Source organism: Candidatus Allofournierella merdipullorum (genome assembly GCF_048426865.1).
Taxonomy (GTDB): domain Bacteria; phylum Bacillota; class Clostridia; order Oscillospirales; family Ruminococcaceae; genus Allofournierella_A; species Allofournierella_A merdipullorum.
Map to the genome: position 1 here is coordinate 1 of NZ_DBFNWJ010000043.1, position 56,619 is coordinate 56,619.

At 59.8% G+C, this 56,619-nt stretch carries 53 protein-coding genes, 1 tRNA gene and 1 pseudogene (1 of these 55 only partly in view); 44 read left to right on the forward strand and 11 right to left on the reverse strand.

Translation table 11 applies throughout. The features are described 5' to 3' along the window. Positions 1 to 111 precede the first annotated feature (111 nt). The 11 genes from ACMNAY_RS07115 to ACMNAY_RS07165 all read left to right on the forward strand — a co-directional run bounded on the left by ACMNAY_RS07115 (position 112) and on the right by ACMNAY_RS07165 (position 12,236). Positions 112 to 1,413 (forward strand): ABC transporter substrate-binding protein, encoded by a 1,302-nt coding sequence (locus ACMNAY_RS07115; RefSeq protein ID WP_418718925.1) that lies wholly within the window; start codon positions 112 to 114, stop codon positions 1,411 to 1,413. Between the two features lie 123 nt (positions 1,414 to 1,536). After that, on the forward strand, positions 1,537 to 2,478 hold the full coding sequence (locus ACMNAY_RS07120; protein ID WP_394977257.1) for a carbohydrate ABC transporter permease: 942 nt from the start codon (positions 1,537 to 1,539) through the stop codon (positions 2,476 to 2,478). Positions 2,479 to 2,493: 15 nt separating this feature from the next. Beyond that, positions 2,494 to 3,369, forward strand: coding sequence for a carbohydrate ABC transporter permease (locus ACMNAY_RS07125; RefSeq protein ID WP_394977259.1), 876 nt, complete (start codon positions 2,494 to 2,496; stop codon positions 3,367 to 3,369). A 177-nt stretch (positions 3,370 to 3,546) separates the two neighbouring features. After that, positions 3,547 to 6,027, forward strand: coding sequence for an ATP-dependent helicase (locus ACMNAY_RS07130; RefSeq protein ID WP_418718926.1), 2,481 nt, complete (start codon positions 3,547 to 3,549; stop codon positions 6,025 to 6,027). Positions 6,028 to 6,042: 15 nt separating this feature from the next. Then, positions 6,043 to 6,825: an FAD-dependent thymidylate synthase gene (thyX, locus tag ACMNAY_RS07135; protein WP_418718927.1), complete on the forward strand. Its 783-nt coding sequence runs from the start codon at positions 6,043 to 6,045 to the stop codon at positions 6,823 to 6,825. Continuing rightward, positions 6,822 to 7,487 carry a dTMP kinase gene (locus ACMNAY_RS07140; protein WP_418718928.1) on the forward strand — a complete coding sequence of 222 codons (666 nt, stop codon included), beginning with the start codon at positions 6,822 to 6,824 and terminating at the stop codon, positions 7,485 to 7,487. Before thyX ends, ACMNAY_RS07140 begins: the two co-directional genes overlap by 4 nt. Continuing rightward, positions 7,484 to 8,380 carry a DUF2156 domain-containing protein gene (locus ACMNAY_RS07145; protein WP_418718929.1) on the forward strand — a complete coding sequence of 299 codons (897 nt, stop codon included), beginning with the start codon at positions 7,484 to 7,486 and terminating at the stop codon, positions 8,378 to 8,380. Before ACMNAY_RS07140 ends, ACMNAY_RS07145 begins: the two co-directional genes overlap by 4 nt. Before the next feature lie 39 nt (positions 8,381 to 8,419). Next, complete coding sequence (locus ACMNAY_RS07150; protein WP_418719041.1) at positions 8,420 to 9,247, forward strand: GNAT family N-acetyltransferase; 828 nt, start codon at positions 8,420 to 8,422, stop codon at positions 9,245 to 9,247. A gap of 26 nt (positions 9,248 to 9,273) precedes the next feature. Next, positions 9,274 to 10,410, forward strand: a complete 1,137-nt coding sequence (mltG, locus tag ACMNAY_RS07155) for an endolytic transglycosylase MltG (protein WP_418718930.1) — start codon at positions 9,274 to 9,276, stop codon at positions 10,408 to 10,410. A 65-nt stretch (positions 10,411 to 10,475) separates the two neighbouring features. Further along, the gene (locus ACMNAY_RS07160; protein ID WP_418718931.1) at positions 10,476 to 11,708 is read left to right on the forward strand and encodes a peptidase U32 family protein; all 1,233 of its coding nucleotides are present in this window, start codon (positions 10,476 to 10,478) and stop codon (positions 11,706 to 11,708) included. Positions 11,709 to 11,735: 27 nt separating this feature from the next. After that, a complete protein-coding gene (locus ACMNAY_RS07165; protein ID WP_418718932.1) occupies positions 11,736 to 12,236 on the forward strand; it encodes a lipoprotein in 501 nt (166 codons plus the stop codon). A gap of 42 nt (positions 12,237 to 12,278) precedes the next feature. On the opposite strand, the gene ACMNAY_RS07170 is transcribed toward ACMNAY_RS07165, so the two are convergent. The 3 genes from ACMNAY_RS07170 to ACMNAY_RS07180 form a co-directional block, all read right to left on the reverse strand. Next, positions 12,279 to 14,618 (reverse strand): ATP-dependent DNA helicase, encoded by a 2,340-nt coding sequence (locus ACMNAY_RS07170; RefSeq protein ID WP_418718933.1) that lies wholly within the window; start codon positions 14,616 to 14,618, stop codon positions 12,279 to 12,281. 99 nt (positions 14,619 to 14,717) lie between these two features. Next, positions 14,718 to 15,785 (reverse strand): hypothetical protein, encoded by a 1,068-nt coding sequence (locus tag ACMNAY_RS07175; RefSeq protein WP_418718934.1) that lies wholly within the window; start codon positions 15,783 to 15,785, stop codon positions 14,718 to 14,720. Between the two features lie 347 nt (positions 15,786 to 16,132). Further along, positions 16,133 to 16,993: a helix-turn-helix domain-containing protein gene (locus ACMNAY_RS07180; RefSeq protein ID WP_418719042.1), complete on the reverse strand. Its 861-nt coding sequence runs from the start codon at positions 16,991 to 16,993 to the stop codon at positions 16,133 to 16,135. Positions 16,994 to 17,134: 141 nt separating this feature from the next. On the opposite strand from ACMNAY_RS07180, the pseudogene ACMNAY_RS07185 reads away from it, so the two are divergent. Both ACMNAY_RS07185 and ACMNAY_RS07190 read left to right on the forward strand, forming a co-directional pair. Continuing rightward, positions 17,135 to 17,251: pseudogene (locus tag ACMNAY_RS07185) on the forward strand (hypothetical protein); the annotation flags it as partial. Positions 17,252 to 17,383: 132 nt separating this feature from the next. Then, complete coding sequence (locus ACMNAY_RS07190; RefSeq protein ID WP_418719043.1) at positions 17,384 to 18,028, forward strand: DUF4368 domain-containing protein; 645 nt, start codon at positions 17,384 to 17,386, stop codon at positions 18,026 to 18,028. Between the two features lie 73 nt (positions 18,029 to 18,101). Here ACMNAY_RS07190 and ACMNAY_RS07195 read toward each other — a convergent pair whose 3' ends face one another. From ACMNAY_RS07195 to ACMNAY_RS07220, 6 genes are all read right to left on the reverse strand, one after another. Continuing rightward, on the reverse strand, positions 18,102 to 18,473 hold the full coding sequence (locus tag ACMNAY_RS07195) for a VOC family protein (protein ID WP_394966383.1): 372 nt from the start codon (positions 18,471 to 18,473) through the stop codon (positions 18,102 to 18,104). 26 nt (positions 18,474 to 18,499) lie between these two features. Next, entirely contained in the window at positions 18,500 to 19,483 is a 984-nt protein-coding gene (locus ACMNAY_RS07200; RefSeq protein WP_394974987.1) for a diaminopimelate dehydrogenase, read from the reverse strand. A gap of 170 nt (positions 19,484 to 19,653) precedes the next feature. Continuing rightward, on the reverse strand, positions 19,654 to 20,427 hold the full coding sequence (locus ACMNAY_RS07205) for an amino acid ABC transporter ATP-binding protein (RefSeq protein ID WP_418718935.1): 774 nt from the start codon (positions 20,425 to 20,427) through the stop codon (positions 19,654 to 19,656). 6 nt (positions 20,428 to 20,433) lie between these two features. After that, on the reverse strand, positions 20,434 to 21,081 hold the full coding sequence (locus ACMNAY_RS07210) for an amino acid ABC transporter permease (RefSeq protein WP_418718936.1): 648 nt from the start codon (positions 21,079 to 21,081) through the stop codon (positions 20,434 to 20,436). A 125-nt stretch (positions 21,082 to 21,206) separates the two neighbouring features. Continuing rightward, a complete protein-coding gene (locus ACMNAY_RS07215; RefSeq protein WP_418718937.1) occupies positions 21,207 to 22,019 on the reverse strand; it encodes a transporter substrate-binding domain-containing protein in 813 nt (270 codons plus the stop codon). 197 nt (positions 22,020 to 22,216) lie between these two features. Next, positions 22,217 to 22,957 (reverse strand): alpha/beta hydrolase-fold protein, encoded by a 741-nt coding sequence (locus ACMNAY_RS07220; RefSeq protein WP_418718938.1) that lies wholly within the window; start codon positions 22,955 to 22,957, stop codon positions 22,217 to 22,219. A gap of 170 nt (positions 22,958 to 23,127) precedes the next feature. Here ACMNAY_RS07220 and ACMNAY_RS07225 point away from each other — a divergent pair, with 170 nt between their 5' ends. From ACMNAY_RS07225 to ACMNAY_RS07260, 8 genes are all read left to right on the forward strand, one after another. Then, the gene (locus ACMNAY_RS07225; protein ID WP_418719044.1) at positions 23,128 to 24,228 is read left to right on the forward strand and encodes a PTS transporter subunit IIC; all 1,101 of its coding nucleotides are present in this window, start codon (positions 23,128 to 23,130) and stop codon (positions 24,226 to 24,228) included. Positions 24,229 to 24,389: 161 nt separating this feature from the next. Then, on the forward strand, positions 24,390 to 25,115 hold the full coding sequence (rpsB, locus tag ACMNAY_RS07230) for a 30S ribosomal protein S2 (protein ID WP_418718939.1): 726 nt from the start codon (positions 24,390 to 24,392) through the stop codon (positions 25,113 to 25,115). Between the two features lie 43 nt (positions 25,116 to 25,158). Then, positions 25,159 to 26,073 (forward strand): translation elongation factor Ts, encoded by a 915-nt coding sequence (gene tsf / locus ACMNAY_RS07235; RefSeq protein ID WP_394966371.1) that lies wholly within the window; start codon positions 25,159 to 25,161, stop codon positions 26,071 to 26,073. Between the two features lie 150 nt (positions 26,074 to 26,223). Further along, positions 26,224 to 26,886, forward strand: coding sequence for a response regulator transcription factor (locus ACMNAY_RS07240; RefSeq protein ID WP_418718940.1), 663 nt, complete (start codon positions 26,224 to 26,226; stop codon positions 26,884 to 26,886). 26 nt (positions 26,887 to 26,912) lie between these two features. Beyond that, positions 26,913 to 27,923 carry a sensor histidine kinase gene (locus ACMNAY_RS07245; protein WP_418718941.1) on the forward strand — a complete coding sequence of 337 codons (1,011 nt, stop codon included), beginning with the start codon at positions 26,913 to 26,915 and terminating at the stop codon, positions 27,921 to 27,923. Between the two features lie 20 nt (positions 27,924 to 27,943). Then, positions 27,944 to 28,624: an ABC transporter ATP-binding protein gene (locus ACMNAY_RS07250; protein WP_418718942.1), complete on the forward strand. Its 681-nt coding sequence runs from the start codon at positions 27,944 to 27,946 to the stop codon at positions 28,622 to 28,624. Next, complete coding sequence (locus ACMNAY_RS07255; RefSeq protein ID WP_418718943.1) at positions 28,621 to 30,465, forward strand: FtsX-like permease family protein; 1,845 nt, start codon at positions 28,621 to 28,623, stop codon at positions 30,463 to 30,465. Before ACMNAY_RS07250 ends, ACMNAY_RS07255 begins: the two co-directional genes overlap by 4 nt. A 150-nt stretch (positions 30,466 to 30,615) precedes the next feature. Beyond that, positions 30,616 to 30,921 (forward strand): YerC/YecD family TrpR-related protein, encoded by a 306-nt coding sequence (locus tag ACMNAY_RS07260; protein WP_394966361.1) that lies wholly within the window; start codon positions 30,616 to 30,618, stop codon positions 30,919 to 30,921. Between the two features lie 58 nt (positions 30,922 to 30,979). On the opposite strand, the gene ACMNAY_RS07265 is transcribed toward ACMNAY_RS07260, so the two are convergent. After that, positions 30,980 to 31,561 carry a xanthine phosphoribosyltransferase gene (locus ACMNAY_RS07265; RefSeq protein ID WP_418718944.1) on the reverse strand — a complete coding sequence of 194 codons (582 nt, stop codon included), beginning with the start codon at positions 31,559 to 31,561 and terminating at the stop codon, positions 30,980 to 30,982. Between the two features lie 315 nt (positions 31,562 to 31,876). On the opposite strand from ACMNAY_RS07265, the gene ACMNAY_RS07270 reads away from it, so the two are divergent. From ACMNAY_RS07270 to ACMNAY_RS07305, 8 genes are all read left to right on the forward strand, one after another. Next, complete coding sequence (locus tag ACMNAY_RS07270; RefSeq protein WP_418718945.1) at positions 31,877 to 33,061, forward strand: ABC transporter substrate-binding protein; 1,185 nt, start codon at positions 31,877 to 31,879, stop codon at positions 33,059 to 33,061. A 199-nt stretch (positions 33,062 to 33,260) separates the two neighbouring features. Then, the gene (locus ACMNAY_RS07275) at positions 33,261 to 34,148 is read left to right on the forward strand and encodes a branched-chain amino acid ABC transporter permease (protein WP_418718946.1); all 888 of its coding nucleotides are present in this window, start codon (positions 33,261 to 33,263) and stop codon (positions 34,146 to 34,148) included. Positions 34,149 to 34,158: 10 nt separating this feature from the next. Beyond that, positions 34,159 to 35,268, forward strand: a complete 1,110-nt coding sequence (locus ACMNAY_RS07280) for a branched-chain amino acid ABC transporter permease (RefSeq protein ID WP_418718947.1) — start codon at positions 34,159 to 34,161, stop codon at positions 35,266 to 35,268. 3 nt (positions 35,269 to 35,271) lie between these two features. Then, complete coding sequence (locus ACMNAY_RS07285; protein WP_177521120.1) at positions 35,272 to 36,033, forward strand: ABC transporter ATP-binding protein; 762 nt, start codon at positions 35,272 to 35,274, stop codon at positions 36,031 to 36,033. A 3-nt stretch (positions 36,034 to 36,036) separates the two neighbouring features. Continuing rightward, positions 36,037 to 36,753, forward strand: coding sequence for an ABC transporter ATP-binding protein (locus ACMNAY_RS07290; RefSeq protein WP_394966351.1), 717 nt, complete (start codon positions 36,037 to 36,039; stop codon positions 36,751 to 36,753). A gap of 137 nt (positions 36,754 to 36,890) precedes the next feature. Continuing rightward, entirely contained in the window at positions 36,891 to 37,184 is a 294-nt protein-coding gene (locus ACMNAY_RS07295) for a hypothetical protein (RefSeq protein WP_325285155.1), read from the forward strand. Positions 37,185 to 37,290: 106 nt separating this feature from the next. Beyond that, a tRNA-Ser gene (locus ACMNAY_RS07300) sits at positions 37,291 to 37,382 on the forward strand. Positions 37,383 to 37,587: 205 nt separating this feature from the next. Then, positions 37,588 to 38,109 carry a GH25 family lysozyme gene (locus ACMNAY_RS07305; RefSeq protein ID WP_418718948.1) on the forward strand — a complete coding sequence of 174 codons (522 nt, stop codon included), beginning with the start codon at positions 37,588 to 37,590 and terminating at the stop codon, positions 38,107 to 38,109. Between the two features lie 50 nt (positions 38,110 to 38,159). Here the strand turns inward: ACMNAY_RS07305 and pyk are convergent, their stop codons facing one another. Further along, entirely contained in the window at positions 38,160 to 39,902 is a 1,743-nt protein-coding gene (gene pyk / locus ACMNAY_RS07310; RefSeq protein WP_418719045.1) for a pyruvate kinase, read from the reverse strand. A gap of 219 nt (positions 39,903 to 40,121) precedes the next feature. Between pyk and ACMNAY_RS07315 the strand changes: the two genes are divergently transcribed. The 15 genes from ACMNAY_RS07315 to ACMNAY_RS07385 all read left to right on the forward strand — a co-directional run. Then, complete coding sequence (locus ACMNAY_RS07315) at positions 40,122 to 41,297, forward strand: phosphopentomutase (protein WP_418718949.1); 1,176 nt, start codon at positions 40,122 to 40,124, stop codon at positions 41,295 to 41,297. Positions 41,298 to 41,415: 118 nt separating this feature from the next. Further along, positions 41,416 to 42,210: a YdcF family protein gene (locus ACMNAY_RS07320; protein ID WP_394966346.1), complete on the forward strand. Its 795-nt coding sequence runs from the start codon at positions 41,416 to 41,418 to the stop codon at positions 42,208 to 42,210. A gap of 36 nt (positions 42,211 to 42,246) precedes the next feature. Then, a complete protein-coding gene (locus tag ACMNAY_RS07325; RefSeq protein ID WP_325285151.1) occupies positions 42,247 to 43,050 on the forward strand; it encodes an ABC transporter ATP-binding protein in 804 nt (267 codons plus the stop codon). A 14-nt stretch (positions 43,051 to 43,064) separates the two neighbouring features. Further along, complete coding sequence (locus ACMNAY_RS07330) at positions 43,065 to 44,510, forward strand: hypothetical protein (protein WP_418718950.1); 1,446 nt, start codon at positions 43,065 to 43,067, stop codon at positions 44,508 to 44,510. After that, positions 44,497 to 45,957 (forward strand): ABC transporter permease, encoded by a 1,461-nt coding sequence (locus ACMNAY_RS07335; RefSeq protein ID WP_325285149.1) that lies wholly within the window; start codon positions 44,497 to 44,499, stop codon positions 45,955 to 45,957. Before ACMNAY_RS07330 ends, ACMNAY_RS07335 begins: the two co-directional genes overlap by 14 nt. Before the next feature lie 115 nt (positions 45,958 to 46,072). After that, the gene (locus ACMNAY_RS07340) at positions 46,073 to 47,500 is read left to right on the forward strand and encodes an alanine/glycine:cation symporter family protein (RefSeq protein WP_418718951.1); all 1,428 of its coding nucleotides are present in this window, start codon (positions 46,073 to 46,075) and stop codon (positions 47,498 to 47,500) included. Positions 47,501 to 47,584: 84 nt separating this feature from the next. Further along, a complete protein-coding gene (locus ACMNAY_RS07345) occupies positions 47,585 to 48,589 on the forward strand; it encodes an ABC transporter substrate-binding protein (RefSeq protein WP_418718952.1) in 1,005 nt (334 codons plus the stop codon). A 115-nt stretch (positions 48,590 to 48,704) separates the two neighbouring features. Beyond that, positions 48,705 to 49,652 carry an ABC transporter permease gene (locus ACMNAY_RS07350; RefSeq protein WP_418718953.1) on the forward strand — a complete coding sequence of 316 codons (948 nt, stop codon included), beginning with the start codon at positions 48,705 to 48,707 and terminating at the stop codon, positions 49,650 to 49,652. Next, the gene (locus ACMNAY_RS07355) at positions 49,645 to 50,439 is read left to right on the forward strand and encodes an ABC transporter ATP-binding protein (protein ID WP_418718954.1); all 795 of its coding nucleotides are present in this window, start codon (positions 49,645 to 49,647) and stop codon (positions 50,437 to 50,439) included. The genes ACMNAY_RS07350 and ACMNAY_RS07355 overlap by 8 nt, the downstream gene beginning before the upstream one ends. Positions 50,440 to 50,634: 195 nt before the next feature. Next, the gene (locus tag ACMNAY_RS07360; RefSeq protein WP_418718955.1) at positions 50,635 to 51,345 is read left to right on the forward strand and encodes an HAD hydrolase-like protein; all 711 of its coding nucleotides are present in this window, start codon (positions 50,635 to 50,637) and stop codon (positions 51,343 to 51,345) included. A gap of 25 nt (positions 51,346 to 51,370) precedes the next feature. Next, on the forward strand, positions 51,371 to 53,146 hold the full coding sequence (locus tag ACMNAY_RS07365; protein WP_418718956.1) for an SGNH/GDSL hydrolase family protein: 1,776 nt from the start codon (positions 51,371 to 51,373) through the stop codon (positions 53,144 to 53,146). Positions 53,147 to 53,219: 73 nt separating this feature from the next. Beyond that, positions 53,220 to 54,182 carry an NAD(P)H-dependent glycerol-3-phosphate dehydrogenase gene (locus ACMNAY_RS07370; RefSeq protein ID WP_418718957.1) on the forward strand — a complete coding sequence of 321 codons (963 nt, stop codon included), beginning with the start codon at positions 53,220 to 53,222 and terminating at the stop codon, positions 54,180 to 54,182. Positions 54,183 to 54,251: 69 nt separating this feature from the next. Beyond that, on the forward strand, positions 54,252 to 54,638 hold the full coding sequence (locus ACMNAY_RS07375) for a hypothetical protein (protein ID WP_418718958.1): 387 nt from the start codon (positions 54,252 to 54,254) through the stop codon (positions 54,636 to 54,638). 156 nt (positions 54,639 to 54,794) lie between these two features. After that, a complete protein-coding gene (locus ACMNAY_RS07380; RefSeq protein ID WP_418718959.1) occupies positions 54,795 to 55,544 on the forward strand; it encodes a YjjG family noncanonical pyrimidine nucleotidase in 750 nt (249 codons plus the stop codon). 29 nt (positions 55,545 to 55,573) lie between these two features. Continuing rightward, positions 55,574 to 56,619: the 5' portion of an ABC-F family ATP-binding cassette domain-containing protein gene (locus ACMNAY_RS07385; RefSeq protein WP_418718960.1), read on the forward strand. The gene runs 847 nt beyond the window's last position; only the first 1,046 of its 1,893 coding nucleotides appear in the window; its start codon is at positions 55,574 to 55,576; the stop codon falls past the right edge of the window.

The following is a 56,619-nucleotide window of genomic DNA, read 5'->3' on the forward strand; positions in this document are numbered from 1 at the left end:
ATATCCATAAAAATCAGAACAAGAAATTTATTGTTAGTTTTCTTCAATGCTGTATACTGAGAATAAAGTTTGCAGCGGCACAGGGCCGCTGTGAAAAAATAGGAGGTTACTATGAAAAAGGTACTTAGCGTTGCTTTGGCACTGGCTATGTCTCTGACTCTGCTGGCCGGCTGCGGCGGCGGTGGCACTTCCACCCCTGCCAGCACTGCGGGCGGCGACAGCACCCCTGCGGTGGATACCGGCGCCATTGAGGAGGGCGCCAAGCTGGTTTACTGGCCCATGTGGGCTGAGACTGAGCCTCAGGGCATGGTCATCGCCGAAGCCATCGAAGCTTTCACCAAGGCCACCGGTGTTGAGGTCGAAGTGAACTTTGCCGGTTCCCGTGACACCCGCAAGACCCTGCAGCCCGCGCTGGACGCCGGCGAGACCGTCGACGTCTTTGACGAGGATATCGAGCGCGTGAACATCACCTGGGGCGACTATCTGCTGGACATCCAGGAGATGTACGACGCTTCCGAGCTGAACGGCGCCCAGAATGCCACCCTGATCAGCCTGGCCAAAGAGCTAGGCGGCGGCACTCTGAAGAGCGTTCCCTATCAGCCCTCCACCTTCGTTGTGATGTACAACAAGGACCTGTTTGAGGCCGCCGGCATCACTGCCGTGCCCACCACCTGGGACGAGTTCCTGGCCGCCTGCGAAGCTCTGAAGCAGCAGGGCGTCTACGCGCTGACCATCGACGACGCCTACATGGCCGCTTTCTTCGGCTACATGATGGACCGCGTTGCCGGTTTCGAGACCACCAAGGCCGTGGCTGGCGGTGACTTCACCAACGAGGCCGTTCTGAAGACCGCTGAGGCTATCCAGACCCTGGTCGACAATGGTTACATCGATCCTCGCGCTGCCGGTAACGTTTATCCCCAGGGCCAGAGCAACATCGCTGACGAGAGCGTTGCTATGTACCTGAACGGCACCTGGCTGCCCAACGAGATCCGCAACCAGACCAAGGAAGGCTTCCGCTGGGGCTCCTTTGCTCTGCCCAACATCGCTGAGGGCGGCGACGGCGCCGAGAGCAACAACTACGGTGCCCAGTGCTTCGCCATCAACAAGAACACCCAGTATCCCAACGCTGCCTTCGCTCTGGTCCAGTGGCTGACCAGCGGCGAGTGGGACCAGAAGCTGGCCGACGAGACCATGGGCGTGCCCATGGCCAACGACGCCACCTGGCCCGAGGCTCTGACCGACGCCAAGGCTGTGATCGACAACACCACCCAGCGTCTGTCCTGGGCTGTTGATATGGAGAACGACGCCAATGTCAACGCCGCCATCAAGACCAACCTGGCTCTGATGATCAGCGGTCAGCTGGGTGCTCAGGGCTTCGCCGATGCCTTCGGCAAGACCCAGAAGGGCGCGTAAACCGGGTCCTCCACAAGGAAGACTGAGCGGGGCGGCGGCCATGCCGCCGCCCCGCATTTATTTGAGCAAACGCAGCGCATGAACTGTGTTTGCTCCGTGTTATAAGAATGGAGGACAAAAGCGATGGCAAAACAGAAGAAAAAAACCTCCCAAAGCCCACTGCGCAATCGGAACACGTCCATGCTGGTGCTGTTTCTCGCCCCGGCGACGTTGCTGTATCTGATGGTTTTCCTGTATCCGTCGGTACGCACGGTCGTGATGAGCTTCTTTAAGGTGGAAGGCGTCACCGACCCGGTCTCCTCTTGGCAGTTCAATGCGGGGAAGAACTACATTGATGCCTTCAACGACACGCTGTTCCGCTCCGCGATGACGAACCTGGGCAAACTGTGGCTCATCGGCGGCGTGGCGGTGATGGTGCTGGCTCTGCTGTACGCGGTGGCCCTCACCAGCGGTCTGCGCGCCAAGAGCTTCTTCCGCAGCGTCATTTATCTGCCGAACCTGGTTTCGGCGGTGGCTATGGGCACCATGTGGCTGTACTACGCGTTCAGCAAAGAGGACTACGGCCTGATGAACACCATCCTGGGCTGGTTCGGCGTGGAAAACGTCATGTGGACGGATCCGGCGCATAAATTCTGGAGCATGCTCATCGCTTACTGCTTTGGTATGGTGGGTTACCATATGCTCATCTTTATGAGCGGTATCGAGCGTATCGGCAACGACTATTATGAGGCCGCCACCATCGAGGGCGCCAACGTATTCCAGAAGTTCTTCTACATCACTCTGCCGCTGCTTCGCGGTGCGATCCGCACGAACCTGGTGATGTGGACGGTCTCCAGCGTGGGCTTCTTCATCTGGGGCCAGGTGTTCGACCCGGTCAACCTGTCGTCTCAGACGGTCATGCCGCTGAACTACATGTATGAGCTGGTGTTCGGCTCCTCCAACGCGGCGCAGGCGGTGCGTAATTCCGGCATCGGTGCTGCCATCGGCGTGATGATGGCAGCCATCGTTGTGCTGGTGTTCGGCCTGACCAACTTCATCGTCAAGAATGACGATGTTGAGCTGTAAGGGGAGGTGCGAAACATGGCTAAAATGAAAGAAAAAAAGATTCACGAACCGTTCCGCATCAAAAAAGAGATCCCCCTGCTGCCCGGCTATATCATGTGCATCGCCTGGGTGGTGTTCACCATCATGCTGGTGGGCTGGGTCATGCTGGCTTCGCTTTCCACCAGCCGTGAGATCCTGGGCGGCCAGCTGTTTGAGTTCGCTTCCGGTTTCCACTGGGAAAACTACTCCAACGCCTGGAGCTCCCAGAAGGTGGGCGTGTTCTTTGTGAACTCGCTGATTTACACCGCCATCTCCTGCACGGTCATCATCGTGGTGGCGTCTCCGGCTGCCTATGCGCTTTCCCGCTTTAAATTCCGGGGCAATATGTTCCTGCAGAACATGTTCGCCACTGCGCTGGGCATCCCGGTCATCATGATCATCATGCCTCTGTTCTCGGTCATCACCAGCCTCAAGCTGACCAACACCCGGGGCCTGATCGTGTTCCTGTACATTGCGATGAACGTTCCGTTCACCATCTTCTTTATGCTCTCCTTCTTCCAGAACCTCTCCTTCACCTTCGAGGAAGCCGCTGCCATCGACGGCTGCAGCCCCATCAAGACCTTCTGGAAGATCATGTTCCCTCTGGCGCAGCCCGGTATCATCACCGTTACCATCTTCAACTTCATCACCATCTGGAACGAGTTCTTCATGTCCATGCTGTTTGCCAGCAAATCGGCAGTGCGTCCCATTGCAGTGGGCTTGTACAACATGGTGAAAGGCATGCAGTACACAAACGATTACGGCGGAATGTTCGCCGCGGTGGTCATTGTGTTTGCACCTACCTTCCTGCTGTACATCTTCCTGTCCGACAAGATCATCGCCGGTGTTACCGGCGGTGCCATTAAGGGCTGATCGAATCTTCAATAAAAGCGCGCGGCAAAAGCCGCGCGCTTTTTCTTTTGGCAAAATTTCGAGATATTGGGCGCGGCGGATTCTCTTTATCAAGAACTTGTGCTATAATGTTAAAAACGATGCTGGGGCAGTGCCCCAAATCGGCAGAAAGCAAGATTGTTTTACGAGAGGATTTCTATGCCACAGGAACTTGACCGGGCCTTTGCGGCCCTTCGGGATACATTCATTGAAAGCAAATTCGGCCGCTTGAATCCGGTGCAGAAGGAAGCTGTGTTCTGCACCGAAGGCCCGCTGCTGATTTTGGCCGGCGCGGGAAGCGGAAAGACCACCGTGCTGGTAAACCGAATCGCCAACATCATCCGCTTTGGCCGGGCCCACGGTTCTGACTGGCTGCCCCGGCCGGCAACCGAGCAGGACATTCAAAACCTGCAGGCGGCCATCGATGGCGCGGACCCCGCCCCCTCGTTGTGGCCGATGCTCCGGCGGGAGAACGCCCGCCCGTGGAACGTGCTGGCCATCACCTTCACCAACAAGGCGGCAGGGGAGCTGAAAGCCCGTCTGGCGGCCATGCTGGGCGAAACGGAAGGCGCGGACGTGAATGCTTCCACCTTCCACTCCGCTTGTGTGCGGATGCTCCGGCGGGACGCTGACCGGCTGGGCTTCCCCAAGAGCTTTACCATCTACGACACCAGCGACCAGGAGCGGGCCATGAAAGAGGTCTATAAGCAGCTGCTTGTGGACGACAAGTTCCTGCCTGTGAAGTCGGCGCTGGGCCAGATCGGCCGCATGAAGGACCAGCTCATCAGCCCGGAAGAAGCGCTGGAAGCACCGGCGAACAATACGAAAGCCACCCTGCTGGCCAAGGTGTATGCCGCTTATGCCAAGCGGCTGAAAAGCGCCGGCGCCATGGACTTTGACGACCTGATCTATCACACCGTGCGCCTTCTGCAGGAATGCCCGGATGTTCGGGAATACTACCAGCAGAAGTACCAGTATATTCTGGTCGATGAGTACCAGGACACCAGCGTGGCACAGTTCCATCTGGTGCGGCTGCTCACCGGCCCGCGGCAGAACGTCTGCGTGGTGGGCGACGACGACCAGAGCATCTATCGCTTCCGGGGCGCTACCATTGAAAACATTTTGAACTTTGAGCAGCATTTCCCGGGCGCGAAGGTTATCCGTCTGGAGCAGAACTACCGTTCCACCTCCAACATTCTGAACGCGGCAAACTGCGTCATCAAAAACAACCAAGGCCGCAAGGGCAAGACCCTCTGGACCCAGAATGCCGAGGGTGACAAGGCCCATTGCTATACAGCGGAGAACGAGCAGGACGAGGCCAGCCATATTGCTTCGGTCATCGGCCGTCACCTCAAGGAGGGCGGCCACCTGCGGGACCACGCGGTGCTCTACCGCATGAACGCCCAGTCGAACCCCGTTGAGACCTACTTTGCCCGGGCCGGCATCCCCTATAAGATCGTGGGCGGTCAGAAGTTCTATGACCGCAAGGAAGTCAAGGACATTCTGTCCTATATGTCCATCGTGGCCAACCCCGCCGACGACCTGCGCCTGCGCCGTATCATCAATGAACCGGCCCGCAAGATCGGCGGCACCACGCTGGACAAAATGGGCGAGATCGCTTCGGGCCTCGGCGTCAGTCTGCTGGAAGTCTGCCGCCACGCGGCCGATTATCCGGCCATCAGCCGGGCAGCCGGCGCGCTGAACGGGTTCTGGGGAATCTACCAGAAGCTGGTGGAGGCGGCCGACAGCCTGCCGCTGGATGCGTTCGTCACCGAGCTGCTGCAGATCACAGGTTACAAAAAAATGCTGGAAAGCCAGGGTGATGAGGGCCAGTCCCGCCTGGAAAACCTTGGCCAGCTGATCTCCAGCGTCAAAACCTATGCGGACCAGAAAGGCCCCGAGGCCAGCCTCTCCGGCTTTTTGGAGGAAGTTGCCCTCATCTCCGACCTGGACAGCTACGACCAGGAGACCGACGTGGTGGTGCTGATGACCATGCACTCTGCCAAGGGCCTGGAGTTCGACTATGTGTTTATCGTCGGCATGGAGGAGGGGGTGTTCCCCAGCGAACTCAGCCGCTTCTCCGAAGAGGATATGGAGGAGGAACGCCGCCTTTGCTATGTGGGCATCACCCGCGCCCGCAAAGAGCTGTATCTTTCCTGCAGCCAGAGCCGCATGATCTTTGGCCAGACCCGGCGCAACCGGCCCTCCCGTTTCCTGGAGGAGATCGACGCCGCCCTGCTGGATGAGCAGGCAAGCCCCATGGCGGCCCGCCGCAGCTTTGGTTTCGGCAGCTTTGGCGGCGCTTCCGCCAGCGCGGCGCCCCGGGGCAGCGTTACCGGCTGGACGCCCGGCTCCGGCGGTTGGAACCGCACCGCTTCCGCGCCGGCAGCTTCCGGCGCGCCCGTCCGCGGCGCAGGCTTTGGCCCCACGGTGGGCGTTGCACCGCAGCCTCGCCCTGTGAACGGTAAAAAGCCGGTGTTCAAGCCCGGCGACAAGGTGGAGCACAAGGTGTTTGGCCGGGGTGTTGTGCTCAAAGCCACCCCTGCGGCCGGTGACACCATTGTGGAGATCCAGTTCGAAAAAGCCGGCATCAAAAAAACCATGGCCAATTACGCACCCCTCACACTTCTGGAGGGCTGAGAAAGGAAGTTTCCAATGCTTCGAGTGTCCCTGATCGCCCATACTCCCGAACCCGAAAAAGTGGTCGCCGCCGCGGCAAAGCTGTGTTATTCCAGCGCCGGAGTGGACGACCTGCTGGCCGGCCTGACGCCGGAGAAGAGCCGAGAGTTTGTGGAAAAGCTTGCGAAACTGGGCCACGAGAGCCCCACGGAGCACGTCAGCTTTACCTTTGCCATCGAGGGCGTCAGCCGCAGCCTGCTGGCCCAGATCACCCGGCACCGCATTGCCAGCTACAGTGTCCAAAGCCAGCGCTATGTGCGGCTGGATGAGTTCGAGTATGTCACTCCGCCGGAGATCGCCGGTGATCCCGAGGCGCTGGAGGCCTTCCGCCAGGCGATGGACCAGCAGGGCGAGGAATACCGGCGGATCGCCACGCTGCTCAAAGACGGCCACATTCGCCGCCTGATGCAGCAGGGGATGAGCGAAAAGGAAGCGACCCGTAAAGCGGAAAAGCTTGCCATTGAGGACGCCCGCTTCGTGCTGCCCAATGCCTGCGACACCAAGATGATCGTTACCATGAATGCCCGCAGCCTGCACAATTTCTTTAAGCACCGCTGCTGCGCCCGGGCCCAGTGGGAGATCCGTGCGCTGGCGGATGAGATGCTGCGCCTTGTCTATCCCGTTGCCCCGGCCCTGTTTGCCATGGCGGGTCCCTCCTGCGTGCGGGGCGCCTGCAGCGAAGGCTCCATGACCTGCGGCGAGGCCGCGGCCATGCGGGAGAAATACGCGAAACTGAAAGAGGAGGCCCTGGAGCAGTGAACGGCAGACTGATCGTGATCGAGGGATTGGACGGCAGCGGAAAAGCCACCCAGGCAGCCCGCCTGGCCGATGCGCTGACCGGGCAGGGGAGAGATGTAAAGAAGATCTCCTTTCCGGACTACGCCAGCGATTCCTCGGCCCTCATCAAGATGTATCTGGGCGGCGAATTCGGCAGCCACCCAGACGATGTGAACGCCTACGCTGCGTCCACTTTCTATTCGGTGGATCGCTACGCCAGCTACAAGACCGGCTGGGGCGGGTTTTACAAGTCCGGCGGTATCGTCGTCTCCGACCGCTACACCACCAGCAACGCGGTGCATCAGTGCTCCAAACTGCCGAAGGAGCAGTGGCCGGAATTTCTGGACTGGCTGTTTGACTTCGAATACAACAAAATCGGCATCCCGGCTCCCGACTGCGTTGTCTACCTGGAGGTGGACCCTGTGGTCAGCCAGGGGCTGATGACCGCCCGATACAAGGGCGACGAGAGCAAAAAAGACATTCACGAAAAAGACCTTGCCTATCTGGCCCGCAGCCACGAGGCCGCAGACTACTGCGCCCGCACGCTGGGCTGGGCAAAGGTCTCCTGCACCGAGCGGGGGGCGATGCGCTCCATTGAAGCCATCCATGCCGACCTGCTCCGAGCGATCAAGGAGGTTTTATGATCGAATTCCATCCCATCAGCATCGATGACTTCGCGTGGGCCGCGCCCATCATGCGCTCCAGCAACTATATGTGCTGCGGCTACTCTTTTGTGACCCAGTTCATGTGGAGCCACGCTTACAATACCCACATTGCAAAATACGACGACTGGGTGCTGATCCGCAGCGATGTGGGCGACACCTGCTACTATCTCTGGCCCGCCGGAAAGGGCGGTGACGAGCGCAAAGCCATCGAAACGATGGAGCGGGACGCCGAGCGCATCGGCCGCCCCATGTATCTTTACTCGGTGACCCTGGAGGCCAAGACTCGACTGGAAGAGTGGTATCCCGGCAAGTTCACCATCACCTCTGACCGGGCGGACTACGACTATATCTATGAGCAGGCCAACCTGGCCGAACTGCCCGGACGGCGGTTCCAGAAGAAACGGAACCATGTGTCTCGTTTTATCAGAGAAAACCCCGACTGGCAGTTCCATCCTCTCACCAAAGAGGACCTGCCGGCCATCCGGGCTTTTAACGATGCCTGGAGCCAGCTGTATGAAAACAAGGACAACCCGGGGATTCAGACCGAGCACAGCTCCATCGAGCTGCTGTTCGATAACTTCGACAAGCTGGACCTGCGGGGCGGCTATGTCACCGCAGGCGGTCGCATCGTGGCGTTCTCCTTCGGCAGCCCCATCAACGACCGGGTGTTTGATACCCATGTGGAAAAGGCGCTTTACGATGTGACCGGCGCCTACAACATCATCAACCGGGAAATGGCCCGCAATGTCTGCGCCGGATTCGACCTCATCAACCGGGAGGACGACGTGGGCGACGAGGGCCTGCGGGCGGCGAAGCTGTCCTATAACCCGGATATCATCGAGCCCAAGTATCTGGCGGCCCTGAACAAGTGACCAGGGCGCAAGCGGCTGAAAAGGGGAGTGAGAGAGACCATGGACTATGTGGCGCGGCGGGAGGAGTTTCCCGCTTTGGCAGAATTGTTTGTTAATTCCTTTGGCGGAACGAAAGAGTTAGCCTTGTCGGTGCTGGAAAACTTTGCCGGCGAGGGAAATGTTTTTACCGCCCGGCAGGACGGCGAGTGCACCGCGCTGCTCTGCGCGGTGCCGGTGACGCTGCTCAGCCGCAGCGGCGCTTATTACTATGGCCTCACCACCCGGCCGGATCAGCGGGGCAACGGCGTGATGACTGCCCTGATGGACGCCGTCGGTCAGGAACTGGCACGCAGGGGGGCGGCCTTTGCGGCCCTCATTCCGGCCAGCGAACGGCTTTTTGGTTTTTATGCCGCGCGTGGCTTTGAAAAGGCTTTTTCCAAGCGTGTGCTGCACAGACAGATCCGAAATAACCTGTGGGCGCAGGCCGAATTTGACACCGTCACTGCAAAAGGTTTGCAAACGCTGCGCCGGACCTTCGCGCCGGAAGCGATGGAACTGTACGCCGCGGGTTACACAGCTGTGCTCACTGATTTGTACAGCCTGGGCGTCACAAGCGTGTGTACCGACCACGGCTATGGCCTCTTTTTCCAAAAGGGGAACGAACTGCGTTTTGTGGAACTCTTTGCCGAAAGCGACCGTGCCGCTGTGGCGATGCTGGAGGCGGCCCGCCAAAAGACCGGCGCGGAGAATGCGGTGCTGGAGCTGGGCGAAGGGCAAACGCTTTTCCTCGGCGAAGGCTCGCCGCGGGATTATGGGATGATCCGCTTTTTCGGTCGGCCCTTCGATGTGCGGGATGCATATATGCGTCTGATGCTGGACGACGAATAAAAAACATACAAAGGTGGAAGTGAAACATGAACAACCAGCCCCGGGAAAACTATGAACAGCGCCCCCGCCGCAGGCGTGGGCCCAGCGGCTGCCTGATCGTGCTGCTGCTGTTTGTGGCGCTGCTGATCGGCGGCGGCATCTACGGTGCGTCGGTGATCGGCGAGATCGCCGGCAAAAACGCCACGATGGAAGAAGTCACGGTGACGGTGGCGCAGGGCGAAGGCCCCACCACCATCGCCAAGCGCCTTGCGGAGGCCGGCGTGATCAAACGCCCGACGGTGTTCCGTTATTATCTGCGCTACAAAGAAGCCGCCGGCAGCCTGCAGTACGGCGAATTCACCCTGTACAAGGGCGCAAGCTACGACGACATCATCGAGACCATGAGCCAGTATGTCAAGCGGGACACCGTCACCATCACCTTCCCGGAAGGCATCACTGCCCAGCGGATGGCTAAGCTGATGGAGGAAAACGGCCTGTGCATTGCCGATGAGTTCCTGGCCTGTGCCAACGGCGAGGACGGCTCCGACTTCAGCCAGTACGAGTTCTGGAACGAGATCCCCGATGACCCCGACCTCTTCATGAAGTGCGAGGGCTATCTCTTCCCCAACACCTATGAGTTCTTCCTGGATGACACGGTGTATAACTATGTGAACACCTTCTACGCCGAGTTCGACCGTCAGGTCACTCCGGAACTGCGTCAGCAGGCGGCGGACCTGGGCTTTACTCTGGAGGAGATCATCACTCTGGCCAGCTTCGTGCAGGAGGAGGCGGGCAACGCCGAGGACGCCCGCGTCTCTGCCGTGTTCCACAACCGGCTGGCAGAAGGTTCGCTCTATCCCCGGCTGGAGAGCAACGTGAGCAGCTATGTCCAGAACCCGGACGACAACAACTATATCTATAACTGGATCGCTCCTTACTATGGCGGCTGGGACAATATCCCCGCCAACATCTACGCGGCCTACAACACCTACGAGAAGGAAGGCCTGCCTGCGGGCCCCGTGTCCAACCCCGGCATCGAGGCCATCAAGGCGGCGCTGAACCCCGACCAGGAGTATCTGGCGGAGAAGTACTATTTCTTCGTCACCGACAAGAACGGCAAATACTATTACGCCAAGACCATGAGCGAACACCAGAGCAATGTGAACGTTGCGTTCTCGCAGTAAAAGCTAACAGTGGGGCGCTGAAAGGCTTCTTTCAGCGCCCTGCTTCGTAAAAAGGAGAGAAAAACATGCTTCCTGTGCCGGAATTGCTGGCCCCTGCGGGGGATCTGGAACGGCTGGAATACGCCCTGCGCTACGGGGCGGACGCGGTGTATGCCGGTTTAACGGAGTTCGGCATGCGCTCCGCGCCCCAGAACTTCACCCCCGAACAGCTGGCCGAAGGCGCGGCTCTCTGCCACGCCCGGGGCAAAAAGCTTTATCTGACGCTGAACACCCTGCCCACCAACGAGGAACTGAAAAGCCTGCCCGATGCCATCCGGCAGGCATGGGCCGCCGGCGTGGACGCCTTCATCGTGGCGGACCTGGGCGTGCTGTCCATGGTCAAACAGTATGCTCCGGAGGCGGAGAGACACCTCTCCACCCAGGCGGGCGTCACCAACTGGGCCGCCGCCCGGGCGGCTTATGAACTGGGCGCGAAGCGGGTGGTGCTGGCAAGAGAACTCACGCTGCAGCAGATCGCGGAGATACGCGCCAACACCCCTGAGGACCTGGAACTGGAGGCTTTCGTTCACGGAGCCATGTGCATGAGCGTGTCGGGACGGTGCCTGCTCAGCCAGTATCTTGCCGGGCGGGACGCCAACCGGGGCCAGTGCGCCCAGCCCTGCCGCTGGAAGTATTATCTGATGGAAGAGACCCGCCCCGGCCAGTACATGGAGATCGGGGAAACGCCGGAGGGCAGCTATATCCTGAACGCCAACGACCTGTGCACCGCGCCTTTCATCGACCTGATCTGCGCCGCCGGCGTAGACAGCCTGAAAATCGAGGGCCGAGCAAAGACCCTTTATTATGTTGCCAGCGTTACCAGCGCTTACCGGCAGGCATTGGATGCGTTTTTGACCACACCCCCGGGAGAGGACTTCCTTTGCCCCGAGAGCGTGCTGGACGAACTGGACCGCACCAGCCACCGCCGTTATTCGCCCGGGTTCTACTTCGGGCCCCAAAAGGCGCGGCAGGATACCGAAACCGGCGGCTATGTGCGCAAATGGGAGTTTGTGGGCGTGGTGGAAAGCTGGCACGAGGGGCTGGCCAAGTGCACCCAGCGGGGCAAGTTCACCCTGGGTGACGAGCTGGAAGCCCTGACTCCCACCGGCGAGGTGGTGCGCCTTGCGCCCGCCTGGCTGCGCAACGCGGAAAGCGAAGACATCACCAGCACGCCCCACCCCATGATGCTCTACACCATGCCCAGCGAGACGCCGCTGCCGCCCCACAGCCTGCTTCGCAAACGGCTGACGGAAGAATAAAATCTGTTGCTACGGAGGACATAACCGATGAAACGAATGCTTGCCCTCTTTTTGACCGCTTTGTTCGCTTTTGCGCTGGCGGGCTGCGGTGGGGAAGAGCCGACCGTGTCTGCGCCCGCGCCCACATCCGCCCCGCCCGCCAGTGAGCAGAGCGAGACTGCCTCGCAAAGCGAAACCTCCCGGACCTGGACCGAGGAGGAAGTGCTGGAACTGTATGAGGCTGAACGAGAAGAAAACTGGGAAATGGCAGACTGCGTGACCTTCTATGACCAGTCCAGCGGCCTTGTGGGCGCCGTGCTCTTCCGGAACAGTGACACCCAGACTGCCGGCGTGGCCTTTTTGGGCGCGGACGGTTCCTGCCGCATGGGCGGCACTGATGCGCAGCTGGCCGATGAGCCGGAATTTGAGTATCTGGGCGACGGCACGGTGACCTTCAAGGTGAAGGGTGAGGACGGCAAAGTTCGCAGCCACACCATGAGCATCACCATTGAAGGCGTCAATGTGACCTTTAAATCAGTGGATAAATAACAAACAGGCGCGAAGCTCTAAAAGGGCCTCGCGCCTGTTTTTCTATTCATCCCTGCCCCAAAAGGCGGAAAGCTGTTCGGCCAGTTCTTCCGGCCCGTACAGATAGCGGCAATGCCGCCATTGCTCGGGGAAAAGCTGGCGGTAGCCAGCGGCGGCGAACCGGTCGTCGATGAGAAGCACCACGCCCTTGTCCTCTGCGGTGCGAATGACCCGGCCAGCGGCCTGCAACACTTTGTTGAAGCCGGGAAAGCGATAGGCATAGTCAAAGCCGTCGCCCCGGGTCTGGTCAAAATAGCGGCGCAGCATCTCCTGCCGGGGGCCTACCTGCGGCAGCCCGACGCCCACGATGGCAGCGCCGATGAGCCGCCGGCCTACCAGATCCACTCCTTCACCGAACACGCCGCCCAGCACGCCGAATCCAAGCAAGGCGGCGGCGGGGGTGAACCGGGCAAGAAAATCTTCCCGGGCGGAGTCGTCCATGCCCGCCTCCTGCACCAGAGTCTCCACCTCCGGAAACAGGCGGCAAAAGACCTCGCGCACCTGGGCAAGATAGCTGTAGCTGGGGAAAAAGGCGATGTAGTTTCCCTTTTGCCCGGCTGCCATGGCGTGCAGGTAGCGGGCAATGGCCTCCAGGCTCTGCGCACGGTCTTTGTAGCGGGTACTTACGTCGGCGGCGCAGAAAAGCCCCAGCCGCGCCGAATCGAAGGGACTGGGCAGGGCCGCTGTCTTTGCCTCGGTGCAGCCCAGAATGTCCTTGAAATAGCCGGCGGGGGAGAGGGTGGCGCTGAACAGCACCGCTCCCCGCCCTTTTGAAAGGCTGGCATTCACGAAGGCGCTGGGGTCAAGGCACAGCTGCCACACCCGTACCTCGCTGCCGCCGGCGCTCACCTGGGTGACAAAGTGGTCGTCGTACCATTCCGCCGCCCGCAGATACTGGCGCAGTTCAAAATAAAGGTCCAGCATCGTGTCGTGGGCTTCGCCCTCCCGGTGCTCTTCCAGCCACTCTTCCATCGGGCCGGTGACCCGGCTCACGCAGCGGTCGAACTCAGTGAGGGCGGGGGCGGAGAAGAATGTATGCCCCGGTTCCTCCTCACACTGGTGGCGCAGGTCGATGAAGGCCCGGTTGAGCCGGTTCAGAGCCGTTTTGAGCTTGCCGCGGCCCTTGCCCAAAAGTTTGACGCAGCGGAACACCTCGCTCTTGCAAAGGCCCGCCGAGTGCATGTCCCGGGCGCGGTCGGGCAGGTTGTGGGCCTCATCCACCAGAAACAGGTGGTCGCCGCCCGCCTCAAAAAAGCGTTTCAGGTTCACCACCGGGTCAAACAGGTAGTTGTAGTCGCCCACGATGACGTCGCACCAGAGGGACACGTCCAGCCCGAACTCAAAGGGGCAAAGAGTAAAACGACGGGCCAGTTCCTCAAGTTTTGCGCGGGTAAAGTCGTCCTCGTCCAGCGCCTGCCACAGCGCGTCCCGCAGCCGGTCGTAGTAGCCCCGGGCGTAGGGGCAGGCCTCCGGCGTGCACTCCCGCTTTTCCAGAAGACACACCTTGTCTTTGGCGGTGAGGGTGATACTTTTCAGGCGCAGTTCCAGCTGGTTCTCCCGCAGCCGGGCCAGTGCGCCCTCGGCGGCGGCCCGGGTGGTGGAGCGGGCGGTGAGGTAGAAAATGCGCCCGTCACACCCTTCGCCCATGGCTTTGAGGGCGGGGAACAGGGTGCTTATGGTCTTGCCGATGCCGGTGGGCGCCTGGCAGAGCAGACGCTGGCCGTCTCGCAAGGTGCGGTAGACCCCTGCCGCCAGGGCACGCTGGCCGGCCCGATATTCAGAAAAGGGGAAACGGAGAGCCTGCAGGCTCCCGGTGCGCTGTTCCTGCCAGCTCCGGGCACGTTTTGCCCAAGGGGCGTACCGGGTCAGAAGATCCTCCACAAAGGAGTCCAATTCGTTTGCGGTGAAGCGCCGGGAAAAGCGCACGATTTTTTCTTCATCCACCTGGAAATAGGTCAGCCGTACACGGATCGCTTCAAGATCCTGCTGCCGCGCGTAGATGGCGGCGTACACCTGCCCCTGAGCCCAGTGGACGGGCTGCATGTCCTCGGTGATCTCTTCCAGCGGCACGGTCACGGTCTTGATCTCGTCCACGGTGACCAGCCCGTCCTCGGTAAAGATGCCGTCGGCCCGTCCGTCGATGAGATACTCCACGCCCTTCACGGTGTATTCCTGTTTCAGATAGACCTCCGCGTCGTATCCTTTGCCCTCGGCCCGCTGGAGCCGGCGGTGGATGCGCGCGCCTTCGGCCGCCCGGTCAAAACCGGAAAAACGGCTGTCGATGCTGCCGGTCTGGAGAAGAAACTCCACCAGCTGACGCACCGAAAGATGGACCTGTGCCACACGCGCACCTCCCTGTAATAAAAATGGGTCCCGGGGACGGTTGTCCTCGGGACCCATTGTACCACAAACCGGTTGCGCCTGCACGGCAGGTAGCGAAAATCACATCCCCAGCTCGGTCCGCAGTTCTTCGGCAGCGCGGTCCACCGCGGCAAAGTCGATAGCCGCGCCGTACAGCTGCTCCATGGCGTCGTGGCTGAGTTTGGCTTCCCGCTGCATGGCGCTGGCCTGGCCCAGAAGTTCGGCGGCGGCGCGGCGGTTAAAGCGCAGACGCTTTTTGCGGCAGTGCAGCTTGGATTTGTCTTCGAAACGGCGGCAGTGGATGTTTTTCTGCCCCTCGAAATCCATCGGGTGCCAGCTGTTGGAGGTGAGGAATGCCAGCCGCAGCGCGGGGATGAACAGGTGCTCGATCTCCCCGCAGCCCAGCGGGCAGGGGCAGCTGATGATGCTGCATCCGCGGCGAAGTGCCTGCTTGCGCAGTTCCTCCAGAATAAGACGGCTGCACAGACCGTACTCATCGTGGAAGACCACGATGGTATCCGCCAGGGCGGGAACGGTGCTGTAGAAGGTGAGAACGCCCTTGGGCGTCACGGCGCTGAGCAGCCGCATCTGTTCTTCGCCTTCGCTCTCGCCTCGGGGCAGATACCGCAGCGCAAGCCGGGCGGCAAAAGCCGCCGCCTTGGCGGTGTCGGTGGACCAGGCGGCGGTGGCGCGGCTGTCTGCCAGAAGTTTGGAAGCGCCGGCAATGTAGCTGGCCGCCCGCTCCTGCAGCGCCTTGCAGCGCATCGAAAGCCGCAGGATCTGCCCCCGATTTTCGGTGAGACGGGCCACATCCATTGTGTGGTAAAGGCTCACCACCCGCTCCAGCGCGCCGGGGCAGATGGGCTCCACAGCGTGCGGCGGCGTTGCGTCCACCACAGCGGCCCGCGGGTGTTCCAGAATGACGCCGTCCAGGCTGTCCGGGTCAGAAGAACAATGGATGCGCTGTACGGGCAGCGGCGAGGCCTCGGCAATTTTGCGCATCATGGTGCTCTTACCGCAGCCGGGGCCGCTCTTGATGAGGTACATCTGCCGGTCCTGTTCCTGGCACAGACGGTCGAAATATCCCTGAAACCCGTGGGGCCCGAGCGCGCCCAGATAAAAATCCACATTCGCGGTTTGATTGTTCACGAGAAACCACCCCTTTCGTTAGTCCATGGTATGCAAAAAGAAAAACAGCCGCCACACTGCGAGCCGTTTTTTTCAAAAAGCGGGGTAAAATCGGGGCAGGAACGGCGAAGGGGGAGAGGAGAATGATGGCCCGGTGTTTTGTGGTGCTGATTTTTGTTATCTTCTTTGTGATGCTGTGCTGCCTGCATGTGAGTGGTGGCGACTAAAAAAGCTCCCGGCTTTCGGACAAGTGCTCATAAGAAAGTAATTTGAAAGAATTACAATTATGGCACCTGTCAGGCAGGATTGGGCAACGAAGAAATACGTCGCACTCAGCAGATTTTGCTGGATACGGCGTATTTTCTTGCCTATTTGTGTTTTCTCTTGCCTTTCCCGTGCGTCATGTTGCCTTTGCCCCGCTGGCTTATGGGGCTTTTCATGTGCTTGGACAGCCTCAACACTTCGATCAGATTAACGAACTGCTCTTTGGTGATCGCATCATAGTCAATACCAAGGGTAGCCAAGAGCGCCCGCGCCTTCTTTTCATCGCTGCTGCCTTCAAAGTTCATGGCGGCCTGCAACTGCTGCTGGGCTTGTGCAGCGGCGGATGGCTCGTCTGCTGTTGTGCTGTCGGTCTTGTGCGCCTTACGAATATCGCGGAGTATCTCGGTCAGGTCATCTGCAACCACATGACCGAAGTATTCTTCCTCAGACACCTGCGCCAATTCCAGTGTGCGCAGATAGAGATCGTTCGCACTATCCTCTCGCTTTGCCAGCACCATTTGACGCACGGCTTCCAGCACAGCGTTCATGTCGTTGATCCGCATATCCGCAATGCGGTCAACATAGATTTCCGCATCCAGCATCAAACGCTGAAAATCTTTGTGGCAGATCAGCTCCGACAGCAGCCGGTGGTTGAATTGCCCCGTTTTCAATACTTCAATCGCATCATCACCCAAATTCAGAGCATCCAGCTCTGTGTTTGGGTGATTTTTTATTTCTGTTAGCCCCATCAGGTAATCAGCAGACACCCCGTAGAACTTTGCCAGCGCCGCGATGCTGAACGGACTAATGTCCTTAAAATCGTCTGCCTCATACTTGCCAAGGGCGGCGCGGGAAATCCCCGTCGCCTCGGAAAGCTGTTCCAGCGTGAGACCGCGCTCTGTCCGCAAATCTTTGAGCCGTTCCGGGATTGTTATCTTGATGTTCATATCCGCGCCCCCTCTCATTCTGCTTCCTATTATAGCAAAGATTTCTATAAGCGTGGAAATTTCCGCTTTTCGCACCCATTTTCCAACCTCTTGGATATACGGGAGCAGTCCCGATTTTTCGTTAAACTGTACTGGAACACCAACACCATTGTTCACATTTTGGAGCGCCGGGAATATACCGGCTGCACGGTCAATTTCAAGACATACACCAACTCTATCTGGGACAAGAAGCAGCGGGACACGCCTCTGGAAAAGCAGGCGGTTTTCTATGGCACTCACCCGGCAATCATCGAGCAGGAAGTCTTTGACAAGGTTCAGGAAATCCGTCAGCAGCGCCACCGCAGGACGAAAACCGGCAAGAGTAGCCTGTTTTCTGGCATGGTCTACTGTGCCGACTGTGGGGCGAAAATGAGGTACTGCACCACCAACTACTTTGAGAAGCGGCAGGCTCACTTTGTCTGCGCCAACTACCGCAGCAACACCGGAAGCTGCTCAGCCCACTATATCCGGGCGGTTGTACTGGAAGATTTGGTCTGGATGCACATGAAAGCGGTTATCTCCTATGTGACCCGGCACGAAAGCTACTTCCGGGCCGTAATGGAGCATAGGCTCCGGCTGTCCAGCGAGGAAGCCATCCGAGCAAACAAGAAGCGGTTGGCACAGGCTGACAGACGCCTTGTTGAGCTTGACCGGCTGTTCATCCGCATCTACGAAGACAACGTGGCCGGGAAGCTCTCGGACGAGCGGTTTTCCATGATGAGCCAGTCTTACGAGGACGAACAGATGCAGCTCAAAGCAGAAATCCAGACCTTGCAGCAGGACATTGAAGTACAGGAACGACAGATTGAAAACTTGGAGCAGTTCATCCAGCGGGTACACAAGTACGCGGATTTACAGGAATTGACCCCTTACGCTCTGCGGGAGCTTGTAAAGGCGATCTGCATTGAAGCGCCGGACAAGAGCAGCGGCAAACGGCGGCAGAACATCCATATCTCCTATGACCTTGTGGGCTTTATTCCCGTGGACGAGCTGATGAAACAGGAAACGGCATGACCGAAGCCATGCCGTTCCTGCGAAAGCTTATTACTTTCTTATGGCCCCCGGACATCAAGCCGGGAGCTTTTTCTTACTTGCGGGTCGGAACGATCTCCAGCCAGTACCCGTCCGGGTCCTGGATAAAGTAGATGCCCATCGCCGGGTTTTCGTAGCAGATGCAGCCCATCTCTTTATGCTTTTCATGGGCGGCGGCAAAGTCATCCGTCCGGAATGCCAGATGGAATTCGCATTCGCCCAGATCGTATTTCTGGGGATGCTCCCGGAGCCAGGTGAGCTCTAACTCGAAGGGCTCGCCGGGCACGGCCATATAAACGATGATGAAAGAGCCGTCCGCGGCTTCCTTGCGGCGGACCTCTTCCAGCCCCAGGGCCTGGCGGTAAAACTCCATGGAGCGGTCAAGGTCGCTCACATTGTAGTTTTCGTGGATCATGGAAAATTTCATGTATGTACTCCTTTACGGCGCGGCCGTCACAGCATGGTGGCGCGCAGTTCCTCGCCGCTCATGGGGCTGAGCAGGGCAGGGGGGACGTCCAGAATGGTCCGGCAACCCTGCTGGCCGGCCTCGTGCATGCGCCAGACAGCCCGGGCGCAGGCGACCAGAATGCTGGAGGTGAACTCGGGGTTGGAGTCCAGCGTCAGCTTGTATTCGATCACATGGGTGTTCGCGCCGTCCTTGCCGGTCTTGCCGCTGCGGATGACCATGCCGCCGTGGGGCAGGCCCGCATGGTCGCGCAGCAGCTCTTCCTGACTGATGAAGTGAACGGTGGTGTCATAGTCGGCGAAGTAGTTGGGCATCTCCTTGATCTCTTTTTCGATGCGGGCGGTGTCCGCGCCGGGCTTGGCCACCACAAAGCACTCGCGGGTGTGCTTCTGACGGGTGGTCAGAGCAGGCTGAGCGCCGCTGCGCACCGCTTCCAGCGCGCTTTCCACCGGAACGGTGTACTGTCGGGCATCCTGCACGCCCTCGATGCGGCGGATGGCGTCGGAATGGCCCTGGCTCACGCCCTTGCCCCAGAAGGTGTAGCTTTCGCCCTGGGGCAGCACCGCGCCGGCATACACCCGGTTCAGCGAGAACAGGCCCGGGTCCCAGCCGGCGGAGATCAGCGCCAGGGTGCCGGCCTCTTTGGCGGCGGCGTCCACGGCGGCGAAGTGCTCCGGGATGCAGGCGTGGGTGTCAAAGCTGTCCACCACGTTGAACCAGCGGGCCATCGCGGGGGTCTGCTTGGGCAGGTCGGTGGCGCTGCCACCGCACAGGATCATCACGTCGATCTGGTCTTTCGTCTCGCAGGCCTTGTCGGCGGCAAGCACGGGCACACCCTCCGTCACCGTCTGGATCGAGGCCGGGTCGCGCCGGGTGAAAACGGCGGCCAGCTGCATATCCGGGTTCTGAGCAACGGCGTATTCCACGCCCCGGCCCAGATTTCCGTAACCCATAATTCCGATTCGGATCATATCCAATCCCTCCAATTTCAAAAAGTGTGAAGCGCAAAACGCCCGAAAACAGGCGCTTTCAACAAAAACAGGCGGCGGGAAACACCGCCGCCGCTGTGGTGAAACACCGTTTAAACAATACCACATTCACCGCCGCCGCACAAGAGGAAAGCGCCTCGAAAGAGGTCGGCTCAAAAGGCGGGACGGATGCTGTTTGCCAGAAAGAGCCGGGCTTTTTCGCTCTTCGGAGCGCCGAATACGTCCTCCGGAGCGCCCTCTTCTTCGACCACACCGTCCGCCATAAAAATGACGCGGTCGGAGACGTTGTGGGCAAATTCCATCTCGTGCGTCACCACGATCATGGTGGTGTCCTTGCTTTTCAGCCCCTTGATGACCCGCAGCACCTCGCCAGTGAGCTCCGGGTCCAGAGCGCTGGTGGGTTCGTCAAAGCACAGGATGTCCGGTTTCAGCGCCAGCGCCCGGGCGATGGCAACCCGCTGCTGCTGCCCGCCGGAGAGCTGGAAGGGATAAAGCCCCATCTTGTCGGCAAGGCCAACCCGTGCCAGAAGCGCCTGGGCCTTTTCGCGGTTTTCCTCTTCAGCCTGCCTGGCTCCGGCTTTGCCCAGCTTTTCCCGGGCCAGCAGATCCATGGCCAGGGTCACGTTCTGCAATGCGGTATATTGAGGAAAGAGATTGAAGTTCTGAAACACGAGGCCGAAGTGCAGCCGTTTTTGACGCACCGGCTGGGTGCATGCAGGCCCCCAAAGCTCTTCACCCTTCACATACAGCTCACCCGCATCGGGCGTTTCCAGAAAATTCAGGCAGCGCAGGAGGGTGGTTTTGCCGCTGCCGGAGGAACCAATGATGGAGAGCACCTGACCCTGTTCCAGCGAGAGGTCCACTCCCTTCAGCACCTGCGTGCTGCCAAAGGCCTTGCGAAGCCCCTTTACTTCCAAAATCGCCATATCCCGTTACCCCTTGTAATAATTCAGCTTTTTCTCGGCCCACCCGAACAGCAGCGTCAGGCCGCCGTTGAAGACGAGATAGAACACACCGGTGTAGAACAGCGGCCACAGCAGCGCCCGCTGAGCGGTGATGTCCTGCGCTGCGCGGATGACCTCGCCGATGCCGATGACCCGGGCAAGACTGGTGTCTTTCACCAGAGTGATGATCTCGTTGCTCATGGGGGCAAGGATGCGCTTGACCACCTGCAGCAGAATCACCTTGCGGAAAATCTGCCCCCGGGTCATGCCAAGCACCTGGCCGGCCTCCCACTGGCCCTGGGGAATGCCCTCGATGCCGCCGCGGTAGATTTCAGAGAAGTAGGCCGCATAGTTGATGATGAAGGCCGCCAGCACCGCCCCCAGCCGGTTCTGCACAGGAATGCCAAAGGCAAGGCCAGGCAGATAGTACACCACGATCACCTGCAGCATCAGAGGCGTGCCGCGGATGATCCAGATGAAGGTGCGGGTGAGCCAGCGCAGCGGCGCGAAGCGGCACATGGAGCCGAAGCACACCACCAGCCCCAGCGGCAGCGCAGCCGCCAGAGTGCCGGCAAAGATGATAACGGTGGTCTGAAATCCCTTCAGCAGTTCCAGGGTAACTTCCCAAAACGACATGGACGTAAAACTCCTTTTGGCCGGGGCACGGGGCGCCCTTTACTCAAACCTGCGCCGCCCGGGGCTTTGGTGCCTCGGACGGCGCGGCTTTTTGGTTCAAATGGTTCGTCAAAAGCAGGAGGCGGTCAGGCAGAGGGCTCCAGCGTGACCAGCACGGAAGGATATTTCTCGGCCAGAGCGGCCACGGTGCCGTCGTCGGTCAGCTGCTGCAGCGCTTCATTGATCTTTTCGGTCATGTCGCTGCCCTTGCGCAGGCCGATGCCGTATTCCTCTTTGGAAAGCTCGATGCCGTCCACCACCATCAGGTCGGCGTAGCTGGTGCCCTCACCCACCGAGGCGTAGGCCATCACCGCATCGATGACCGCCACGTCAGCGGTGCCGGATTTCAGCTCCAGCAGGGTATCGCGCTGGGCCTGCAGGGTGGTCACTTCGGCGTTCTGCAAAGCCTCTTCCGCCTCAACGCTGGACTGGCCTGCGCTGCCGGCTTCCACCACGATCTTTGCGTTCGCCATGCTGGCCAGATCAGTGTAAACATCGGCGTTGGCGCTGTTGATCACGCAGACCTGCATGTTGCCGCTATAGGGCATCGAGAAGTCCATGTTTTCCTTCAGATCGTCCTTGATGGTCATGCCGTTCCAGATGCAGTCGATGTTTTTGCTCTGCAGCTCAAACACCTTCTGGTCCCAGTCGATCTCCACGAACTCCGGCGTCACGCCCAGCTTTTCGCAAACGGCCTCGGCCAGTTCGGTGTCAAAGCCAATCAGTTTGTCAGGGTTCTCGGGATCGTAGTAGTTCATCGGCTCGAACAGGGTAATGCCGATCTTCATCGTGCCTTTGTCCTTCACGTACTCCCAGTCGGACTCACCGGTCTGGCCACAGCCGGCCAGCAGAGTAGCGGCCATCGCCGCCGCCGCGATCAACGATACAACCTTTTTCATTACGATTCCCTCCCATAAGCAATGTGCTTTATTGCTTTACTATGCTAAAATGATAGCATACAAAATCGCGAAATGCAAGAGCTGAAGCACAAAAAAGAAGAAATCGGTGCTTCTCACAAGGAGGGAAGGGAGCAAAAGAAAGAACGTTGTGCAAAAACAACAAAAAAGGCCGTGCAGAACTCTGCACGGCCGAAAGATCATTCGGTTTCCAGCATGCGGGGGAAGAGCACCGCAAGCTCTTTTTGCCACCAGGGCCAGTCGTGGGTCACATCGTCGCCCCAGAGGTCGACGCTTACCGGAAGCTGCTTTGCATCCAGAGAGGCGGCAAAGGCTTTTGTCTCGTCCAGGAAGCGGTCCTCATAGGGGCCCTGCCCGCAGCAGAGCAGGAAAGGACCGGTGTACTCCTTCAGCTGGGCGGCGGGGATGAGACGCAGATAGTCAGCGGGACTGTTGCGGAGGGTCAGGTCGTCGGCGTATCCGCCGAACCAGCCGCGGGCGGTGTAGCTGCCGGAAAGGCAAAGCGCACCGCCGAACAGAGCGGGCCGCCGCAGGTAGAGGTTTGCCGCATGGCCGGCGCCCAGACTGATGCCGGCGACAAGAAGCTTTTCATCCTCGGGCACACCGCACAGTTCCCGCACACGGGGCGCCAGCTCCCGGGTGAGCCAGCAGAACCAGCGTTCCTGCGTTTCTGCCCGGACACGGCCCTCTCCGTGGGAAAGCCAGCTCTCGGCGTCGATGCTGTCGGCGCAGACAAGGCGCAGCCGCCCGGCATCGATCAGAAAGCCCAGCGCGCCCACAAGGCCCCGGTCCTCCCAGTCATAGAAGCGGCCGCCCTCGCAGCTGAACGCAAGACACACCGGGCCGCCATGGCCGTAGACCTTGAATTCCATCTCCCGCTTCAGATATTCGCTCGGCTCCTTATAATATTGTATATACACGGTCAGCGACACCTCTTCATTCAGCATTTTCATTCAGTATAGCAAAAGGAAATCCCGTCTTCAAGGCCTTTTGCGGCACTTGACAAAATCCTGCCAAAGGGTACAATATGCTACAGTTTTCACAGAGCGGGGAAGGAGAGAAAACCATGAAAACAAACGACAGAGACGATATGCGGCAAAAAAGCCTTCGTGGCCGGCTGGCCGGCGCACTTGCGGCGGTCAAAGCCTATGCCTCGGCCAAAAACGTGCAGATCAGCGCCAAGCGATACGGAGTGGACGCCATGGGTGCCATGGCCCATGGCCTGTTCGCCTCGCTGCTCATCGGTACCATCCTGAACACGGCGGGCACCCAGTTGGGGCTGGACCTGCTCACCCAGATGGGCGGCTACGCCTCGGCGGTGGCGGGACCCGCTATGGCGGTGAGCATCGGGTTCGCGCTGAACGCCCCGGCGCTGGTGCTGTTCTCGCTCATCACCGTGGGCCAGGCGGCCAATAGTCTGGGCGGCGCGGGCGGCCCGCTGGCGGTGCTCATCATCGCCATCCTTGCCTGTGAGGCAGGTAAACTCGTCTCCAAAGAAACAAAGGTGGACATTCTTGTCACTCCCTTCGTGACCATCTTCGTGGGCACTGCGCTGGCCATGTGGTGGGCCCCGGCCATCGGCAAGGCGGCCTCCGGCGTGGGTGCGGTCATCATGTGGGCCACCGAACAGCAGCCCCTTGTCATGGGCATTGTGGTCAGCGTGGTCATCGGCATTGCCCTCACGCTGCCCATCTCTTCGGCGGCCATCTGCGCGGCCCTTTCCCTCACCGGTCTTGCCGGCGGCGCGGCGGTGGCCGGCTGCTGCGCCCAGATGGTAGGCTTCGCGGTGCTCTCCTTTAAAGAGAACCGCTGGGGCGGCCTTGTCAGCCAGGGCCTGGGCACCTCCATGCTGCAGATGGGCAACATTCTCAAAAATCCCCGTATCTGGCTGCCGGCCATTCTGGCCAGCGCTGTCACCGGCCCGCTGGCCACCTGCGTTTTCCGCCTTGAAATGAACGGGCCGGCGGTGTCGTCCGGCATGGGCACCTGCGGTCTGGTGGGGCCCATCGGCGTTTACAGTGGCTGGGTGGCGGACATTGCCGCGGGCACGAAAGAAGCCGTTACCGCCTTCGACTGGGCGGGCCTTGCGCTGATCTGCGTCGTGCTGCCGGCGGTGCTGTGCTGGCTGCTGGGGATGCTTTTCCGCCGCCGCGGCTGGATCCGGCCGGGAGATCTCACGCTGGAAAACTGAAAAAAGGCTGCAAAAAGCGAAAAAACCGCTTGTAATCGGCTTTTCCTTGTGGTATACTATATCGGCACTACGCACGCATTGCTTTGCTTTTTTGTGCCTGCAAAGGTTGAAAAGCATGCAGGCAATGCGGAGGAAAAACAATTTTATTGGAGGATTTGACAATGGCAGTAGTATCTATGAAGCAGCTCCTGGAAGCCGGCGTGCATTTCGGTCATCAGACCCGCCGCTGGAACCCCAAGATGGCGAAGTACATCTTCACCGAGCGCAACGGCATCTACATCATCGACCTGCAGAAGACCGTGAAGAAGCTGGACGAGGCCTACAACTTCGTTCGTGAGATCTCCGCCAACGGCGGCGAGATCCTGTTCGTCGGCACCAAGAAGCAGGCGCAGGAGTCCATCCGCGACGAGGCTACCCGCTGCGGCATGCACTATGTGAACGCCCGCTGGCTGGGCGGCATGCTGACCAACTTCCGCACCATCCGCAAGCGCATCGACCGCATGGAGCAGCTGCACCAGATGAGCGAGGACGGCACCTTTGATCTGCTGCCCAAGAAGGAAGTTGCCAAGCTGGAGCTGGAGATCGAGAAACTGGAGAAGTTCCTGGGCGGCGTGAAAGAGATGCACGGTCTGCCCAAGGCCATGTTCATCGTTGACCCCCACAAGGAGCGCATCGCCGTTTCCGAGGCCCGCAAGCTGAACATCCCCATCGTGGCCATTGTGGACACCAACTGCAACCCCGACGAGATCGACTACGTGATCCCCGGCAACGACGATGCCATCCGTGCCGTGAAGCTGATCGCCGGCGCCATGGCCGACGCTGTTCTGGAGGGCCGTCAGGGCCAGCAGGACGCTCCCGCCGAGGCTGCTGAGGCTGCCGAGGCCTGAGACACACTGACCTTAAGGAACAAACAGAAAGGGGATTATCAAAATGGCTTTTACCGCTCAAGACGTTAAGAACCTGCGCGAGCAGACCGGCTGCGGCATGATGGACTGCAAGAAGGCGCTGACCGAGGCCGGAGGCGACTTCGAGAAGGCTGTTGAGTACCTGCGTGAGAAGGGCCTGGCCGCTGCTCAGAAAAAGGCTGGCCGTATCGCTGCCGAGGGCATGGTTTACGCCACTGTCGAGGGCAACGTGGGTGTTGTTCTGGAAGTCAACGCTGAGACCGACTTCGTGGCCAAGAACGAGCTGTTCCAGACCTTCGTGAAGGACGTGGCCGCTGTTGTGATCGAGCAGAACCCCGCTGATGTGGACGCTCTGCTGGCCTGCAAGATGGGCGACGACACCGTTGAGGCTGCCCTGAAGGACAAGATCCTGGTCATCGGCGAGAACATCAAGATCCGCCGCTTCGTCCGCTACGAGGGCGTTTGCTCCGCTTACATCCATGCCGGCGGCACCCATGCCGTGCTGGTGAACTTCGACACCACCGCCGAGGTGGCTGCGAACCCCGCCTTCGCCGCTTACGGCCATGACGTGGCTATGCAGATCGCTGCTGCCAACCCCGGCTACCTGTGCGAGAGCGAAGTTCCCGCCGAGGTTCTGGACAAGGAGAAGGAGATCCTGCTGGCTCAGATCGCCAACGATCCCAAGAACGCCAACAAGCCCGACGCCATCAAGGAGAAGATGGTCCTGGGCCGCATCGGCAAGTTCTACAAGGAGAACTGCCTGGTGGATCAGGAGTTCGTGAAGGACCCCGAGCTGACCGTTTCCAAGTACACCGACAAGGTGGCCAAGGAGCTGGGCGGCGACATCAAGATCGTCAAGTTCGTGCGCTACGAGAAGGGCGAAGGCCTGGAGAAGCGCGTTGACGATTTTGCCAGCGAAGTTGCCGGCATGGTGAAGTAATCATCCTGCAAGGAAAACTGCTTTACAAAGAGAGTGAGCGCTTTTGCTCACTCTCTTTTCTTATGCGCAAATCGGCATTGTGTAAGTGACAGAACCGTCACCCGCGGGAGAGAAAAATGAGGTATACTGAGAAAGAAGGGAGGAGTGGCCATGAAAGTGCTTCTTGTGGAAGACGAAGAGGCCATTGCGCGCCCGTTGGAGACGCTGCTTCGCGCCGAAGGATGGGCCATCGAAACAGCCGCCACCGCCGCCCGCGCCAGAGAACTGGTGTCGGAACAGGCGTATGACGCTGCGCTCATCGACCTGGGCCTGCCGGATGGCAGCGGCTATGAGATATGCCGCGCTGTCAGGGCGGCTGGGGATGCGGCGGTCATCATCTTAACGGCCCGCAGCGACGAGGACAGTGTCGTTCGCGCATTGGAAGAAGGAGCAGACGACTACGTAGCCAAACCGTTTCGCGCTCGGGAATTGGTCAGCCGGCTGCGGGCTGTGCTGCGGCGGCGGGGCACAAAGCAGTTCTACGCTTGCGGCACCCTGGTTGTGGATGCCCGTTCCGCGCAGGTCACGGTGAGCGGCACGCCCGTGGCACTCACGGCGCAGGAATATCGCTTGCTGCTTCTGCTCATCGCTCAACCGGGCCGCGTGTGGGAGCGGGGACAGCTTTTGCAGACCCTGTGGGACGAGGGCGGTGCATTCGTGGAGGACAATACTCTGACGGTCACCGTCAAGCGCCTGCGGGAAAAGCTGGGCGGCGAAGGCGGCCATATTGTCACCGTGCGGGGCATTGGTTATCGCTGGGAGGAAAAGCCGTGAGAAGCAGGGAAGCGAAGAGATTTCTGTTGACGATCCTGCTGAGCGCAATGGCCCTGACCATCATTGGCGGTCTGCTGTTTGGGGCTCCGGCTGCACTTTTTGCCGCCTTGTGCGGCGGGGTGTGCTGTGCGCTGGCTGCCGGATTCTGCATCCACCGTGCCCGGGAGATCGACGGCCTATCAGAATATCTGGCCAGTGTTTACACTGGTGGCGAGATACTGGACATCCGCACCCAGCGGGAAGGGGAACTGAACGCCCTGCGGGACGACATTTATAAAATCACCACCATCCTGGGAGAACAAAAGGCGGCACTGGAGGCGGACAAACGCTTGCTGGCAGATTTTTTGGGCGATGTGGCACACCAGCTGAAAACACCCATCGCGGCCATCATGCTTCAGACCGAAGTATGGCAGGACGAAGCAGTCCCCCAAACGGACAAAGACCAGTGTGCCTGCCGCGTGGAAGAAGCCGCCGAGCGGATGAGCTGGCTGGTGGAACAGCTGTTGAAATTGTGCCGCCTGGATGCGGCGGTGGTCCGTTTTGAACGAAAGCCAAACGATGCACGGGAACTGCTGGCAGCGGCCGCACAAGCGGTCCGGCCGCTGTGCGACGCCCGCGGCGTGGCGGTGGAGTGGTCGGCCCAGCCGGTTTCCTGTTTTTGTGACAGGGCATGGACCCTGGAAGCGCTGACCAACCTGGCAAAAAACGCTGCAGAGCACACGAACGCCGGCGGCAGAGTGACGCTCTCCTGTGATGGCAATGCACTTTACACGGAATTTGTCGTAGAGAACGATGGCGCTCCCATTGCTGATGAAGAATTTCCTCATCTGTTTGAGCGGTTCTGGCGGGGCAAAAACGCCGCCCCGGGCAGCGCGGGCATTGGTCTTGCGCTGGCAAAGGCCATCGCCCAAGGGCAGGAGGGGAGCGTGCGGGCGGAGAACGGCCCTCGCGGCCCTCGTTTCACCCTTCGTTTTTACGCAGGTGACGAAGCTGTCACCCCGCTGTCACCGGGAGGTCACCCGGAAGCGGTATCCTGAATGGGAAAGGAAGGGATACCATGGCTTTTTTGGAAGTAGAACAACTCACAAAGACATACGGCACCGGCGACGCGGCGGTGCGCGCGCTGGACAGCGTTTCCCTCAAAGTGGAGCGGGGCGAATTCGTGGCCGTAATGGGAGCCTCGGGCTCCGGCAAATCCACGCTTCTGCATCTTCTGGGCGGAGTGGACCGGCCCACCTCCGGCCGCATCACGCTGGACAGCGTCTCCCTTTATGACCAGAAAGAGGAGGAACTGACCGTGTTCCGCCGCCGTCAGATCGGCCTTGTCTATCAATTCTATAACCTGGTCCCATTGCTTACGGTGGAGGAGAACCTTACGCTGCCCCTGCTTCTGGATGGACGCACCGCCGATTCTGCCCGGGTGCTGGAGCTGCTGGCACGTCTGGGCCTGGATGGCAAGCGAAAGGTCTTTCCAACTCAGCTTTCGGGCGGGCAGCAACAGCGGGTGGCCATCGCACGGGCGCTCATTACCCACCCGGCACTGCTGCTGGCGGACGAGCCCACCGGCAACCTGGACTCCGCAGCCAGCGAGAGCGTGATGCGCATGCTGACGCAGCTTAACGAGACCACCGGCCAGACCATCGTGATGATCACCCATGATGAAGCGCTGGCGCTGCAGGCAAAGCGTATCCTCCGTCTGCGGGACGGCCGCATTGTGAAAGACGAGGTGCGGGCATGAAAGCGATGCTTCTCGTCACCTGGCGGCAATGGCTGCGGGGCGGCGCGCGCACCTGGTTCGTGGCATTTTCCGCTCTTGTGTGCTCCGCAATGCTTGCGGCGGTGCAGTTCGGAGGCTTTTCCCTTGCGGCTTCGTTTCGGCTGGAATCCACCTTTGCCCAGGTCGTTCTGGTGGCCTCCCAGTTTATGGAAGTGCTGCTGGTGTTTTTTCTGGCAGTGTTGCTGCGGGGGACGTTTGCCATGTCCCTGGCCCAGCGCACCCGTATATTGGGCCAGCTGGCCAGCGTTGGCGCTACCCGCCGCCAGCTGCGTCAGAGTGTTTGGCTGGATGCCTTTTTTCTGGCGGCGTTTGCCGCACCGCTGGGCGTTTTGTGCGCAGCGGGCGGGCTGGCGGTGACCTTTTGGCTGATGGAGACCTTTATTGAAAATCTGGCCGTATACGGTGTGCAGGAGATTCACCTGGTCATAACTCCCGGCTCGGTGGCGCTGGCACTTGCTTGCCCGGTGGCCACTCTTCTGCTGGCCGCCACGGGTACGGCGCGGCGAGCGGCGCGGCTGACGCCCATTGAGGCGGTGCGGGGCGCGGCGGAAACGCCGCCGCGCAGCGTCCGCAGGAGAGAGCCCCGTCAGGCTCCGGCGCTGTTGGCCAGCCGCAGTGTGCGGCGGGCAGGCGGGCGGTTTCGCACCCAGATCAGCATCATCATGGTGTGCGCGCTGATGATCTGCACCGCGGATGGGTTTTCCCGGGGGCTGATACAAGGATACAAGACTCAATTTTCCACTTATAACTACCGGGTCTATCTCTGGGCCGTGAACACTGACACGGAAGAACTGCTGGCCGGTCTGCACAAAACGGGCGCCGAGGTCACCGGAGCCCGGACCTGGTCTACAGAGCGCACCGGCTGGCGCGTGTGGGAAAGCCAGACCCGCAGCTCGGTCCTCATCACTCTGGACGACGAAAGCTTCGCCCAGTGGTATGGAGGTCCGCTGCCCGAAGCGCAGGGCGGTCTTGCATGTGTATATGCACCGCCGGAGGAAGGCGTGGTGGCATTTGCCGCCGGTGAGCTGCTGAACGAGGGGACAGAACAGGCGCTTGCGGTGGCGGACGTCTGCACCGCACCGCTGCCGGCTGGGGTGCTGTGGCAGGATACCTATATGGCCATGTATCCGAATGGAGTATTGGTCACCAGTCAGAGCGCCTTCGACGCCCTGCGAGGCACCGAAGTCACCGGCGAGGACAAGCGCGAGTTCGAATTCTTTGTAGACACGGAGGACTCTTCTCAGCTGACCCCGGCGCTGATACAGACCCTGACGGAACTGGGAGCCAGCGAACGCTATTTCGGCGGCCAGACCAACACCGGCTGGCAGATCGAGGACCTTACCCCGACCTCGCCCACCCGCCTTTACCAGAAAGCGGTGCAGGTGCTGCTGAATGTCTTTGTGGGCGGGTTTGAGGTGCTGACGGCGCTGGGATGCGGAGCGGCTTTGCTGGGATCCATCGGTTCCGAGACACAACTGCGCCGCCGGGAATTTGCCCTGCTGCGCAGTGCCGGCATGACCAGAGGCGAGGTGGCGGCCATGCTGCGCCGGGAAACGCTGCTGCGCTGTGCCTGGAGCCTGGGCCTCAGCCTGCCGGTGGGTGTGGCCCTTTGGCTGTGTATTGCCCGGTGGCTGCTGGGCAACTATACCTATCATCAGATCCTGCTCCGGCTGTTGGTGAGCGCGGGCCTTTGTGCCGGGGCCATTGCGCTGGGAACACTGGTGATTTGCCTTGCGGCAGAGCGTGCGGCGCTGAAAGTCGCTTTACACAGCGACATCCGCGGCGACCTTATGCGGGAGTGAGCGGCTGTTTGAAAAAAGAAAGGCCCACCGCGTTTCGTGCATCTGCCACAAAAGGAGACGGCTTGTTTTTTCGCTCGATGCCTTGCAATCTGCAAGAGATTGTGATAGACTTTAGTTGAGTAAAAGTCTGAAGGATGTGCGAGGTGTATCATGGTCGAGAAAGCTCGTCTAAAAAATCAAACCACCAAAGCCCTGTTTGAAGCGATCCTCTCGCTGGAGAATATGGAAGAGTGCGATACCTTTTTTGAGGATCTTTGCACGATGAAGGAACTCGCCGACATGGCGCAGCGGCTGGAAGCCGCAAAAATGCTGCTGGACGGCAAGACCTACGAACAGATCGTCCGGGAGGTGGAGATCAGCACCGCCACCATCAGCCGCATCAACCGATGCATCCAGTACGGAAACGGGGGATATGCGCTGATCATCAACCGGCTCAAGGAAAAAGAGCAGGAGTGACCAACAATAAAAAGCAGCCGGCCGCAAACGCGGCCGGCTGCTTTTTGTTTTGAAAGATTTACTCCTGGGGGCAGAAGCGCAGGTTGCCCTCGTCGTCCATATAGTCCACGATGGCAAGGCTGGTCAGCTTGTAGCCCTGGCCGCGCAGCGTCTCGCCGCCGGGCTGGAAACCCTTTTCAATGGCAATGCCAATGCCGCCCACCGTGGCGCCCGCCTGCTTGCACACGTCCAGCAAGCCATGCATGGCCTTGCCCACTGCCAGGAAATCGTCCACGATCAGCACCTTATCCTCAGGGCCAAGGAACTTTTTGGACAGGGTGATGTCGTAGTCCTTGCCGTAGGTGAAGGAGTGGACGGTGGAGGTGTATACATCCCCGTCGATGTTCTTGCTCTTCGCCTTTTTGGCGAACACCACCGGCACGCCGAAGTGCCGCGCGGTCATGCAGGCGATGGCGATGCCGGACGCCTCAATGGTCAGGATTTTGTTGATGCCGTCGTTCTTGTAGGTCTCATAAAAGGCTTTGCCGATCTCGTCCAGCAGGGTGATGTCCAGCTGATGATTCAAAAAACAGTCCACCTTCAAAACATTACCGGGGCGCACCTGACCGTCCTTGAGGATCCGCTGTTCCAGCAACTGCATATTATCCATCTCCTACTCTTTTAGTACGCTTGAAATAATACCCCTATTATGACAAAAAACGCGTGCGTTTTCAATGCCTGCAGCAAAGAAAACGTGATTTGCGGTGTCCTTTGTGTCCGATGGTCAATTCTTGGGGAATTTCGGCGGGGAATTTATGCAAAATATCCACTATGACGCTTTACAACGATAAAAAGTATGTAAAAATAGCGAATTGTATCTGGCGGCGAATGTGTTTATAATTTTAGAAAACGCAAGGCCCGGAAAGGCGACGGAGGAGCGTCAACCTTCCGGGTCGCACAACAGGAGGGAACATCAATGAAAAAGTTTTTGAGCGCCGCCCTTGCTGCTGCCATGGCGTTCAGCCTGGTGGCCTGCGGCTCTGCGCCTGCGTCCACTGCCGGTTCTGACCCCGCTTCCGCGGGTGCTTCCACCCCGGCTTCCACCGAGGGTGTGTTCAAGATCGGCGGCATTGGCCCCACCACCGGCGGCGCAGCCACCTACGGCAATGCTGTGAAGAACGGCGCCCAGATCGCCGTGGATGAGATCAACGCGCTGGGCGGCATTCAGTTCGAGCTGAACTTCCAGGACGACGAGAACGACGTTGAAAAGGCTATGAACGCCTACAACGTGCTGAAGGACTGGGGCATGCAGGTCCTGCTGGGCACCGTTACCACCCAGCCCTGCCTGACCATCGCCCCTGAGACTGCGGCGGACAACATGTTCCTGCTGACTCCGTCCGCTTCCAACCCTGACGTCATCGCTGAGGACAATGCCTTCCAGGTCTGCTTCACCGACCCCAACCAGGGCATTGCTTCCGCTGACTACATCGCTGACAACGGCCTGGCCACCAAGATCGCCATCATCTATGACAGCTCCGACGCCTACTCCACCGGTATCCGCGACAAGTTCGTGGAAGAGGCTGCCGACAAGGGCCTGGAGATCGTGACCAACGAGGCTTTCACCGCCGACAACAAGACCGACTTCTCCGTTCAGGTGCAGAAGGCCAAGGATGCCGGCGCTGAGCTGGTGTTCCTGCCCATCTACTACGCCGAGGCCAACCTGATCATCCAGGAGATGGACAAGCAGGGCTTTGATGCGCTGATCTTCGGCTGCGACGGTCTGGACGGCCTGCTGACCATCGAGGGCGCTGACCTGTCCCTGTTCGAGGGCGTTATGCTGCTGACCCCCTTCGTTGCGGACGCTGACGATGAGGCCACCCAGGCTTTCGTCACCAAGTATCAGGAGCAGTACGGCGAGATCCCCAACCAGTTCGCTGCTGACGCTTACGACGGCGTTTACACCATCCTGGCCGCCATCGAGAAGGCCGGCGCCACCGCCGACATGGACGCTTCCGCTCTGTGCGACGCGCTGAAGGCTGCCATGACCGAGATTACCGTGGACGGTCTGACCGGTGAGGGCATGCAGTGGGAGGCCACCGGTGAGGTGAACAAGGCTCCCCGCGCCATGAAGATCGAGAACGGCGCTTACACCGCGATGTAACTGCGGCGTTTCCCAACGCACCAAAGGGGGTGCCGGCAAGACGTGCCGGCACCCCTTTTCTGTCAAAAAGAAGGCGTTTTCGCCAAGTTCTTCTTGTGTGCACTTTAGAACAGTGCTATAATGAGGAGGATATTTGCGGGCCGGCCCGTTTCCTCCGCCAGGAGAGAAAGGCCGGCTGTAAGGAAAAGGGGAATTGGGCATGGAGTTATTATCCTATCTGATCAATGGCATCAGCCTCGGCAGCGTGTATGCCATTATCGCTCTGGGCTATACCATGGTCTACGGCATCGCCAAGATGCTGAACTTCGCCCACGGCGACGTTATCATGGTGGGCAGCTACATCGTGTTCATCGCGGTCAACCAGGTGGGTCTGCCGCCGGTGGTGGCGATCCTGCTGTCCATGGCGCTGTGCACTGTGCTGGGCCTGGCCATCGAGCGGTTTGCCTACAAGCCGCTGCGCGGGGCTTCCTCCCTGGCGGTGCTGATCACCGCCATCGGCGTGAGCTACCTTCTGCAGAACCTGGCGCTGCTCATCTGGGGTTCCGACCCGAAGAACTTCACCTCCGTGGTGGATATCCCCGCACTGGATCTGCATCTGGCCGGCGGTAAGATCGTCATCTCCTCCGAGACGGTGGTCACCATTATTACTGCGGCGATCATCATGGTGGCTCTGAGCTTTTTCGTCAACCACACCAAGCTTGGCCATGCGATGCTGGCGGTTTCCGAGGACAAGGGCGCGGCCCAGCTGATGGGCGTGAACGTGAACTCCACCATCGCCCTCACCTTTGCCATTGGTTCCGCGCTGGCGGCAGTGGCCGGTGTGCTGCTGTGCTCCGCTTATCCTTCGCTGACGCCCACCACCGGCGCGATGCCCGGCATCAAGGCCTTCACCGCCGCGGTGTTCGGCGGCATCGGCTCCATTCCCGGCGCAATGCTGGGCGGCGTGCTGCTGGGCATCATCGAGATCATGAGCAAGGCCTATGTCTCTACTCAGCTGGCGGACGCCATCGTTTTCGCGGTGCTGATCGTTGTGCTACTGGTGCGGCCCACGGGTCTTTTGGGCAAGCCCATGAACGAGAAGGTGTGAGGTGGCTGTGATGAACGCATTGAAAAACATGAAAAAGACCACGCGCAGCAATCTGATCACCTACGGCATCGTCGTGGTATTCTTTATCGTCGTGCAGGCGCTGACCGTGGGCGGCGTGCTGAACAACTCTATGAAGGGCATGCTGGTGCCCATCTGCACCTATGTGGTGCTGGCCATCTCGCTGAACCTCACCGTGGGCATCCTGGGCGAGCTGAGCCTGGGCCACGCGGGCTTTATGAGCGTGGGCGCTTTTTCCGGCGCGGTGTTCTGGGTGGTCACCGGTTCGGAGATGCCCTCCGCGCTGGGCCTTGCGCTCTCCATGATTGTTGGCGGCGTGGTGGCCGGCGTGTTTGGTTTCCTCATCGGCATCCCTGTGCTTCGTCTGCGGGGCGACTATCTTGCCATCGTGACGCTGGCCTTCGGTGAGATCATCAAAAACGTGCTGAACACCGTCTATCTGGGCATCGACTCCAACGGGTTCCATTTTTCCATCAAGGACTCCGGTTCCATGGGCCTTGCGCCGGACGGCGACGTCATCATCAACGGCGCCATCGGCATCAGCGGTATGAAGAAGGCGTCCACCTTCCTGGCGGGCATCATCCTCATCCTCATCACCCTGTTTGTGATTTTGAACCTCATCAATTCCCGCGCCGGCCGCGCGATCATGTCCATCCGCGACAACCGCATCGCCGCCGAGGCCACCGGCATCAACGTGACCAAGTACAAGCTGATGGCCTTTATCATCTCCGCAGTGTTTGCGGGCATGGCGGGCGTGCTCTATGCGCTGAACTTCTCGGCGCTGGCGGCCAAGAAATTCGACTACAACACCTCCATTCTGGTGCTGGTGTTTGTGGTGCTGGGCGGCATCGGCAACATCCGCGGCTCCATGATCGCGGCCACGGTGCTGTATGTGCTGCCGGAGCTGCTGCGCGGCGTGGCGGACTACCGTATGCTGGTGTACGCCGTTGTGCTGATCGTGATGATGATCTTCAACCAGAGCCCGCAGATCGTGGCCTGGCGTGAGCAGATGGCTGAGCGGACCGCGTCCGATCCGAGATTTCAGAAACTGGCGGCCCGTTTCAAAAAGAATAGCCGGCAGGGCAAGAAAGAGGAGGCGTGAGGTATGGCACTGCTTGAAGTAACCAACCTGGGCATCGCCTTCGGCGGCCTGCAGGCTGTGGCTCAGCTGGACATGAAGATGGAGAAGGGCCAGCTTTATGGCCTCATCGGCCCCAACGGCGCGGGCAAGACCACCGTGTTCAACATGCTCACGGGCGTGTATCGTCCCACCGAGGGTGACATCATCCTGGACGGCAAAAATATCACCGGCCAGCAGCCGGCGAAGATCAATCAGGAGGGCATCGCCCGTACCTTCCAGAACATCCGTCTGTTTGACCAGATGAGCGTTCTGGACAATGTGAAGATCGGCCTGCACAACCAGGTGAAGTATTCCATGTGGACCGGCATCTTCCGCCTGCCCGGTTTCCGGGAGAAAGAGCGGCAGATGAACAAGCAGGCGATGCAGCTGCTCAAAATTTTTGACCTGGACAAAGAAGCGGATCTGCCCGCTTCCAGCTTGCCCTACGGCAAGCAGCGTAAGCTGGAGATCGCCCGTGCGCTGGCCACCAACCCGAAGTTGCTGCTTTTGGATGAGCCTGCCGCCGGCATGAACCCCAACGAGACCGAAGAGCTGATGAACACCATCAAGGCGGTGCGTGATCGCTTTGACCTGGCCATTCTGCTCATCGAGCACGACATGAACTTCGTCATGGGCATCTGCGAGTACATCTATGTGCTGGACTACGGCCGTGTTATCGCACAGGGCACCGGCGAATCCATCCGCAACAACCCCAAGGTCATTGCGGCGTATCTGGGAGGTGACTGAGCCATGGGCGAAATGCTGCGCGTACAGGACATCAACGTTTTCTACGGCTCCATCCACGCCATCAAAGACATTTCCTTCCACGTGGATGAGGGCGAGATCGTGACCCTGATCGGCGCCAACGGCGCCGGCAAGACCACCACCATGCACGCCATCTCCGGCCTGCTCAAACTCAAGGGAGGCGAGATCGACTTCATGGGGCAGAAGATCAGCCAGATGGAGGCCCACAAGATCATCCGGCTGGGCCTGGCCCAGGTGCCGGAAGGGCGCCGGGTGTTCAGCCATCTGTCGGTGCAGGAGAATCTGGAGATGGGCGCTTTCACCCGCAAGGACTCGAAAGACGCCATCGCCGATGATCTGGAAATGGTGTTTGAACGGCTGCCCCGACTGAAAGAACGGCGCAAACAGCAGGCGGGCACTCTGTCCGGCGGCGAGCAGCAGATGCTGGCCATCGGCCGTGCGCTGATGTGCAAGCCCAAGATGCTGCTGCTGGATGAGCCCAGCATGGGCCTGTCGCCTTTGCTGGTGAAGGAGATCTTCCACATCATCCGGGACGTGAACCGGGACGGCGTGACCGTGCTGCTGGTGGAACAGAACGCAAAGATGGCGCTGGAGATCGCCGACCGTGCCTATGTGCTGGAGACCGGCACCATCAAGATGGAGGGCCCTGCCGACGAGCTGGCCAACAACATCGAGGTGCGCAAGGCTTATCTGGGCTGCTGAAAAACAAAGAGAGCAGGGGAGAAGGACGCCCCTGCTCTTTTTTGTGCAGGGGAACGGAACAAAACCCGGGCGGCGGCATATAGTGGGATAGCCAGCACAAACGTGTTGCAACACCATTTGATCAGGAGGTATGCCTCATGTCTATGCCCATCATTTCCATGCATCCCAATCCCATCACCATGTGCCAGGCGGTCACTGATCTGCTGGAGAGCATCGCCCTTGAGGAGACTGCCCTCAGCCATATCCTGAACGCGGAAGGCGAGAAGCTGCAGCGCGTCATCGGTATGGATGACGTGAACTTCTGCCAGCTGATGGAGGTCAACGAGTCCGTGGCCAACATGGTCAACGTGGTCGCCACCATGGAGACGGCGCTGAAGGAAAAGCTGGAGTTCATCAGCAACAACCTGTATTACCCCGCCCGCGTGGAGTGATAAAAAATGCCTGCTGAAAAGCAGGCATTTTTTTGCGTTTAGGGCTTGACAGAAGACGATCTTTTCGGTATTATATATAAGCGGCTTTGAGAGCCGCGAAATGAATGGAAAGATGGCTGAGCTGGTCTAAGGCGCACGACTGGAAATCGTGTGTGGGCCATAAACCCACCGAGGGTTCGAATCCCTCTCTTTCCGCCAGAACAGGACAGGCGCTTGGCGCTTGTCCTGTTTTTGTTTGCAAGGAGGGAACGATGAAAAAGGCTTTTGCAAAGCGGCCGTCATTTGCTGTGAAGCTCTGCCTGACAGCGGCCCTCCTTCTGGCAGCCGTTACAGCTTGTTTCTTTATATTCGGGGTATCCCGCGCCTAAACGCCCCTTCCACCGAGCGGTATCCCGTGCGAGGAGTGGACGTATCTGTCTATCAGGGACAAATCGACTGGAATACGCTGGCAGAGCAGAGGATTTCCTTCGCGTTCATCAAGGCGACGGAAGGCAGTAGCTCGGAAGACCCGAACTTTCAACGCAACTGGGAGCAGGCGCGCCAGAGCGGTCTGCGGGTGGGTGCGTATCACTTTTTCAGCTTTGACAGCGGGGGAGATACGCAGGCGGAAAACTTTATCCGCGCTGTGGAGCCCGCTGAAGGAATGCTGCCGCCGGTGGTGGACGTGGAGCTTTACGGTCAGCGCCCTGTGCTCTACGCCACCGGCAGCTCCTATGACCGGTATCTGGCGGGAGATTATGAAGGGTATGACATCTGGATCCGGAACATCTACTGGACCCCGCGCCTGAAAGACGGGCGGGAATGGACCTTCTGGCAGTATACGGACAGAGCGCGGCTGGCAGGCTATGAAGGCGAAGAACCTTATATTGATATGAACGTGTTCAACGGCACACCGGAAGAATTCGCGGCCTATCCGGAAAAATGAACGAAGAAAGCCCCGGGAATTTTCCCGGGGCTTTCTTCGTTCAAATTTGGTCAGTTGGCCATGCTCTGCACGATGCCGCGCTCGCAGTCCACCGAGACCATCGCGCCGTCCTTGAGGGCGCGGGTGGCGCCGGAGGCGCCCACCAGAACCGCTTTGCCCAGCGTCAGGCCCACAATGGCGGCGTGGCTGTTCAGGCCGGCCTCTTCCACCACAATGGCGCTGGCGTTGCGCATGGCGCCCAGCATTTCGTTGTTGGTGTAGGGGACTACCAGAACGTCGCCCTTGCGGAACTTGGACTTTACGTCGTGGTTGCTGCGGCAGACGCACACGGGACCTTTGGCATTGTGACTGCCGATGCCCACGCCGTTCAGCAGCGAGTCGCCCACCATATGCACCTTGAGCATATTGGTGGTGCCGGATATACCAACCGGCACACCGGCAGTCACGACCACCAGGTCACCGGTGTGCACCAGGCCGGCCTCTTCGGCGGTCTTGACCGACAGCTCGATCAGCTCGTCGGTGTTGTGGGCGTAGGGCATCAGCAGGGGAGTGACACCCCAGGAGAGGGCCAGATGCCGCTGCACCCAGTCGTCCACCACACAGGCGATCACAGGGGTGGAGGGGCGGCCCTTGCTCACCAGCCGGGCAGTCTCGCCGCTCTTGCTCACGGTGATGATGGCGGCGGCCTTCACGTCGGCGGCGGTGGTGCCGGCAGCGTGGGCAGTGGCGCCCACGATGCTCATGCGGGAATCCACCGGAGCCTTGCGCATGCGGCTGAAGTAGCTGGCGTCGTTCTCGGTGCGCTCAGCGATGGCGGCCATGGTGCGCACGGCTTCCACCGGGTACTTGCCGGCAGCGGTCTCGCCGCTGAGCATGATGGCGCTGGTGCCGTCGTAGATGGCGTTGGCCACGTCGGTGATCTCCGCACGGGTGGGGCGGGGGTTCTCGATCATGCTCTCCAGCATCTGAGTGGCGGTGATGACCGGCTTGCCGCTGGAGAAGCTGTGATAGATGATCTCCTTCTGAATGACCGGAATCTCGGTGAAGTCAATTTCCACGCCCATATCGCCGCGGGCCACCATCACTGCGTCGGCCGCAGCGAGGATCTCGTCAATGTTGTCCACACCCTCGCGGTTTTCGATCTTGGCGATGATGCGGATATGGGAGTTGTGGCTGTTCAGCAGGCGGCGCACTTCCTGGATGTCCTGGGCGCTGCGGGTAAAGCTGGCGGCGATGAAGTCGAAGCCCTGCTCGATGCCGAAGAGGATGTCGTCCTTGTCACGCTGGCTCATGTAGGGCATGGACAGGGAGACGCCCGGCACATTCACGCCCTTGTTGTTGCTGATGGGGCCGCCGTTCTCCACTTTGCAGGTGATGTCGGTGTCGGTGAGCTTGGTGACGGTCAGGCAGATGAGGCCGTCCGCCAGCAGCACGGTGCTGCCCACGGAGAGGTCGCCGGGCAGATCTTTATAGGTGATGGAGCAGATCTCGTTGGTGCCCTCCACATCACGGGTGGTCAGAGTGAAAGTCTGGCCGGTCACCAGCTCGGTCTTGCCGCCGGCGAACTGCTTCAGACGGATCTCGGGGCCCTTGGTGTCCAGCAGAGCCGCCACAGGCTGATTCAGTTCTTCACGCAGGCGCTTAAGGGTGTCCAGCCGGCGTTTGTGCTCCTCATGGGTGCCGTGAGAAAAGTTGAAGCGGGCAACGTTCATGCCGCTCAGGATCATATCCCGAAGTACATCCTCCCGGTCCGTGGAGGGACCAAGGGTGCACACGATTTTGGTCTTACGCATTCTGTTCATAAGGAAACCTCCCAAATTGCTCAATGTTCGAATTTTCACCAGCATATATTATACACCCGAATATGAATGCGTCAAAGGGAAGAAAGCAATTTTTTTAAAGTTTTAACATTCACAGGAGAAACTTCCAGACCGGCTTAACTTCTTGACGAGAATATTGTATAATGAGACTATCTTTAGACATTTGACCACTGCAAGGAGGTAAAAATATCAATGACAAAACGTGTTTTTCTGATCGTGCTGGACAGCTTCGGCATCGGATACGAGCCGGATGCGGATAAATTCGGCGATGTGGGGGCCAACACCCTTGCGTCCATTGCAAAGGATCCCGGGTTCCAGACTCCCAACATGGCGGCGCTGGGCCTGTTCAACCTGGATGGCGTGGACTGCAAAGCTCCGGTGCATCCGGTGGCGGGCAGCTGCGCCCGCCTGCAGGAGGCCAGCAACGGCAAGGATACCACCATCGGCCACTGGGAGATCGCCGGCGTGGAGAGCGAGCGTGCGCTGCCCACCTATCCCGACGGCTTCCCGCCCGAGGTGATCGAGGAGTACGAAAAGCTCACCGGCCGCAAGGTGCTGTGCAACAAGCCTTATTCCGGCACCGAAGTGCTCAAGGATTACGGCGAGGAGCACATGCGCACCGGCGACCTTATCGTGTACACCTCGGCGGACAGCGTGTTCCAGGTGGCCGCCCATGAGCAGGTAGTCCCGCTGGAGCAGCTGTATGAATACTGCCAGATGGCCCGTGACATGCTCAAAGGCGAGCACGGCGTGGGCCGTGTCATCGCGCGCCCCTTCCTGGGCAGCTGTGCGGCGGATTTCAAGCGCACTTCCAACCGCCACGATTATTCTCTCAAGCCCCCCGCAAAGACCATGCTGGACCATCTCAAAGCCGCCGGCAAGGACGTGATCGGCGTGGGCAAGATCTATGATATTTTTGACGGCGAGGGCCTGACCGAGAAGATCCGCACCAGCGGCAACACCGAGGGCATCAAAGTCATGCTGGAGCTGGCCGACCGGGATTTCGAGGGCCTTGCCTTCATCAATCTGGTGGACTTTGACATGATTTACGGCCACCGGCGCAACATTGCCGGCTATGCCGCTGCGGCCACCGAATTCGACCGGGGCCTGGGCGAACTGCTGAAGAAGCTGCGCCCCGGCGATGTGGTGATGATCACCGGCGACCACGGCTGCGATCCCGGCTACACCAAGACCACCGACCACACCCGTGAGTATGTGCCGCTGCTGGTGGCAGGCCCCGAGGTGAAAAAAGACAACAATCTGGGCACTGTGCTGGGCTTTGGCGCCATCGGCAAGACCATTTGCACGGCCCTCGGGGTGCAGGCGCAGCTGGACGGCCAGGACCTGGCTGCGAAAATTTTCGAATGAACGGGCCAGCGGGTGAAATAAAATTCACCCGCGATTCGTTTACGCAGTGAAGTTCTTTTCAAGCAAAGCCGTGAACCTGCGTCAGGAAGTGTGTAAAAAGCCGTTGAAAAGGGAAAAAATGCAGATCAGGATCATTATCGTCTGGGTGCTGGCCGTCGTTCTTCTGGCCGACAGCGTGGCGCGTAGTTTTCGCTCAAATTTCAACTTCGGCCTGCTTTTGATGTATCTTCTCACGGCGGCGCTCTGGGTTTATGCGCTGTTTCACCGCTCCATCGACGCTTTTTGCGCCGAAGGGATCGGCCGCTGGCTCAAGATTTTGTTTTTCTGCGGCGTGGGGCTGTTTTGCCTGCTGTTGGGCTTTGTGGCTGTCAGCGGATATGCCGGCGGCGCCACCGGCGCCGAAAAAGCGGTGGTCGTGCTGGGCGCGGGCCTGCGAAAGGACGTGCCCTCCGATTTGCTGCGCCGCCGTCTGGACGCCGCCTATGCCTACTACCAGGAGAACCCGGAAGTGGTGATCGTAGTAACCGGCGGGCAGGGCAACGGCGAGACCATCCCGGAAGGGGTGGCCATGGGACGCTATCTTGCGGAAAAGGGCGTCCCTCAGGAGCAGATCATCGTGGAGCAGAAAAGCACCTCCACCGAAGAGAACCTGCTGTTTGCCAAGGAGCTGCTGGAACAGCGCGGCATTGGCGCGGACGAGCCGATGGCGGTGGTGACGAACGCCTTTCATTGCTACCGCGCCCGGTGCTATGCCCGGCTGGTGGGCTTCGAACAGGTGAGCTCTATTCCGGCCAGTATCGGCCTTAATTCCGTGATGCCCTGTTATATGCGGGAAGTCTTTGCCGTACTGTACTACTGGGTATTCAAATCGAGCCAGAGCGGCTGGATCAGCCCGCTTGTCGGTATCTTATAATAAGGCGGCCAGCGGCCGCAGCGAAGAGGTGAAAGAATGGCGCCAATCATCTGCGTGGAGCATCTGCGCAAGGTGTACCGGGTGGGCAATGAAAAGGTGATCGCGCTGAACGACGTGAACCTTGCCATTGAGCCCGGGGAGATCTGCTGCATCGTGGGCCCTTCGGGCAGCGGCAAATCGACTTTGCTGAATCAGCTTGCCGGGCTGGAAAAGCCCACAAAGGGAAGTGTCTACATAGGCAAGCATGAGATCAGCGCGATGAACGAAAACCAGCTTGCAAAATTCCGTCAGGCACATCTGGGCTTCATTTTCCAGAGCTATAACCTTTTGCCGAATCTGACCGCCGCCGAAAATGTGGCGCTGCCGCTGATGTTCAAGGGCGTGTCCCGGAAAAAACGGCTGGAGATGGCAAAGGCGGAACTCAAACGGATGGGGCTGGGCAAGCGCGCGAACCACAAGCCCACCGAGATGAGCGGCGGCCAGCAGCAGCGCGTGGGCATCGCCCGCGCGTTTGTGGCAAAGCCGAAAGTCATCTTTGCCGATGAGCCCACAGGCAACCTGGACTCTTCCACCACGCGGCAGGTGCTCTATCGTATGCTCACCATGGCAAAGGAGAACGGAATCACCTTTGTGATGGTCACCCACGAGCGGGATCTGGCTGATGTGGCCGACCGGGTCATCACCATCCGGGACGGCAAGGTGGAGAGCAACATCCTCCTGGACGAGCAGGAGAAGGCGAAAAAGCAAGCCGAACTGTTCAAGGACATTCTGGAATCGAATCAAGAGGCGCCGCCGGAGCCTCAGACCACCGTCCCGGCAGACAGTACGATCGACGAATGAGAGAGGAATCACCCATGAAACAAACGACCAAGAAAATTGCCAGCCTTGCGCTTTCCTTCGCCCTTGCGCTGACGCTGTTTGCGGGCGCACCGGTATTTGCCGACGATCCGGCAGTGGTGCCGGCGGGTTCTCAGCAGCAGAACGCGAGCGGCAGTACCCAGACGGGCAGCAGCACGTCAACGTCCGACACCTCGACCCCTGCCCCCACTCCCGTACCTGACGCCTTCATCTCCAACTACAGTGTGGACGTGAAGGACGACAGCCAGCTGTATCCCGGCGGCAAGATGAACCTCAGCATCACCGTTGTGGACGAGTGGGCGGGCACGCACAATGCGCAGCTGCGTGCGCGTATCAATAGCAGCTCTTTTGTGGGCAAAGACGCGGTGGTCCCCTACGACAGCACTACCAATGCCTACAAGTTCGAATTCAAAGATATCGAATACCTTGGCGGCGATAACACCTTCAAGTTCGATATCATCACCGAAAATGCGAGCGAGGCCCGTGCGATCATCACCTTGAGCCTGCCCATCAATCAGTGCGACGAGCGCCCGGAGGCCACTCCTACGCCTACTCCTGCGCCTGCGGAAGTGCCCAAGATCATGGTGAAGGACTTCACCTTCGGCGGCAACAGCGTGGAAGCCGGCAAGGAGTTCACTCTGGAGCTGACCCTGTTCACCACCAGCGGCAACACCAATCTGGAGGACGTGATGGTCGGTTTGACCTTCCCCTCGGACTCCAAGAATGTCAGCCTTGCCAGCGGCAGCATGAACACTTATGTGGGCACGATGGGCCCCAACGCCACCCGTACCATCAGCTATAAGATGGTCACCTCTGCCACCATGGAGCCCGGCTCGGTGAACATCACCGTGCAGCTGACCAGCAAGAACGGCGAGGCGGCGTCCTCTCCCATCTCCATCCCCGTTACCCAGCCCGAGCGTTTTGAGATCACCAACATCGAAGCCCCCGAGACCATGATGATGGGCGAGGAAGGCTACCTCTCTGTGACCTTTGTCAATAAGGGCAAGAGCTCCATCAACAACCTCACCGCCGAGATCCAGGGCGAGAACCTGGCCAACCCCGGCCAGAGCCAGTTCCTGGGCAATGTGGCCGCCGGCACCGAGAACTCGGTGGACTTCAGCGTGATGGCCTCCGCGGAAGGCGTCATCAACGGCAAGGTCATTTTGAGCTACGAAAACTCCAAGGGCGAAGTGGCCACGGTGGAAAAGGAGTTCTCCTGCACCGTGGAGGCGATGCCCGTTATCGACGATCCCGGCATGATGGACCCGGGCATGATGGACCCCACCATGGGTGAAGACGTGGAGGGCGGCATGCCCATCTGGGGCTGGGCGCTGATCGTGGTCGGCGTGGGCGCTGTTGCGGCGGTGGCCGTGGTGGTGATCCGCAAGAAGCAGGCGGCGAAGAAACTGGCCCAGCTGGAGGATGAAGATGAAGATATCTGATCTGCTGCGCCTCAGCACGGATAATCTTCGGCGGCGTAAAGGCCGCACAGCCCTGACGGTCATCGGTGTGGTGGTTGGTACGTTCGCCATCATCGTGATGATCAGTCTGGGTATCGCCAGCAATGCCCAAAATGAAGCAATGCTCCAAAGTTGGGGAGACCTGACCCAGATCCAGATTTGGAACTACTCCTACGGCTCTGTGGGAGAGACCCCGAAACTGGATGATGAAATGCTCGAGACCTTCCGCAGCCATGAGCATGTGGTGGCAGCGACTCCGTTCTATTCCGCAAACTCTCTGAACGGCAACATCTACGCTGGCAAGGGAGATCGCTATGAAGCCTATATGTGGAACAGCTACGGCGTGGATATGAGCGCGCTGGAAGCAATGGAGTATCAGCTGCAAAGCGGCAACTGGGTCGCTGACGATGTGAATTTGGGCAAAAAGAAGATCCCCGTGCTGGTGGGCGCCAACTTTGCCTATGAGTTCCAGGACACCCGGAAAAGCTACAACAGCGGCAAGCGCCAGCGCTGGGCGGGCCAGACGGATTCCCTGGGGAATCCCATTCCGCCCTTTGTGGATATCAACAAGGATAAACTCACCCTGAAGCTTACCGCCTACGACACCAACGGCAACGAAAAAACCAGCGAGTTTGAGCTGGTGGTGATGGGCGTATTCGTGTCTGACCCTGCCAAGCATTATTTCACCGAGTCCGGCATTGTCATGCGCGTGTCGGATATGAAGATGCTGGAAAAAGAGTACGAGCGTCTGAGCGGCAAGAAAAACAACTCCTCCGGCGGCGTGATGATCTCCAACGGCTCTGTTATGCGTGAGCAGGACAACGGCTACCAGGAGGTCTACGTCAAGGTGGACGATGTGGAAAATGTGGGCGCCGTGGAAGAATGGATCCACGAGCTGGGCTATGAGCAGACCAGCTCCATGACCCAGATCCGCGAGGAGATGCAGGCCAGTGTGATCAAGAGCCAGATGATCCTGGGCGGCACTGCGGCAGTGGCTCTGCTTGTGGCGGCGCTGAACATTGCCAATACCATGATGATGTCCATCTACGAGCGCACCAAGGAGATCGGTGTGATGAAGGTACTGGGCTGTGAAGTGGGCAAGATCCGCAACATGTTCCTGGTGGAAGCGGGCGCCATCGGCCTGCTGGGCGGTATCATCGGCGTGGCATTGAGCTACGCCGCGTCCGCCATCCTTAACAACATCAACACCATCGCTGCGCTGTTCGGCGGCGGAGGCATCGACCTGAGCGGCCTTTTGAACAGCATCGGCGGCATGTACGGCGGAATGGGAGGCCAGATCTCCATCATTCCCCCGTGGCTGGTGCTGCTGGGACTGGGCTTCTCCACCCTGGTGGGTATCCTGTCCGGCCTGTGGCCGGCGGTGAAAGCCACCCGCATCAGTGCGTTGGAAGCCATTCGCCACGAATAAACGATTCAAAAAGCGGGACCCCTTTCGAGAGGGGCCCCGCTTTTTTGTGCTCGCAACTGCGGTAAGGTGAGCGCATATACATATTCTGAAACTCTGAAGAAAAAGGGGAAGGGATATGGAAACACTGCAGCGGGTCGTCGATTTGGCAATAAATGTGCTTCATCAGCTGGCATGGGGGCCGGGGACCATCGGCCTGCTGGCGCTGAGCGGCGTTGTGTTCAGTGTTGCCACAGGCTTTTTTCAGCTGCGCGGTGCACGCCGCTGGATAAGCGCGACGTTGGGCGCGGCCTTCAAGAGCCGGGAAAAACGCGGCGCGACCACCGCCTTTCAGTCCGCTTGCACGGCGCTGGCGGCAACGCTGGGCACCGGGAACATCGCGGGGGTCGCCACCGCATTGGTGGCGGGCGGCCCGGGAGCTGTGTTCTGGATGTGGGTGTCGGCGCTGCTTGGCACCATGACGGCCTATGCCGAGAACGTACTTGCCGCGCTGTATAGAAGCACCGACGGAAAAGGCCACCCGGTGGGCGGGGCAATGTTCTATATTGAAAAGGGGCTTCACAGCCGGCCGCTGGCAGCCGCGTTCAGTTTTTTCTGCCTGCTCGGCTCGCTGGGCATGGGCAACATGGCGCAGGCAAACTCCATTGCCGAAGGTCTGCGGGACGCTCTGCATGTGCCGCCACTGGTTACAGGTCTGGTGGTGGCTGCGGTGATCGGCGCAACCATCGCGGGCGGCATCGGACGGGTGGGCCGCGTCACCGAAAAAATCGTGCCCTTCATGGCCCTGGCCTACACCGGCGGTGCGGTGCTGATCGTGGCGCTCAATGTTCAGCGCCTGCCGGAAGTGTTCGCCCTGATTTTTCGGGAGGCATTTTTGCTCCGGGCGGGCCTTGGCGGCGCGGCGGGCTATGGGCTTGCCCGGGCGCTGACGGTGGGCGTGGCCCGGGGCGTCAGCTCCAACGAGGCGGGGCTGGGCTCTTCGGTGATGGCCAACTCCGCCGCCGGCTGCACGCCGGTGGAGCAGGGGATGTGGGGCATCATGGAGGTGGCGGTGGACACTCTTTTCATGTGTACCCTTACCGCCTTGGCCATCCTGTGCAGCGGAGCCTACGACTTCGCGGCTTATTCCGAGGCGCAGAGCAGGGGCGTCCTGGAATTGATGCCCAACGGAGCGGCCCTCACGGCCGACGCGTTCCGCGCAGCGTTCGGCCCGCAGGGCGGGGTGTTCCTGGCCCTCAGCCTCACGTTGTTCGCTTTCTCCACGCTGCTGGGCTGGAGCTGCTACGGCGCGCAGGCAGCGGAATATTTGTGGGGCCCCCGGGCGGCCAGGATTTACAAAGTGATTTTTGTGGCTGTAATCGTGCTGGGGTGTGTGACGCGGCTGGAACTGGTCTGGCAGATCTCCGACACTTTCAACGGCTTCATGGCGCTGCCCAATCTGGCGGCTGTGCTTTGGCTCAGCCCGCAGGTCCTTCGTGAGAGCCGGAAAAGCCTTTTTGCCAGGGGCGGAATCACAAAAACACTTGCATCTGGGCAGATTCGGTGATATACTTTAATGCAGTAACACATTGCGGCAATAAATTACCGAGGATGTGAAGGCCCAAGTGGGCCGAACAGGAGGGAATGTACCATGAAAAAGCTGATTTGCGCATGTACGGCGGCGCTTCTGGCCGCTTCCATGCTGGCGGGCTGCGGCGGCCAAACCTCTGCCCCCGCTTCCGGAGCAAGCGAACCTGCGTCTCAGGCATCGGATGGTTCTTATGTGGTGGGTGTGTGCCAGTTGGCGCCTCACCCGGCGCTGGACGCCGCCACGCAGGGCTTCCAGGACGCGTTGAAAGAGGCGCTGGGCGACCAGGTCACCATTGAGGTGAAGAACGCAGCCGGTGATTCGCCCACCTGCGCCACCATCGTCAACGGCTTTGTTTCTTCGGGCGTGGACCTCATCATGGCCAACGCCACCGCCAGCCTGCAGGCCGCCGTGGCTGCCACCTCGGACATTCCCGTGCTGGGCACCTCCGTCACCGAGTACGGTGTTGCTCTGGGTATTGAGGATTTCTCCGGCACTGTGGGCACCAATGTATCCGGTACCTCCGATCTGGCTCCGCTGGACCAGCAGGCGGCCATGCTCAAGGAGTGGTTCCCCGACGCCAAGACCGTTGGCCTGCTCTATTGCTCCGCCGAGCCCAACAGCCAGTATCAGGTGGACGTGGTCCAGGCCGAGCTGGAAAAGCTGGGCTACACCTGCACCCAGTACTCCTTCTCCGACACCAATGACATGGCTTCCGTCACCCAGAACGCCGCCGACAACAGCGACGTCATCTATGTACCCACCGACAACACGGTGGCCAACAACACCGGTGTGGTAGACAATATCTGCCGCCCCGCAGGTGTGCCCGTCATCGCGGGCGAAGAGGGCATCTGCTCCGGCTGCGGTGTTGCCACCCTGTCCATCAGCTACTATGATCTGGGCGTTGCCACCGGCGAGATGGCGGTGAAGATCCTCACCGGCGAGGCCAATGTGGCCGAAATGCCCATCGAGTATGCGCCTCAGTTCACCAAGAAGTACAACGAGGCCATCTGCGCCGACCTGGGCCTGACCGTCCCCGAAGGCTACGAAGCCATCGCCGCAGAATAACGCAGAAAAAGCAGAAAAGACGGAGGAAAAGGCTTTCCTTTTCCTCCGCTTTTTGCTATAGTAATAAGGTAAAGCATTAACGGGGCGAAAGGCCGCCCCGCAGGAGGGAAGACAGATGGATTTTCTCAACGCGCTGCCAGGGGCAGTGTCTCAGGGGCTGATCTGGGGCATCATGGCCATCGGCGTGTACATCACGTTCCGCGTTCTGGACATTGCCGATCTGACGGTGGACGGCTCGCTGTGCACCGGAGCGGCGGTGTTTGCGGTTCTGTTCACCGGCGGAGTGAACCTGTGGCTGGCAATGCTGGCGGCAACGCTGGCGGGCATGGCGGCGGGGCTTGTCACCGGTCTGCTGCACACTGCCTGCGGCATTCCGGCCATTCTGGCCGGCATTCTGACGCAGCTTGGTCTGTATTCCATCAATATGGCCATCATGGGTATGAAGGCAACGGTGGCTATCAACGTGACCACCAATGAGATGCTGGACAAGCTACTGGTGTCCCTGCGCTTCGTGACCGATGTGGCCAAGGGCGCGCGGCCCTTCTGGCGGCACCCCATCTTCGTGGGCGGCCTGTTCACACTGGCCATCATCGCGCTGCTCTACTGGTTCTTCGGCACTGAGCTGGGCTGCTCGCTGCGCGCCACCGGCGCCAACGGCAACATGGCCCGTGCCCAGGGCATCAATACCAACTTCGCCAAGGTGTTGGGCTTGGTGGTCTCCAATGGCCTGGTGGCCCTCTCCGGCGCTCTGCTGGCCCAGTACAACAGTGCCAGTGAGATCAACATGGGCCGCGGCGCCATTGTCATCGGCCTTGCCGCTGTCATCATCGGCGAGGTCATTTTCGGCAAGGTGTTCATCAATTTTGCCCTCAAGCTGTTCGCGGTGGTGCTGGGTTCTATCATCTACTACATCGTGCTGCAGGCGGTCCTGGCGCTGGGCCTCAATGCCAACTACCTCAAACTGCTCTCGGCGCTGGTGGTGGCGCTGTTCCTGTCGGTCCCGTACTGGAAGGACCGCTATTTCACCAAGACCGCGAAGAAGGGAGGCACCCGCAATGCTTGATATAAAGAATATCTCCAAAACCTTCAACGCGGGCACCGTCAACGAGAAAGTGGCGCTGAACGGGCTGTCCCTTCATTTGAATGAGGGCGATTTTGTCACCGTTATCGGCGGCAACGGCGCCGGCAAGAGCACGTTGCTGAACGCGGTGGCGGGCGTTTGGCCGGTGGACTGCGGAACCATCATGATCGACGGGGTGGACATCACCCGTCTGCCGGAGCACAAGCGTGCAGAATACATCGGCCGCGTGTTCCAGGACCCCATGATCGGCACCGCCGCCACCATGCAGATCGAGGAGAACCTTGCGCTGGCGGCCCGGCGCGGTCAGCGCCGCGGCCTCGGCCCCGGCATCACCCGGGAGGAGCAGGAGCAGTACAAGGACCAGCTGAAGATGCTGGGACTGGGCCTTGAAAACCGTCTCACCAGCAAGGTGGGACTGCTCAGCGGCGGCCAGCGCCAGGCGCTGACGCTGCTGATGGCGTCGCTCAAGAAGCCGAAGCTGCTTTTGCTGGACGAGCACACTGCCGCGCTGGATCCCAAGACGGCGGCCAAGGTGCTGGAGCTCTCCGCCAGGATCGTGGCAGAGCACAACCTCACCACTCTGATGATCACCCACAACATGAAGGATGCCATTCAGTATGGCAACCGGCTCATCATGATGCACGAGGGCCGCGTGATTTATGATGTGAGCGGCGAGGAAAAACGCAGCCTGAAGGTGGCCGATCTGCTTCTGAAATTCGAGCAGGCCAGCGGAAGCGAGCTGGCCAACGACCGGATGCTCCTTTCCTGACAGATACAGCTTTGATGCCCGGCGCGGTGACGCGCCGGGCATTTTGCAATATTTGGGAAAAGCCTGTCGTATTATAATCGTCGGCAGGTGAAATTCCGCCGCTTTGCGTTGTGTCCAGACAGGAAAAATGGTATAATAACCTCGTAAATGTCCACCGTTCCGGTCGCGCGCTTCGCCTTGGCGAAGGAACCGGGAATGGCGGTGCGCGCTTCGGTGCGGCTTTTTTGCCGTGCCCATCACAGGAAAGGCGGTGCCAGTTTGGCTTGTTTTGACGCGGTGCTGTTCGATGTGGACGGCACTTTGATCCATTCCAGCCCGGGTATCCTCGATACCATGGAATACACATTCCGTGCAGTGGGGATCGATCCTGCCGGGATCGACCTGACGCGGTATCTCGGGCCTCCGCTTCGGCGCAGTTTTGCAGAACATATGCGCAGTGAAGAGGACGTGGAGCGCATGGTGCATATCTATCGGGACCGTTACCATGAGGTCGGCCAGCATCTGTGCCAGGTGTTTCCCGGTGTACGGGAGATGCTGACGCGGCTGCGCGAGGAAGGCGTGAAGCTTTACACCGCGACTTCCAAGCCCACGTCGGTGGTAACGCCGATCCTGCAGGAGCAGGGCCTGGCGGAGTTCTTCAACTTCATCGGCGGCGCCAGCGAAGACAAAAGCGTGGACACCAAAACCGCCGTGATGCGCACGGTGCTGACGCGTCCCGAGCTGCAGAATGCGCGGGTGCTGATGGTGGGCGATCGGGCCGACGATATGCGCGGCGCGGCCGACTGCAATGTACCGGCGGCTGCGGTGCTGTACGGCTACGGAAGCAGGGAAGAGCTGCTTCCCTTCGAGCCGTGCTTTATGCCCGAAAGCTGCGAGCAGCTGGCCGACTTTATCCTTGGCCGATAAGCAAATGACAAAGGAGGGCAATCGAATGCCTCAAAACAGACGCAAATCCCGCGGCGGTTCCGCGCCGCTCACTCCCAAGCAGAAACAGGCGGCCATCGTGCTGGCGATCTGCGCTCTGGTGCTGGTCATCACCATCGCCGTAGTGAGCGTGGTCGTGTCCAAAGCCGGCGGCGGAGACCCCCAGTCCGGCAGCACCAGTCAAACTTCTTCCGGCACCAGCCAGGTGGTGACAGGCGGCTTTGACGCCAGCAAGTACGGCGACGCCGTGCTGGGGTCCACCGATGACGCCGGCAAGTCTTACATCGATGAGACCATTTTTGTGGGTGACTCCAACACCTACCGCTATTATCAGTACGGCCTGCTGGAACTGGATCAGGTGGTCGCCGTGGAGGGCCTGGGCATCCAGAACTTCACCACCGACAAGTCCATCTATTTCAAGGGCGACGACAACGGCTATTCCATCCCCGATGCGCTGGCCAAGATGAAGCCCCGCCGCATCATTGTGATGATGGGCACCAACAATGCCGACGGCACCATGAGCGCGTCTGACTTCGCTTCCAATTACCGCACTGCGCTGGAAGCCATCAAGACCGCTTACCCCTACACCGACATCATTGTGGCTGCCGTGCCGCCCATCCCGCAGGATCACTCCAGCTATCCCAACATGAGCATGGAGACCATCAACCAGTTCAACGATGCGCTGGCGCAGATGTGCGCGGATAACGGCTATAAGTTCCTGAACACCAACGAGATCCTCGTGGGCAGCGACGGCTACGGCAAGGCACAGTATTTCCTGTCTGGCGACATCCATCTGAAAAAGGATGCGCTGACCGCCGTGATGGAATATGCCCGCACCCATGCCTATCGGGGCACCGAGGACCGCCGTCCCGATACCAGCAATATTCCCGAGCGCCGCAAGACCGGTTCCACCGGCACGGTGACCACCACTCCCACGCCGGATACCAGTACCGAAAAGACCTATACCGCTCAGTACAATGTGGACAAGAACGTGGGCGGTACCCTGACCAGCGGTGATCAGAAGGGCGTCACCAGCCTGAGCTTTAAGGACCTCAAGTCCAGCAGCAGCGTCTCCGTGACGGCTGTGCCTGCGGATGGGTACGAGTTCATCAAGTGGAGCGACGGCAACACCAACGCCACCCGCACCGACAAGGACTTCAAGCAGAACGTCAACGTGACTGCCATGTTTGGCGCGAAGCTGGTGGTGAGCATCGAACAGGGCAGCTCCGGCACCGCCAAGGTGGGCGACAGCGTCCGCTTCAGCGCTTCTGTGAGCGACAAGAGCATTGACAAGGACACCATGGTCGTCTGGACCCTGGACGGCACACAGCAGCGTGTAGGTTACAGCTGGATTTACACTCCCACTAAGGAGGGCACTTTCAGCATCAAGGCCAGTGTAACGGTGAACGGAAAGACCACTTCTGCTGAATATAAGCTGACCGTGACCGCCGCACCCACTCCTGCGCCTACTCCTTCGCCCTCTCCGGTGCCTACTCCAGTGCCTACCCCGGTGCCGTCCATTTCCGACTTGGCCGGCTCCTACACCATCAAAGAAGGCACCAGTCTTGATTTGACTGTCACGCTTGCAAATGGTGAGGCGAGCAAGGTTACCTGGTCCGTCTCTCCGGGAGATACGGGCGGAACACTGAGTGCGACCTCTGGCATCTCCTCGACGTTTCGGGCTACAGCTGCCGGCGTTGCAACGGTGACCGTGAGCGTGGAGGGCGGAAATTCGCTCTCCACCACCATCACGGTGGAGGCGGCTACCCCTCCGACTGAATAACAGAACATTGCCAAAAGGCCGCCCTGTCCGGCAGGGCGGCCTTTTTACGACACCATGAAAAGGAGAGATGACCATGAAACTTTCTGTCCTCGGCTGCGGTCGGTGGGGCACTTTTCTGGCCTCCTATCACTGTGCGAAGAACGAGGTCCTTCTGTGGGGCCGGCCCGGCTCCCGGGGGCTTGCCCAACTGCGGGCCGAGCGAAAAAATGAATACCAGGTCCTGCCCGAGTCGCTCCTTCTGGGTGACGATTTGGGCGCAGCCCTGGATTTTGGGCCGGTGGTGGTCATTTCCATCAGCGCCCAGCAGTTGCGACAGCTCGCTGCACAAATTCAGCAGCACGATGTGAAGGGGAAAACCTTTATCCTTTGCATGAAGGGCATCGAAGTGGCCACCGGCAAGCGCCTGACCCAGGTGTTCCGGGAAGAAGTTACCCAGCCGGTGGGCCTTGCGGTCTGGGTAGGGCCCGGCCATGTGCAGGATTTCTCTGCGGGCGTGCCCAACTGCATGGTGGTGGACTCGGACGATGCAACTGTCACTGATTTTATTGTGGATCATCTGAGCAGCGATCTGATCCGCTTGTACAAAGGACGCGACCTCATCGGTACCGAGGTGGGTGCCGCCGCAAAAAACGTCATTGGTATCGCCGCCGGCATGCTGGACGGAGCGGGGTATACCAGTCTCAAGGGTGCGCTGATGGCCCGCGGCGCCCGGGAGATCGCCCGCCTGATTCGTGCCATGGGCGGCAACGAGCTGTCTGCCTACGGGCTTTGCCATCTGGGAGACTACCAGGCTACGCTCTTTTCGCCCCACAGCCATAACCGCCAGTTTGGTGAGAGCTTTATCAAAGGCGAACCCTTTGACCGCCTGGCGGAAGGCGCTTCCACCGTGCAGGCGCTGGTCCGCCTGGGCGAGGAATACAATGTGGATCTGCCCATCTGCCAGACGGTGAACGACTTACTGTACAACGGCCTCGCGGCGGATGAGGTGCTTCCGCGCCTGTTCAGCCGCTCGGTGAAGGGCGAGTTCGATTATTGAGCGCAATGCCTGCCCCGCGCACACCCCCTTCTGCGTGTGCATACATTGGGGCAAGGGAGGCGTTCAATCATGACCGATACAAGCAAGTGCCTGCGTGCATATGCCGTGGGCGACGAAGATGTGACCAACGGCAGTGTGGAAAATTACGACTTCGACTGGGGCGACCCGGTTGCTCCGCCGGATGACCGCTGCGGAGAGTGCCCGGACAACTGCAACCGCTGTTCCTGCGGCTGTCAGAACCGCTGTGGTTGTCAGAACCGGTGCGGTTGCTGCAATTCCTGCGGTTGCCAGAACCGGTGCAACTGCTGCAATCCCTGCGGGTGCGAGGTCGTGCCGGAGCCGGGGCCGGAACCAGAGCCGGATCCCGACCCCGTCGAAACTCCGCCCACCTGCCCCTGTGACCGTTGCCGCAAAACGGCGGAAGGGTACGGTGCCTATCCCATCGTAGACCTGTAAGCAAAGCAGCGCCCGGACATTGGCTCAAAGCCGGTCCGGGCGCTGCTGCATTTGCTTGACGAATGAACGGGAATAGGAGATAATAGACAAGGTGAACGCTGCCTGCGTCGGAACGGGTGAAGGCAGTAAACACAGAAAAGGGGAGAGAAGTTACCCATGGCATATTATCATTGTCTTTTGCTGGATGTGGACGGCACCCTGATGGACTTCGGCGCCGCGGAACACAAGGCATTTCACGAGACGATGGAGCGGTTCGGTCTGCCTGCCACTCACGAGGTGGAAGAGACCTACCACACCATCAACAAGGGGCTTTGGGCTGCGCTTGAAAAGGGGCAGATCAAGCGGGACAAGCTGGTCGTGCGCAGGTTTGAGGACCTGCTCAAAGCGCTGGAGAGCACCGGTGACGCGGCACAGATGAACGCGTATTATCTGGACCGGCTGAGCGAGCACGCGGACCTGATCCCCGGCGCGCTGGAGGCGGTGAAAGAGCTGTCGGAGGTCGCCACGCTGGCGGTCGTTACCAATGGCGTGGAGCATGTGCAGGAAAAACGGCTGAAGGATTCCGGCCTTGGGGAGTACATGGACGAAGTGTTTATCTCCGAGCGCATTGGCGTGGAAAAGCCCAACCGCCGCTTCTTCGAGATCGCCCTTCGCACTCTGGGCACCGAAAATCGTGACAAGGTGCTTGTGGTGGGCGACAGCCTCACTGCCGACGTCAAAGGCGGCCAGAACGCGGGGCTGGACACCTGCTGGACCAACTGGAACGGAGCGGAGGCGCCTGCGGAAAACGGCCCCACCCACACGGTGCGCAGTTGGGAAGAGCTCTACTCCATCGTTATGGAACCGGACGAGCTGGAAAACGTGGGTCTGACGCGGCGTAAACATCAGTTTGAGCCGGGCATCTGACCCTAATTCACACAGGAAACGGAACGAACATGGTTTTATCCTTACAAAACATCGGGAAAAGCTTCGGTGAGACGGTGGTCCTTGAGGGGATCGACGCAACGGTGGAGCAGGGGGAACGCATCGGCATCGTTGGCGAAAACGGCGCCGGCAAGACCACTCTGCTCAAGATCCTCTGCGGGGAATACCAGCCCGACGAGGGCGAAATGCAGCTGACCCGGGGCGTGACCCTTGGCTATCTGGAACAGAACAGTAAGCTGGACCCTCAGCAGGATGTGTACGGCGAGATGCGCAACGCCTTTGCGCCGGTGCTGGACGCCATGAACCGCATGCGTCTGCTGGAAAAACGGCTTGAAAAGGACCCCCACGATCAGGAGGTCCTGGCGGAGCATGCCAAACTTTCGGCGGTGATCGACGCGGCCGACGGCTACAACATGGACGTGAACATCAAAAAGGTGCTCAGCGGCATGGGATTTGGGCCGGAGACTTACCAGAAGAGCGTGGCGGTGCTCTCCGGCGGTGAGCACACCCGGCTGTGCCTTGCACGGCTTTTGCTTCAGCGGCCGGATGTGCTGATTCTGGATGAGCCCACCAACCACCTGGATTTCATCACCATGGAGTGGCTGGAAAGCTATCTGAAAAGTTATTCCGGCGCGGTGCTGGTGGTCAGCCACGACCGCTATTTTCTGGATGAGGTCTGCACCCGAATCTGGGAGGTGGAGGGCCACGGCCTGACCAGCTACAAGGGCAACTATTCTGCCTTTCTGCCCCAGAAGGAGGCGGCGGTGGCCCTGCAGCAGAAGCAGCACGACGCCGACGTGGCCAAGGCGCAAAAGCTGGAGGACTACATCGCCCGCAATCTGGTGCGCGCCTCCACCACCAAAATGGCCCAGAGCCGCCGCAAGCAGCTGGAAAAAATGGAGATCACCGAAAAACCTTCCAGCGGGCCGCAGCAGTTGAAATTCCGTTTTGAGTTCGACGTTACGCCCTACAACGAGCTGCTCACGCTCAAGAACCTCTGCGTGAAGATCGAAGGGCGCACGCTGTTGGAACCCTTTGATCTGCAGGTGCTGCGTGG

Bases quoted from the DNA above. Each gene is read 5' to 3' on its own strand.
- ACMNAY_RS07285 (WP_177521120.1), top strand. From the start codon at position 35,272: ATGGCACTGCTTGAAGTAACCAACCTGGGCATCGCCTTCGGCGGCCTG.
- ACMNAY_RS07370 (WP_418718957.1), top strand. From the start codon at position 53,220: ATGAAACTTTCTGTCCTCGGCTGCGGTCGGTGGGGCACTTTTCTGGCC.
- ACMNAY_RS07335 (WP_325285149.1), top strand. From the start codon at position 44,497: ATGAAGATATCTGATCTGCTGCGCCTCAGCACGGATAATCTTCGGCGG.
- ACMNAY_RS07360 (WP_418718955.1), top strand. From the start codon at position 50,635: ATGGCGGTGCGCGCTTCGGTGCGGCTTTTTTGCCGTGCCCATCACAGG.
- ACMNAY_RS07145 (WP_418718929.1), top strand. From the start codon at position 7,484: ATGATCGAATTCCATCCCATCAGCATCGATGACTTCGCGTGGGCCGCG.
- ACMNAY_RS07255 (WP_418718943.1), top strand. From the start codon at position 28,621: ATGAAAGCGATGCTTCTCGTCACCTGGCGGCAATGGCTGCGGGGCGGC.
- ACMNAY_RS07275 (WP_418718946.1), top strand. From the start codon at position 33,261: ATGGAGTTATTATCCTATCTGATCAATGGCATCAGCCTCGGCAGCGTG.
- ACMNAY_RS07210 (WP_418718936.1), bottom strand. From the start codon at position 21,081: ATGTCGTTTTGGGAAGTTACCCTGGAACTGCTGAAGGGATTTCAGACC.
- ACMNAY_RS07270 (WP_418718945.1), top strand. From the start codon at position 31,877: ATGAAAAAGTTTTTGAGCGCCGCCCTTGCTGCTGCCATGGCGTTCAGC.
- ACMNAY_RS07315 (WP_418718949.1), top strand. From the start codon at position 40,122: ATGACAAAACGTGTTTTTCTGATCGTGCTGGACAGCTTCGGCATCGGA.
- rpsB (WP_418718939.1), top strand. From the start codon at position 24,390: ATGGCAGTAGTATCTATGAAGCAGCTCCTGGAAGCCGGCGTGCATTTC.
- ACMNAY_RS07330 (WP_418718950.1), top strand. From the start codon at position 43,065: ATGAAACAAACGACCAAGAAAATTGCCAGCCTTGCGCTTTCCTTCGCC.
- ACMNAY_RS07180 (WP_418719042.1), bottom strand. From the start codon at position 16,993: ATGAGAGGGGGCGCGGATATGAACATCAAGATAACAATCCCGGAACGG.
- ACMNAY_RS07265 (WP_418718944.1), bottom strand. From the start codon at position 31,561: ATGCAGTTGCTGGAACAGCGGATCCTCAAGGACGGTCAGGTGCGCCCC.
- pyk (WP_418719045.1), bottom strand. From the start codon at position 39,902: ATGCGTAAGACCAAAATCGTGTGCACCCTTGGTCCCTCCACGGACCGG.
- ACMNAY_RS07375 (WP_418718958.1), top strand. From the start codon at position 54,252: ATGACCGATACAAGCAAGTGCCTGCGTGCATATGCCGTGGGCGACGAA.
- ACMNAY_RS07380 (WP_418718959.1), top strand. From the start codon at position 54,795: ATGGCATATTATCATTGTCTTTTGCTGGATGTGGACGGCACCCTGATG.
- ACMNAY_RS07355 (WP_418718954.1), top strand. From the start codon at position 49,645: ATGCTTGATATAAAGAATATCTCCAAAACCTTCAACGCGGGCACCGTC.
- tsf (WP_394966371.1), top strand. From the start codon at position 25,159: ATGGCTTTTACCGCTCAAGACGTTAAGAACCTGCGCGAGCAGACCGGC.
- ACMNAY_RS07190 (WP_418719043.1), top strand. From the start codon at position 17,384: ATGAGGTACTGCACCACCAACTACTTTGAGAAGCGGCAGGCTCACTTT.
- ACMNAY_RS07130 (WP_418718926.1), top strand. From the start codon at position 3,547: ATGCCACAGGAACTTGACCGGGCCTTTGCGGCCCTTCGGGATACATTC.
- ACMNAY_RS07160 (WP_418718931.1), top strand. From the start codon at position 10,476: ATGCTTCCTGTGCCGGAATTGCTGGCCCCTGCGGGGGATCTGGAACGG.
- ACMNAY_RS07290 (WP_394966351.1), top strand. From the start codon at position 36,037: ATGGGCGAAATGCTGCGCGTACAGGACATCAACGTTTTCTACGGCTCC.
- ACMNAY_RS07345 (WP_418718952.1), top strand. From the start codon at position 47,585: ATGAAAAAGCTGATTTGCGCATGTACGGCGGCGCTTCTGGCCGCTTCC.
- ACMNAY_RS07150 (WP_418719041.1), top strand. From the start codon at position 8,420: ATGGACTATGTGGCGCGGCGGGAGGAGTTTCCCGCTTTGGCAGAATTG.
- ACMNAY_RS07200 (WP_394974987.1), bottom strand. From the start codon at position 19,483: ATGATCCGAATCGGAATTATGGGTTACGGAAATCTGGGCCGGGGCGTG.
- mltG (WP_418718930.1), top strand. From the start codon at position 9,274: ATGAACAACCAGCCCCGGGAAAACTATGAACAGCGCCCCCGCCGCAGG.
- ACMNAY_RS07260 (WP_394966361.1), top strand. From the start codon at position 30,616: ATGGTCGAGAAAGCTCGTCTAAAAAATCAAACCACCAAAGCCCTGTTT.
- ACMNAY_RS07115 (WP_418718925.1), top strand. From the start codon at position 112: ATGAAAAAGGTACTTAGCGTTGCTTTGGCACTGGCTATGTCTCTGACT.
- ACMNAY_RS07250 (WP_418718942.1), top strand. From the start codon at position 27,944: ATGGCTTTTTTGGAAGTAGAACAACTCACAAAGACATACGGCACCGGC.
- ACMNAY_RS07225 (WP_418719044.1), top strand. From the start codon at position 23,128: ATGCGGCAAAAAAGCCTTCGTGGCCGGCTGGCCGGCGCACTTGCGGCG.
- ACMNAY_RS07350 (WP_418718953.1), top strand. From the start codon at position 48,705: ATGGATTTTCTCAACGCGCTGCCAGGGGCAGTGTCTCAGGGGCTGATC.
- ACMNAY_RS07340 (WP_418718951.1), top strand. From the start codon at position 46,073: ATGGAAACACTGCAGCGGGTCGTCGATTTGGCAATAAATGTGCTTCAT.
- ACMNAY_RS07365 (WP_418718956.1), top strand. From the start codon at position 51,371: ATGCCTCAAAACAGACGCAAATCCCGCGGCGGTTCCGCGCCGCTCACT.
- ACMNAY_RS07295 (WP_325285155.1), top strand. From the start codon at position 36,891: ATGTCTATGCCCATCATTTCCATGCATCCCAATCCCATCACCATGTGC.
- ACMNAY_RS07205 (WP_418718935.1), bottom strand. From the start codon at position 20,427: ATGGCGATTTTGGAAGTAAAGGGGCTTCGCAAGGCCTTTGGCAGCACG.
- ACMNAY_RS07280 (WP_418718947.1), top strand. From the start codon at position 34,159: ATGAACGCATTGAAAAACATGAAAAAGACCACGCGCAGCAATCTGATC.
- ACMNAY_RS07240 (WP_418718940.1), top strand. From the start codon at position 26,224: ATGAAAGTGCTTCTTGTGGAAGACGAAGAGGCCATTGCGCGCCCGTTG.
- ACMNAY_RS07215 (WP_418718937.1), bottom strand. From the start codon at position 22,019: ATGAAAAAGGTTGTATCGTTGATCGCGGCGGCGGCGATGGCCGCTACT.
- thyX (WP_418718927.1), top strand. From the start codon at position 6,043: ATGCTTCGAGTGTCCCTGATCGCCCATACTCCCGAACCCGAAAAAGTG.
- ACMNAY_RS07120 (WP_394977257.1), top strand. From the start codon at position 1,537: ATGGCAAAACAGAAGAAAAAAACCTCCCAAAGCCCACTGCGCAATCGG.
- ACMNAY_RS07320 (WP_394966346.1), top strand. From the start codon at position 41,416: ATGCAGATCAGGATCATTATCGTCTGGGTGCTGGCCGTCGTTCTTCTG.
- ACMNAY_RS07125 (WP_394977259.1), top strand. From the start codon at position 2,494: ATGGCTAAAATGAAAGAAAAAAAGATTCACGAACCGTTCCGCATCAAA.
- ACMNAY_RS07325 (WP_325285151.1), top strand. From the start codon at position 42,247: ATGGCGCCAATCATCTGCGTGGAGCATCTGCGCAAGGTGTACCGGGTG.
- ACMNAY_RS07165 (WP_418718932.1), top strand. From the start codon at position 11,736: ATGAAACGAATGCTTGCCCTCTTTTTGACCGCTTTGTTCGCTTTTGCG.
- ACMNAY_RS07195 (WP_394966383.1), bottom strand. From the start codon at position 18,473: ATGAAATTTTCCATGATCCACGAAAACTACAATGTGAGCGACCTTGAC.